This is a genomic window from Rhizobium brockwellii, from assembly GCF_000769405.2.
In the GTDB taxonomy this organism is placed as follows: Bacteria; Pseudomonadota; Alphaproteobacteria; order Rhizobiales; family Rhizobiaceae; genus Rhizobium; species Rhizobium brockwellii.
On sequence record NZ_CP053439.1, the window covers coordinates 4,515,001 to 4,572,671 of the forward strand.

The window sequence follows — 57,671 nt, forward strand, 5'->3', positions numbered from 1 at the left end:
CCAGTGGCAATTGTGATTAAAGTGGAACGCTCTGGAAAGTGCGGCCGTAGTGGGTGACAGCCCCGTACGCGTAGATATCATGATTGTCCTAGAGTAGGGCGGGACACGAGAAATCCTGTCTGAACATGGGGAGACCACTCTCCAAGCCTAAGTACTCGTGCATGACCGATAGCGAACAAGTACCGTGAGGGAAAGGTGAAAAGCACCCCGACAAGGGGAGTGAAATAGAACCTGAAACCGGATGCCTACAAACAGTCGGAGCCCGCAAGGGTGACGGCGTACCTTTTGTATAATGGGTCAACGACTTAGTGTAACAAGCAAGCTTAAGCCGGTAGGTGTAGGCGAAGCGAAAGCGAGTCTGAATAGGGCGATTTAGTTTGTTGCATTAGACCCGAAACCGAGTGATCTAGCCATGAGCAGGTTGAAGGTTGGGTAACACCAACTGGAGGACCGAACCCGCATCTGTTGCAATAGATTGGGATGACTTGTGGCTAGGGGTGAAAGGCCAATCAAACTCGGAAATAGCTGGTTCTCCGCGAAATCTATTTAGGTAGAGCGTCGAGCGAATACCCCCGGGGGTAGAGCACTGGATGGGCTATGGGGACTCACCGTCTTACTGATCCTAACCAAACTCCGAATACCGGGGAGTACTACTCGGCAGACACACGGCGGGTGCTAACGTCCGTCGTGAAAAGGGCAACAACCCTAACCTCCAGCTAAGGTCCCCAAGTCATGGCTAAGTGGGAAAGGATGTGAGGATCCCAAAACAACCAGGATGTTGGCTTAGAAGCAGCCATCATTTAAAGAAAGCGTAACAGCTCACTGGTCTAAATAAGGGTCTTTGCGCCGAAAATGTAACGGGGCTGAAGCCATGCACCGAAGCTGAGGATTTGCGAGCAATCGCAAGTGGTAGCGGAGCGTTCCGTAAGCTGATGAAGGGAGACCCGTGAGGGCTCCTGGAGGTATCGGAAGTGCGAATGTTGACATGAGTAACGATAAAGAGGGTGAGAGACCCTCTCGCCGAAAGACCAAGGGTTCCTGCTTAAAGTTAATCTGAGCAGGGTTAGCCGGCCCCTAAGGCGAGGCAGAAATGCGTAGTCGATGGGAACCACGTTAATATTCGTGGGCCTGGTGGTAGTGACGGATTGCACAAGTTGTTCATTCTTATTGGATTGGATGGGCAGCGGAGCGGTTCCAGGAAATAGCTCCACCGTATAGACCGTACCCGAAACCGACACAGGTGGTCAGGTAGAGTATACCAAGGCGCTTGAGAGAACTATGTTGAAGGAACTCGGCAAATTGCACGCGTAACTTCGGAAGAAGCGTGACCCCATGCTAGGCAACTATTATGGGGTGGCACAGACCAGGGGGTAGCGACTGTTTATCAAAAACACAGGGCTCTGCGAAGTCGCAAGACGACGTATAGGGTCTGACGCCTGCCCGGTGCTGGAAGGTTAAGAGGAGAGGTGCAAGCTTTGAATCGAAGCCCCAGTAAACGGCGGCCGTAACTATAACGGTCCTAAGGTAGCGAAATTCCTTGTCGGGTAAGTTCCGACCTGCACGAATGGCGTAACGACTTCCCCGCTGTCTCCAACATAGACTCAGTGAAATTGAATTCCCCGTGAAGATGCGGGGTTCCTGCGGTCAGACGGAAAGACCCCGTGCACCTTTACTATAGCTTTACACTGGCATTCGTGTCGGCATGTGTAGGATAGGTGGTAGGCTTTGAAGCGGGGACGCCAGTTTCCGTGGAGCCATCCTTGAAATACCACCCTTATCGTCATGGATGTCTAACCGCGGCCCGTCATCCGGGTCCGGGACAGTGTATGGTGGGTAGTTTGACTGGGGCGGTCGCCTCCGAAAGAGTAACGGAGGCGCGCGATGGTGGGCTCAGACCGGTCGGAAATCGGTCGTCGAGTGCAATGGCATAAGCCCGCCTGACTGCGAGACTGACAAGTCGAGCAGAGACGAAAGTCGGTCATAGTGATCCGGTGGTCCCGCGTGGAAGGGCCATCGCTCAACGGATAAAAGGTACGCCGGGGATAACAGGCTGATGACCCCCAAGAGTCCATATCGACGGGGTTGTTTGGCACCTCGATGTCGGCTCATCGCATCCTGGGGCTGGAGCAGGTCCCAAGGGTTTGGCTGTTCGCCAATTAAAGCGGTACGTGAGCTGGGTTCAGAACGTCGTGAGACAGTTCGGTCCCTATCTGCCGTGGGTGTAGGAATATTGACAGGATCTGTCCCTAGTACGAGAGGACCGGGATGGACATATCTCTGGTGGACCTGTTGTCCTGCCAAGGGCATAGCAGGGTAGCTACATATGGACGGGATAACCGCTGAAGGCATCTAAGCGGGAAACCCACCTGAAAACGAGTATTCCCTATCAGAGCCGTGGAAGACGACCACGTTGATAGGCCGGGTGTGGAAGTGCGGCAACGCATGAAGCTTACCGGTACTAATAGCTCGATTGGCTTGATCGTTCTCATTGACTATGCTCATCGAACTTCGTTCGATGTGCCAGACCTTTGTCCTGACGCGCCAATGGCGCTGCGGACGGCCCGCCAAACGATTGGCGACGGGCCTCTGGCCTGTATGGGTGCCACAAGCACCCGCAGCCGGAAGAGATCGAAAGACGTGTTCAAAAAAGAAAACAGGCTAACGCCTGCCAGCTTCTCAAAACATATAGTTGCGCTTTGCCGACCTGGTGGTTATGGCGGGGTGGCTGCACCCGTTCCCTTTCCGAACACGGCCGTGAAACGCCCCTGCGCCCATGGTACTTCGTCTTAAGACGCGGGAGAGTAGGTCGCTGCCAGGTCTGCAAAGCGCAACTAATCAATCTTCTCATCACAAAACAAACGGCCCAAAGCCGAAACAAAGGGCCGCTCACAAGCGGCCTTTCGTGTTAAAATGCATCAGCAGGAAAACACGAGACAAATTGCAAAAAGCAATTTGCTCGGGCAGTAAGAGTAAACCGCCAAAGCAGTTTACTCAGACGCGACAAATCCCTTCGGGATTTGCGCTAGGCGCGGGGTGGAGCAGCCCGGTAGCTCGTCAGGCTCATAACCTGAAGGCCGCAGGTTCAAATCCTGCCCCCGCAACCAAATCCCATAAAAACATCACTCAAAAGCCCGCCTCGCGCGGGCTTTTGCATTTTTGCTTACCGATAGGTCGAGGCAGGCATCCAGGTCGCGGTAATAGGATCTCGATCCTTCAGTTCAAATTCATTCGGGCCAGGAATTCTGCTGCCTGTATTGTCTCCAAGGCACTCGCTGTCTCCCTAAAGTAAGGCAAGGTTTCCCAGAGGGTGTGATCGCCGACGATATAGAAGCGGCGTTTGGCGCGCGTCAGGGCAACGTTCAAAAGGTTCGGCTTCGATGCGGCCCAGGCTGCAGCCCCGCTATGAGCGGCATCGGCGCCGAGCACCATGAAAACCACGTCTTCTTCCTTGCCCTGGAAGGTATGCACCGTGCCGATCCTTTCCTTCAGCCACCTCGACAGTCTTGGCGGAGCCGAGCGCGTGTTTCCGCTCCAATCAACCCATGTTGCATGGGCCAGAGCCTGCTTCAGACTGTTCTTGATCTCCTTGAACGGCGAAATGATATAGAGGTCCGGCAATCCGCCGTCCCGGCGATAAGTGGCGGTGAGGAGATCGACGATGAGACGGCGGAGCGTCACCGGCCGGCCGGCGCTCTTCCAGCCCGAAGACCATCTTGTTCTGACAGGCGATCTGGTTGGCAAGGCCGAACATCGGATCGATGCAGCGCCGATGTACCCTGAGGGGGCTGCCGATCCAGAGCCCATCGGCCTCCTCGCCCGAGACCGTCGTCCCATAGCGGTTGGCGGCGTCGGCCTGCATCTGCACCGAGGCCCTGTTCGGCGAATATTGTCCTGCCGCTGTATGCGGCGAGAGAGCCGAAGTGGCGGTGATCAGCGCGCTTGGCAGCGTGAAGACCGGTTCGATCTGCTGGGGATCACCGATCACCATGACGCGCCGCGCCCGCAACAGGGCGCCGATGGCCGCTTGCGGGACCGCCTGACCAGCTTCATCGACGAACACCCAGCCGATCGAACCGGCGTCGAGACCGCGGAACTGCCGGGCAAAGGAGGCGAAGGTTGTCGAGACGATGGGAACGGTCATGAAAAGGCCCTGCCAGATCAAGGCAATGTGCTCGCCGTCGGCGGGGCCGTTGTTGGAAAGCAGTTTGTTGATGGCGACGATGTTCCCTCCAAAACCTCCGCCCTTCTTGCCCACATCCGCCAGCCACGCTTCATGCAGCGTCAACGCTGCTTCCAACAATGCCGAACGCAGACCTGCCAGTTCGTCCTGATGCCACAGACCGCCAATCTGGAACTGATCGCTCTCGAGATCGGTGAGGCGCCGAGGTAGGGTGGGATGATTGAGAATTTCCCCTAGGCGGTCAAATTCCTCCCTTTTCCGGGACCAGATTTCTCGTTGCGACCGCAGTGCCTGTTCGGCACGTCGATGTCTCCGCAAAGACTGTTCCAGCGCAGGTTTGAGTGCTTTCGCAAGGTGATGTTCGCATTCCGCCAGCGCCTTGCGCAGTTCCAGCTGTCTTCGTGCATTGGAGACGACATTGTGCCGATGTTGCCGGGCAGGGGTGGTCGACAGCACTTTCTCCCACCACGCGGGAGCGCCTCGGTCGAGCAGAAGTTCCTCCTCCTTCAGAGGAGACAAGCCTTCCCTGAGGCGGAGCATGTCGGCGGCAACCATATCGCATCGGTCCTGTGCGTGTCGAAGTTCGGCCGCAGCTGCTCTCACCTTTTCAAGCGCCTCGCGGCAGAAACCATCCTGCGAGACCAGGGCGATTTCGTCATGGAGATCGGCATAGCGTGCATATTCGCCGATCTTGTCGCCAACCACCTTGTCGGCAGCCTGAAATGTCGCCGACGCTTCGGCGAAGTTTGGTCCCTTATAACCCTTTAGCCACTCCCAGATGGTCTGTGGTTTGTCGGCACCGGACCAGCTGGGCTTCGGCCTTTCGGCGATCTCCATGAAGGCGAAACGTTCCTTGAAAGCTCGGCGATTCCGGGAATTGCCGAGCGCACAGGCGATCAGCCCCCATGGGCGGTCGCCATCGGAGAGCCTGACCACGGCTCCGTTGTCCTTCTGACAAGCGATTTTGTGCGCGATGGTCTGCAGATATTGGAATGAAGATGTTCTCGCGACAGAGCTTCGCTTCGGAAGGTCGCGCGAAATATTCTCCACGGCGGCGTTGTTGGAGGAGGCGACGACCATTTCGAATCCAGCCAGGGCCGGGATCAGCGCCGATATCGTGGCCGTGCTCCGGTCCGCGAAAGTGATGCGGCGCGGCGCGCCATCGAAGGCTTCGCGCGCCGTCTTCAAGGAGGCCAGGATGCGGGCGCGCCGAACGATATTATCCGCGAACATGTCGCGAAGCAGCGTCGTCTTTCCCGTTCCTGGCGGGCCGTTGACCGAGAACAGTCCCGTTTCTGACAGGTCGTCGATCGCCGAATTGATCGCGAACTGTTGCATCAGGCTCATGGCGTGGTGAGGTTCGCTGAGCCAGCGCCCGCGGTTGAGTTTTCCAGGATGCAAGGCCCGGACGATCGCCCGGCGTCCATCCTCCGAGTAGAGGTCGATCCGTTTCTCATGCGCCAGCGGGTGAGATATTGCCTGAGCGGCGCGGGGATATCGCCATGCGTGACGCGTATCATCGCCCGCTCGATGTCCTCGATGAAGAAGCTGTTCAGGATACCGATGTCGTCTTCAACACGTGTACTCTCATCCTCCTCGTCGTCGGCATTAAGCGCATTGCTTTCCAGCGGTGGCGGCAAGGAGATGACCTCGGGTTTTTCCACCCGGTCCCGGTAGCGTATTTCAACAACGGCGATGGGTTTCTCCTGCTTCGAGGCAAAGCCGGCCCAATCGCAGAGTAATTCATGCAGCGTCAGGATTTCGGCAGCATCGATCGGCTGATCGGTCATGTCCTCGGAGGACGAAGATCTCAGATGCCGCTGCGCCCGAAAGTTTTGAAGCAATTCCGTGAGTTGCCGCTTGCTGTCGGCAAATGCCTCGTAGCCGAGTGAGGAGAGGCCGGACTTCCGCACCCGTCCCAAAGCCCATGGAAGCGTGGAAACCGAAAATGTATCAAACATCGGCTCTCCCAAGGGAGAGAGCTGCAAGCTGGCAAAGCAGGTATCACCATCGAGGTCGCTGCGTTCGGCGTCGTCATATTCGGCGGTATCGGTCGCAACGCTATCGAAGTGTCTGCGAATATCGGCAATTTCGGATTTGCTGAAAACGCCGAGGAACAGGGTGAAACCCGTGATCTGCTTTTCCTCGGGGATCGCTGGACGGCTGAGTGCGGCACCGTCATCGCGGAGCGTTTTCGCATGCAACCAGAAAACACTTCGGCCTTCGCCGGAGACGATACGACTGGAGAGATCGTAAGGAATGAAGAACTCGATTTTGTGCCAGAAATCGAGAATGGCCAGAAGCCGTTCCCTTTCGGCGCCGTCTGCATTCGTCTGCATGACTTCTCACTGAGGAGTTGCAAAAATAGGCTCGCGCTTCTTTTAGCAACGATCGCAGCGCAAAATCAAAGACTGTGCGTCCCGGAGCCGCCGGACCGCATTTCCCCGCCATGGCGAAACCACATCAATGCAGACGTGGCCGGCGTCGCTCGCTGAGCTGCCGTCCTCGGTTCCAGCGGGCGATGGTCTCCGGCACGACGTCCGTCTTGCCAGCGGCAGGCTCGGTGATCGAGCGCAGGCGTTCAAGGGCAACACCCGCCTTGGCGGCATAATCGAGTGCGGTCGGATCGTCCGAATGCACGTCCTGGATTGCGGCGAAGACCGCCTCCGCCTCGGCTAGTCGTTTGCTGGCAGCAAGGGCGATACCACGCTTGTAATGCGCCTGGATGAGATGCGGCCCGATCTCGCCGACCCGGCGGAAAGTCTCTGCGGCATGGTCATATTGATGCAGGGCAAGCTGCGTGTCGCCAAGCCGCATTTGGATCGGCGTCGGATCGGGCGCTTGCTCGACAAGAGCCTTGTAGGCAGTCAGTGCCTCCGTCAGTTTGCCTCGGTCGAACAGCAGATTGGCAAGCCCGAATTCCGCGCCGGTATGCCCTGGCGCCGATTGCAGAACCTGGTTGAAGGCGATCTCCGCCTTGCTCCGGGCTCCATTGCGATACATGTCGAGCGCCTGTTCATAGACGAAACGAATGCTGCGCGGGTTGAGCACGCCATGCAGGTTCTGGCCGTTGCGGGTGCGGAACAAGGTGCAGCTGATCCGCCTTTCCTCCACCCCGAACATATATTTATAGGGTTCGTTTCCGCGCAGGAAGTCATAGGTCTTGAAGCCCTGCTCGATCGCCCGCCGGATGCAGTAGCCATGCAGGATGAGGCCGGGAGACGGTGTCTTCCAGTTCTCATCGCGGCCGGTGATATAGAAGAGGATGGCCTTCTTCTGCCGATCGACGATATTCGCCAGCGCGCCGAGCGGCTGGTCGCCACACCAAAGGACCGGCACCTCGAGATTGCCGCTGTTGAAACTGTCCATCAGCATCTCGCGCGTGGTGATGATCAGCCGCTCGGTCCGCTCCGCGCCTTTACGGGCACTCCATTTGATCCGCCAGAGATTGAAGAGGATGTCCAGGTCCCGATCGATGGTCTCGGGAGTTGCCATCGTGATCCGGTAAATATCGTCGCCTTCGATCTTGCGCAGGAACCGCCGGAGCTTCTGGCGCGTCTGGCTGCTCATGCGCTGCTCGAGATAGTCGTCGAAGCTTGCCGGCAGGGGGACGATGGGACAGATCGTATTGTCGATATTCTCACTGTTCTTGGGCGAGCTGTCGCGAAACATCACCTCCGGTCCTTGCAGCGCCTCGATCATCTTCTCGCGCCGGCTGGCAGGACCGCTGAAATATTCGAGTTTCAGGTCGGTCCAGTTCTGATGTTTGATAAACGAAGCAAAACCGGCAATGGCATGATGCTCGTAGTCCGGCCTGACGATGAAGCCGGTATAATCGGCCGCAAAATTTCCGGCCATGATGATCTCGTCGTAGAAGAGCCCGGTCTTTTCGTTCAGATGCGTGATGAGGCGCAGCGGAAAGAAGGCGACATAGGGTGCTTCGGGATCGCGTTCGCGAAGGGCGAGGATGAACCAGCGGCGTCGGCGGAACAGATAGTTCTTCAGCCATATCCAGGAGAGGAAATGCTGCGCGTCTGGATCTTCCAGGAAGACCTGATCCCAGTTCTCGCGTACCGCCTCGAACCCCGCAATGGTATCGATGATATCTATGCGCATGTCCGCCCCCAATACCCCATACGTCACTCGGGAGGTTTCATTCTAATGGGAAACACCGATCTTCAAATAAACCGTCCGGATGATTTGAGGCGCCTAAATGGGATTAGTCCTGAGCCGACGCATAACCCAAAATCGCAATCGGTTTTGGTAAAATCATACACAGATTCAAAGTGATAGAGCGAAACGCGTCCTGAAGGATGCCGCTCTTCAACGAACCTCGCCCGAAAGTGCGCAGCGGTTTTGAGAACATGAGTACATAAGGATTAGATCAGAGTTCGCCGGAGATCCGCGGGCTCGCATGGATAAAGGCCCAGAGCGTCCGGCTGATGGCGACGATCTCGGCGATCGACTTTTCCAGAAGGTCGAGCTCGCGCGCGTCCATCTGTTCGATCTTGCCGTAGCGGATCTGCTTATCGTCCTCGACGAGCCGCATCAGCTGTGTGCTCGAGATCTCTCCCTTTTCGTCGAAGGAATAGATGCAGTGATTGTACTTGTTGCGTATCTTGGATTCTTTCTTAAGCCGCGACATGGCTGAAAGGATCGCCTTCCGGTCGGTAGGGGAGGTCGAAGCGAGCTTGGACAGCCGTTCGATGAGATCGATCCGTGCGCGCGTCGTGTTGAGCGTCAGGAACACGACGATCGCTGCATCCTTTTCCACCCGGAGAAGATGGGCGATGATGTAGATCAGCAGGCTTTCGGTGTTCGTCCAGACATAGTTCAGGCGGCCGACCCGCAGCAGGACATCGGACATCGCCGCCATGCTTGACCCTTTCTCCCCGGAGGGAATCCATCCCTCAAGGGATGACATGTGGACATTACATCAGAATAACGCGCAAGTCCGTCATATCTACAGGTCCGCCCGTGCCGGATCGCGAGCGATCAGCGCTCCTTGAAGGCTCTGGACATGCTGTCGGTGATCGGTTTGCTCAGATATTCGAAGAAGGTGCGTTCCGACGTCTGAATCAGCACTTCGGCCGGCATGCCGGGAACGGGATGGAAATTGTGCACCCGCGCAATCTCGGAATCGGGTATTCCGACGCGGACGATATAGACGTCCTTGACCGAAGCTCCCGAATTTTCCTCGATCGAATCGGCTGAGACGTAGAAGACCTTGCCCTGCAGAACAGGGGTCGTGCGCCGGTTGAGCGCCGTGAGGCGGATCGAGGCCGTTTCTCCCTCATGCAGCTGGTCGATCGAGGTGCGCAGCACTTGCGCTTCCAGGATCAGCGGCACATGCGACGGCAGGATTTCCATGATCGGCTTTCCTGTCGTGATGACACCGCCGGCTGTGTGAAAATAGGAGCGCACCACCGTGCCTGACACCGGCGAACGGATAGTGGTACGTTGGAGCACGCCGGCGGCCTCGCGCATCTGTTCGCGCACACTGTCCAGATCGGTTTCGGCGGTCTCGAGCGCATCGAGTGCCGCCTGCTTGTTGGAGTTGACGGCGATGACGGCCTCCTGTCGGAATTTGGCGATCTCGGCCTCGCTCTCGTTGAGCTCGCCGTTCAGTCGAGCAATGTCGCCCATCGCATCGGCGATCGCCCGCTCGATTGCCAGCAGATCCGTCCTGCGCATATAGCCGACCTTGACCAGCCGAGCCTTGGAGTCGCGTTCCTCGGTCAGCAGCGACAGCTGCCTTTCGAAGGAATCTCGCTGGCCCCTATAGCCGGCGAACCGGAATTCCAGCGACGCGATGTTCTTCCCGATCAGATTGAGCTGCTCTTCGAGCTTGATCTGCTTGCTGTGGAAGACGACGTTCTGGCTCTGGATGATCGCGTTGATATCGGGATCGCTGGCCTCCTTCGTCACGATATCGGGAAGCTGGAGTTCACGCAGGCCCTGCGCTTCGGCACGGAGCCTTGCGACAATGGCTTCCAGGCGCAGGCGGCGAAGCTGCAGCATCCGCTCGTTTGAGCGGGATGCTGTGGGATCGAGGGTCAGCAGGATATCGCCTTCCTTGACCGTATCGCCTTCGCTGACGCGCATCTCCTTGATGATGCCGCCTTCCAGATGCTGGACGATCTTGTTGTTGCCGGTCGCGACGAAACTTCCCTGCGCGATAACGGCGGAGGCGAGCGGCGCCGTCGCCGCCCAGAAGCCGAAGCCTCCGAACGAGGTGAAGAGAACCGTCAGGCCGACGATGCTGTGCATCCGGATCGAGCGCGGCACGTCGCTATACCATTCGAGCTGCACCGGACCTGATGTCTCCTGATTTTTCCGTCCCATGTCGTTCATCCCTCGATGCGCGGTGCTTGTTGACCGTTATTGCCGTTGTTCTTGGAAAGCGCCTGCAGCACCTCGATCCTTTCACCGAACATGGCGACAGTGCCCTCCTTGAGCACGAGGATCTTGTCGACGCATTGGAGAAGAGCCGGGCGCTGGGTGATGGTGACGGTGGTGATGCCCTGCTTCTTGGCGTGTATCAGCGCCTTGGCAAGAGCTGCCTCGCCTTGTGTATCGAGGTTCGAGTTCGGCTCGTCGAGGACCACGAACTTCGGATTGCCGAAGAAGGCGCGGGCCAGCGCGATGCGCTGCTTCTGACCGCCCGAAAGCGGAGCGCCATCGGCCGCCACGATGGTTTCGTAGCCCTGCGGGAAGCCTGCGATGAGTTCGTGCACGTCGGCGAGCACTGCGGCCTCATAGATCTGGTGATCGTCGACGTCGTCACGCATGCGGCAGATATTGGCCTTGATCGTACCAGGAAAGAGCTGCACGTCTTGCGGTAGATAGCCGATGCTTTCGCCGAACTGGCGCTGGTCCCAGTTGCGCAGATCCATCAGGTCGAGGCGAACATTCCCCGACGTCGGGACGATCGAGCCGACGAGCATCTTGCCGAGCGTCGTCTTGCCGGACCCGGAATTACCGATGATCGCAAGTGATTCCCCCTTCCTGAGCGAGAACGAGATGCCGTTGAGAATGACCTTCTTCTGCGGCGGCGGCACGAAGAGAATGCGTTCGACATCCAGCCGGCCTTCGGGGTTGGGAAGACGCAGGCGCGGGAAGTTCAATGGGGAGTTCAACAGCAGTCCTTTGATCCTGCCATAGGCGGCTGCCGATCGGTTGAACTGATGCCAGCCTTCGATGGCGCCTTCGATCGGCGCCAAGGCGCGTCCCGAGATGATCGAGGACGCAATCACCATGCCGCCCGTCAGCTCGCCGGAGAGCGACAGATGCGCACCCCAGCCGAGCAGGGTGATCTGGGTGATCATGCGGCAAGCCTTCGATATGCCGGAGAAGATGATGTTGCGGTCCTGCGCTTCGACTTGCGATTTCAGCGAGCCCGCCGTTTCCCGGCCCCACATCTTCACCGCCTCGGGGATCATCGCCATTGCGTTGATAATCTGCGAATTGCGCGACATGGAATCGAGATGGAAATTTGCCCGGCTGAGATAGCCGTTGGATTCGGCAAATTGCCGGGCGGTGAATTTCTGGTTCAGGTAGGCGATCACGAAAAGCACTGCGCAGCAGGTCATGATGATGATGCCGAGATGCGGATGCACGAAATAGACGACGACCACGAAGAACGGCATCAGCGGTGCATCGAGAAACGCGATCAGCGTGCCGGATGTCAGGAAGCCGCGCAAAAGCTGCAGGTCCTGCAGCGTCTGATAATCCTTGCCGCTGCCATGCAGCGACGCCCTCGCCGCAGCGCTGAGGATCGGCGCGCCGAGCTGAACTTCGAGTTCCACCGCGGTGCGCATCAGGATGAAGCGTCGCACTGTATCCATGAAGGCCTGCAGTAGCACCGCGCCGAGCACGGCGATCGAGAGCATGACGAGCGTGTCGATGGAGCGGCTTGTCAGCACCCGGTCGGATATCTGGAAAAGATAAAGCGGTATCGCCAGCAGAAGGACGTTGATGGCGATCGTGAACATCATGACGACCACCATGTTGCGTCGTACGGCAGCCATGCCGCGGGAGAGGCTGGCGGCGAAATTCACAGGCTCGCTACGCTTGTGAAAACCGCCGCCGCTTCTGCCGCCCCCGCCCCCGTCGCCCCCGGGATCGGAATCCTTGCCGTTTCCGCCGCCGCCGGTGCGCAGCCGCCTGTCGTTCTCGCTGATCGGACCGCTCTCGCCCTCGATGGTCTTGCCGAAGGGCATCATCGGGCTCGCTTTGAGCTCGGTCTTCTCTTTCGGCAGCTCGGGGGTCACCCGCGCTTCGATCCGCGGTTGAACCGGTGCTTCCACCAGTTCTGCTGTCGCCGGGTTCTGCGCCACCGCGGCAGGAGGTGCTGTTTTCACGTTCGAGGCTTCTGGCGTCACCGTTTTCTGCGTCAGGGGCGGCTGAGTTGTCCTTGCGCCTCCGATATCGGCAGCCTCGCGTACCGCAACTTCAACCGTCTCCTTGCCGCCATCGTGAGACGAAGCAACGGCGCCGCTGAGCCTGCGAAGATTCTCGACCGCCTGGTCGATCGCGGAGATGCACACATCGCTCATCTCGCCTTCCGAGGGGGCAGCGGAAGGAATATTGCCCGACCTGAGATCGAGGGCGCTGCCTGCCGCAAAGATTTGTTTTGAAATCTGGTTCATCGTGGTTCCTCCGCAATACTCAAGGTCACGCGACCATGGCTTGCATTACGTCGGCGGGGTGCGCCGACGACCATGAAAAATCATGCCCGGCATTGATGACGCCGTCCGCAGAATCGCTGCCCCCCGGATCGTCGTTGTCGAGAAAGGCAATGACTTCGTTGGCGAGCCTGTCGTCGGCCGGCTGCGGCTGTGTCGTGTCATGCTCCACCAGCCCGCCCTGAATGAGGATGGCGTCTGAATAAAGCTGGCCTGCCAGATAGGTCGTCTGGCCGAAACTGTCGTAGTCGACGATCTCGGCGATGTTGATGACCGCATTGTTGCCTGTGTCGATTGTAACCGTTGCATCGGGATTGTTGTCGAGGATGGTCGATGCCGCCTGGGTCACATCGTCGGAATCGCCGAGAATGCTGACCTGCTTTATGATCGTCATGTCGTAGAGATTGCCGGTGATGTAGAGCACGTTGAGACCGGCATATCCCTGGAAATTCACGTCGAAGGACAGCCCTTCGGGCATATTGGGATCGCGATCTTCGATCGCCTTCTGCGTCTCGACAATATAGTCCGGCATGGCCGCGAACGGGCTGTCCGTCCCGACATTGTGGATCGAGGCGAAATTCCAGAGCAGGTTGTTGCCCGTCTGAATGTCGGCGCCGGGATCAACGCCGTCTTCCGCCCGCACCCAGTCATTGTCGTAGAGCAGCGAGATCTGCGTGATGCTGTTGATGTCGAGCACATTGCCGCCGATGATCACCAGATCATACTGCATGCCCATCCCGAAAAAGGAGGAGACGTTGATGGAGGTGTTGCCGCCCGTCAGAACCGTGGCTTCGGATCCCGAGGTGGTGACCGTCATCGTATCGTTGTCGCTGACGAAGTGATATTGCTCGATCCACTGGACGAAAGAGACGTCGCCGTCGATGACGCTGACGCGCCAGCTGGTCGGGAAGGTCGGCTCGGCAACATCAGTATCGGCATGGCTCGATGCTTCGAAGGTGCTGTGTTCGAAGAGGGCGATATTCTTGGCGACAGTTCCCGCGTCTTCGGCGGAATGGCCGGATGAATGCAGCGTTGAAGCAATATCGTCGTTGTCGCTGTAGACAAAGGCCTGGGAGATCGCGTCGATCTGGTGATAGTTGCCCATCACCGCCGTGACCGAAGCGATGACGCCGGTATTGATCACCGAGGCGACGCTGACAAGGAGATTTGCACCGGCGGTCACATCAAGGCTGTCGCCGCTCGGGTCGGTCTGTTCGACGGACGAATTGCTGTCGTCGGGTTCCTCCAGGAGCTTGGCGAGTCCGCGGTCGGGCAGGAAGTCGTCGAGGACAGGGATATCGGTCGTCTCCTCGCCGTTGACATAGACCGTGTCGTTCTTGGGGGCGGTGGTGATGAAATCATGCGTCGCGTCGCCGGTGCCGGGCGAGGCCGGGCCACTGTCCTTGCTGTTCTGTATATAGCTTTCGAGATCCTCGGCGATCTTCAGCGCGCCATCATACGTATCGGTGCGGTGGAGGCTCGCAAAAGGCGTGAAGATCTCGGCCTTGGCGCTGAAATCCGCGAGCCGCTCGATGACGAAACTCGTGTCTCGAGGCGCATGGACACCGTCCGTCATATCGAGATAATCGTCGTCGTAAAGGACGTTGACCTGGAGGACATGACTGATTGCCGAACCAGGTCCGGCAAAGACGGTCAGTTCCGGCTCATCCGTCAGCACGATATCCGTAGGATCGCCGAAATGCGGTAACGGGATGTCTTTTCCGGCAATCGCTGCCAGCTTCTCGAGGCTCTCTTCGAAGACGCGGCCGAAATGGCGCGTCGGACCATATTCGATATCGTAGCTGCCGCTTTTGTAAATGACGCCCGGATCGTAGTCCTTGAGCTGGAGATCGGAAGAGAAGGCGGGGGTAAAGGCATCCTGATTCGGCAGGGCCGGTCCATCCGCGCCCGGTCCTGCGCCTTCGGCATAATTGGTGCGCAGCCTCATCTCGTCGGTCGTCATCTCGAAGAGACCGATGAAGTGCGCAATGATTTCCGAAATCTTCTCGATATGCATGGTTCGGCCCTCCCATTCGAAATGACGATCGGCCTTGGAGGCGCCCGCCGGGAGCCGTGCTGTGGTCGTCAAATCGTTTTCAAGCAGTCAAACTGCACCGGCTTGAGCCGGTGCAGTTCTCTTGGTCTTTGGAGGTCAGTGTCAGGTGCTGGTATCCTCGCCGACGTCGGAGACATGAGAATTGCCGCCGATGACGCTGGAGTCGACCGTATTGCTGAGCAGGTTCGCACCCTGAACGAGCTCGAGGTGGAAGCCGGAATTGGCAAGGATGGCCGAAGCATCGGCCGCGCTCGAGCCAGTGGCATCGTCGCCAGCCTTGAGATCCCAGCCCTTGCCGTCCATCTCCATGCCTTCTGCGCTGCTGGCGTCGCCGCCATCGGCCTTGAGGTGGTTATCGGCATGCTGGTTGTTCATCGTGGTGTTCCAGGCATTATCCTGGTCGGCCAGATGGTTCGCCTGGATTGCGCTGAAGCCGCTGTCGTTGCCTTCGCCGGTTAGCGAATTGTTGAGGATGCTGTCGACGTCGAGAGTGAACGAGAAGTCGTCCCCGAGATTGAAGGTGAGGTCGTGTCCGGCAACGCCGAGGTTGGAGTCCTTGACGTCCTCGATGACGGCGAAGTCTGTGTCCGTCTTGTTGAAGCTGTCGGAGGTGTTGTTGCTGTCGGAGACCGTCTTCGTATCCGTATCCGTCTCCGTAACGGTCTTGATATCGGTGTCGGTCACGGTCTTCGTATCGGTGTCTGTGATTGTCTTGGTGTCGGTGTCGGTGTCGTTGTCGCTGTACGACTTGCTATCATAGCTCCAGTCGTAGTCGTTATTGGAGTCGGTAATCGTCGTGGTCTTGGTGCTCGTATCGTCGTCGGACTTGTAGCTCCAGTCATATTCGTTGTCGCGGTTGTTGCCATTGTTGGCGGCGACATCGATCTCCGCTTTGACGTCCACGTCGACGCTATTGTCGGTATTGTCGCGATTGTCGCCATTGGCGACGCCGCCAACATAACCGGTCGAATCGTCTTCGATTTCAGTCGAATTGATCGCGCTATTGGCAAAGCCGTCGGCAAGCGCCCCGACCTTCGTGATTTCGGTTTCGTCAGACATTGCATTCTCCAGAAAAAACCGGAGCAGCTTTTCGAAATCCCTCTCATCTCAAATGGGATTTTACTCGCGCTCGCTCCGATGCGGTTAACATCGGCAGATGTATTCGATACTAGCCATCTGCAGCATCGTCGCGATTTGTTGATCAAATCGTTGGTATTGGGAACGTACGTACTTAGTACAAGGTCGCACATATCCGGCTCCGCATCCTCAGAAGGATAAGGAGTATTCAGGCATGCTTTTCGTTGAGTTGCCCTGCTTGGAGGCCAAGTATCAAATACGCATGACAATACCTGGATTTTCCATGTCGCCACTTGGACGACGATCACAGATTGCTGGAAAAAATATGGATCCGATAGATACCAATTTGGGCTAAGGCGGATCTGCCATGCCCGGCTAGCCCTGGATAGCCCCTGTCGTTAGAGCGTTAAGGATCTCTTCTGCAGCAGCGTCGGCGAGCAACGAGAATCCGGGGCTCCCCGGCATTCGCTGCCGGGTTGAGGGGCACGTCTCGATCTTTCCCCGTCCAATATCCGGTTACCGTGCATGACGAAAATATGACAATCTGTACTGAAATATTACATTAAGCCGATCATCTATAGTCAGAGCAAATATAGCCTTTAAGTATCTATCGAAGTAAAATACAACCAACGCTTTGTATCGTATCGTTTTTCGTCCGCTAAAACTAATCACTTTGGGCCATTTCCTTCCTTCTCAATCCGTATTAACATAATTAAGAAATGTCTAAAAAATAAAGCGATGCTATTGGGGGGCGACATTTCATACTATCTAATACCCGCCATCGCTCCACGTTTGAGTAAAGTGTAACGCTAGGGGAGGCGTATATGTTCATGACAGGGTCTGGGATGGAGAATGCGGACCAAGGAAGGAAGTTGAGTTCGTCTGGAGATACTATACTAGTCGTAGCCAAGGCGGATCTGTTTTCAGAATGCATGGTAGAAGCACTGGCAAAGAAATTTCCGAACTGTGAAGTAGCAAGCATAACGAGCACAAAGCCGATGCTGGAAAAAGATACCAGCGATATGAAGCTCGTTTTATTCTATCATATACCTGGCCCTGAGCTTCAAGAAGCGCTGCAGGCTGCCCGCGAAAACCACCCTGAAACCTCGATCGGACTTGTCGTCGAAGCGATCGACATGCTCGAGCCCTATGTCAGCCGGCTGGTGGAGGCAAGGATCATCGATGGCGTCCTGCCGCTTAACCTCCGGCTCGACGTCTTCATGGCCGCTGTCGATCTACTGTTGAAGGGCGGCGAACATTTTCCGTCAGCACTTCTCAACCGTCTCAACAACAAGAACGTCCAGCTGGAGCCTTCGCTCTATCAGACAAAATCGGTCGATGCGGCCCGTAACAATGCGCTCAAGCTGAGACGCGACAGCATCTCCGCTTTGACCACGCGGGAGGTTCAGATTCTGGATCTCATCTGCAAGGGGACGCAGAACAAGATCATCGCCGATAAGCTGCATCTTTCGGAAAACACCGTGAAGGTTCACGTCCGCAACATCTATAAGAAGATGAACGTCCGAAACCGCACGGAAGCGGCATCCCGCTTCTTCAATGAACACCCTGCCGGCGAAGACGATATGTCCGGCCGGTGGCGCAATTGATGTAACGATCCGTTTTGCTTCAGATAGAGGGTCGCGCAAAGCAGCGCGACTTCTGTCCGAAGCCGCTTGGAGAGCAGATATATGGCGCTGAGCCGTAATAGGTGACAGCGCGGGCCGTTACCCCGGCCGGGCGCTCGGCGTGATTTTCCGGATAGGCATAGGCCTTGGAGGCGCGCGGCGCCTCAACCACGACGATATTCTTCTTCGCGACGACCGCGATATCGTCATCAACGACCGCGCAAGCCGTTGGTCCGATCGCAACAAGCGTCGCACCCCAGACGAACATCGCCAAGCGGAAACGCCGGCCTTTCAGCTGCGCTGTATCTTGTTTTTCTAACATGGCCAAACCCCTCGCATATGGCGCTTCCCGATGCAAGACCGGCCGTGCAGGTGAGCGCGGCCGACCTCCCGCCTTCCCTCGTATATTAGCTGCATTGAGTGAAGCTTAAGCGGCGATTGAGAGGCGTTGTTGCGGTCAGAAAATGACTGGAGTGATTAATCATTCGTTATCTTGAAGAATACTTGTGTAATTATTTTGGATACTTGGAGTTTTTAAAGTTGACCTTCACGCTGATCGTCTTATCATTTGAGTAGTAATTCGGTTATGCAAAGAATAACTACAAAAGTTATTCAGATATTGATAGGGGGTTCACGAACATCCAGGCGGATAAGGAAGACTTTAGGCGCATAAATAAATCAAAAGACTAAATACATGGGAAGGAGTTTGTAATGCGTAGTTTCGTTCCCAACGAAGGCTATTCTGAAGCGTCAGGCGTACCGGTACCGCAAGCGTTGCGCACCGTTCTTGTGAATGGCGGGGGAGGCTTCCTCGGTTCACATCTCTGCGAAAGGCTTCTACAGCGCGGCCACCGTGTCATATGCCTCGATAATTTTTCCACCGGCCGCCGTGCGAATGTCGACCATCTTGCGTCGAACACACGCTTCCACATCGTCGAGCACGATGTTAGGCAGCCCTTCGATATCGACGCGTCGCTCATCTTCAATTTCGCCTCTCCCGCCTCTCCGCCGGATTATCAGCGGGATCCTGTGGGAACGCTGCTCACCAATGTGCTCGGCGCCGTCAACACCCTTGATTGCGCGCGAAAGACCGGTGCGATCGTTGTCCAGTCGTCGACGTCGGAGGTTTATGGCGACCCCATCCACAGCCCGCAGCACGAATCCTATTGCGGCAATGTCAACCAGATCGGACCGCGCGGCTGCTACGATGAGGGCAAGCGCAGCGCCGAAACCCTGTTTTTCGACTATCACAGGACTTATGGCGTCGACATCAAAGTCGGCCGCATCTTCAACACCTATGGACCGCGCATGCGCCTGGATGACGGGCGGGTGGTTTCCAATTTCATCGTGCAGGCCCTACGCAACGCGGATCTGACGATCTACGGCGATGGTCAGCAGACCCGTTCTTTCTGCTATGTCGACGATCTTATCGAAGGTTTCCTGCGTTTTTCGGCTGCCGGCAACGCCTGCAACGGCCCGATCAACCTCGGCAATCCAGCCGAAATGACCGTTCGACGCCTGGCGGAAATCATCCGGGATCTGACGAACTCGCGTTCCCGGATCGTCCACCTGCCGGCGGTCACGGACGACCCCCGTCAGCGGCGGCCGGATATTTCCCGGGCCATGGCCGAGCTGGACTGGCAGCCCCGCATCGGCCTCGAAACCGGCTTGGCTCGCACCGTCGACTATTTCGACGGTTTGCTCGCCGGCACAGAGAAGGCGGAGGTCGTATGAGATGCCCCGCTACATTCTCGTCACCGGCGGCGCCGGTTTCATAGGCAGTCATATCTGCAAAGCGCTGTCGCGCGCCGGCATGATCCCGGTTACCTACGATAATCTCTCGACCGGACATACCGACAGCGTTCGCTGGGGGCCGCTCATCCGTGCGGAACTTGCCGACGTAGCCACGCTGCGCCGGACTCTTGCGGAGTTTTCGCCCGATTGCGTCATCCATTGCGGTGCCAATGCCTATGTCGGCGAATCCGTCGACATGCCCAGGAAATATTACCGGAACAACGTCGTGGGCAGTCTGACGTTGCTTGAGGCCTGCCTCGACCAGGATATCGACCGGATCGTCTTTTCGAGCAGTTGCGCCACCTATGGCGTTCCCGCCTCGCTGCCGATACGGGAGGAAAGCTTGCAGCACCCGGTCAATCCCTATGGACGCACCAAGCTGATCTTCGAAATGGCGCTCGAGGATTTTGCCGCTGCCTACGGCATCCGCTTCGCCACACTGCGTTATTTCAATGCGGCTGGAGCCGATCCAGACGGCGAACTCGCCGAGCGCCATCAACCCGAGACCCATCTCATTCCGCGCGCCCTCCTCGCCGCTGCCGGCAGGCTGGAGCGGCTCGATATCTTCGGCACCGATTATGCGACCGAGGACGGAACCTGTGTTCGCGACTATATTCATGTCAGCGATCTCGCGCAGGCGCATCTCGCCGCCGTCAATCATCTGTTGGCGGACGGCGGCTCGCTCAGCATCAATCTCGGCTCCGGCCGGGGCACCTCGGTGCGCGAGATTCTCGAGGCGATCCATCGCGCCAGCGGCCGCGAAGTCCCTGTGCGTTATCGCTCCCGCCGCGTCGGCGATCCGCCGATCCTCTTTGCCAATACCGCAAGGGCGAAAGCGGAACTCGGCTTCGCACCGGCTTTCTCGGATATCGATACGATCATCCGCACCGCCGGTCCCACCTTCGGGCTGGAGATGGGGGCATGAGCAACGTCTCGCAAATCGGCCATGGCGTCAGGACGGCCAAAGCAGCCACTGCTGATGCATTCGATCCTGTTTTCACCGGCTGGAACCGTGTCGCCTATGGCTTCGGTATCTTCTGCTGGCTGACAGCACTCGGCTATTTCTGGATCTGGTGGTGCCAGTCCGCCCATATCATTTCCTGGGCCGCCTTTGTGCTTATCACCCTCGTGCTTGCCTGGATCACGCTCGTGCCGGCCTATTTTATCCTGATCTTCCTCGACGCGAGAACGGTCAGCGCTCGGGCAGGATTGCCGGAAGGGCGGGTGGCAATGGTCGTCACCAAGGCGCCGTCCGAGCCCTTTGCCGTCGTCCGCGCCACGCTGCAGGCGATGCTCGACCAGACCGGCGTCGATTTCGACGTCTGGCTGGCCGACGAGGATCCTTCGGAGGAAACCAGGCGCTGGTGTGCGGCGCACGGCGTGCTGATCTCCACCCGAAAGGGCGTTGCGGAGTATCATCGCACCGCCTGGCCGCGTCGGACGCGTTGCAAGGAAGGCAACCTCGCCTATTTCTACGACCATTTCGGCTATGCGCGCTATGATTTCGTCGCCCAGTTCGATGCCGACCATGTGCCGACGCCAACCTACCTCCGTGAAGTCCTGCGCCCCTTTGCCGATCCCGGCATCGGTTATGTCTCCGCTCCCAGCATCTGCGATGCCAATGCGGGCGCAAGCTGGGCGGCGCGCGGCAGGCTCCATGCCGAGGCAAGCCTGCACGGTTCGCTGCAGACCGGTTACAATAATGGCTGGGCGCCCCTATGCATCGGTTCCCATTATGCGGTTCGCACTGCCGCGCTTCGTCAGATCGGCGGCCTCGGCCCCGAACTTGCCGAAGACCATTCGACGACGTTGATGATGAATGCCGGTGGCTGGCGTGGCGTGCATGCCGTCGATGCGATCGCTCATGGAGACGGACCGGCGAACTTCACCGATCTCGTCGTCCAGGAATTCCAGTGGTCGCGCAGCCTGGTCACCATTCTGTTGCAACATTCCCGCCGCCACATCATGCACCTGCCCTGGCGGCTGAGGTTCCAGTTCGTGTTCTCGCAGCTCTGGTACCCGCTCTTTTCCGCCTTCATGGCCATGATGTTCCTGCTGCCGCTCGCCGCGCTGCTGACGGGCCGTGTCTTCGTCAATGTTACCTATCCGGATTTCCTGCTGCATTTCGTGCCGATGTCGATCGTGCTGACGCTGTTTGCCTTCTTCTGGCGGGCAACGGCAACCTTCAGGCCGCACGATGCGAAACTGTTCGGCTGGGAAGGGCTTGCTTTTATCTTCCTGCGCTGGCCGTGGTCGCTTGCCGGCAGCCTCGCCGCGCTTCGCGACTATATCTGTGGCTCTTTCGTCGATTTCCGCATCACGCCGAAGGGAAGGCAGCAGCAGCGATCTTTGCCGATGCACGTCATCGCGCCCTATATCGGGCTCGCCGGGCTGTGCGCAGCCGCCATGGTGCTGGCCAGTGAGGCCGCTGCCGCCCAGGGCTTTTATATTTTCGCGGAGATGAATCTTTTGATCTATCTGTCGCTGACGGTGCTGATCGTCATTCGCCACGCGATCGAGAACGATCTGCCGCGGTTGCCGCAATCACGCGGGCTTTGGCTTGCGACGGCCACGGGGCTTGCGATCTGCATCACCGGCGGCATGCAGGCGGGCGGGCATGGTCTGCATAGCCTCGAGGCCCTTTCCCACGGCCAGACATTCATCAGTTTCAGCCAATCGCAGTTTGCCGTGGCCGGAGCCGGTGTCGGCGGCGGCAAGACCAGGATCGTGAAGTTCCGCCTCAGATGGAATGGGTTCGGAAGCGCGGGACGGGACGAACAAGGTGTCTGAGCCGGCGGAACCGGCAAGTGTCGAGTAGGAGGATGTAATGAGTATCGGATCGAGACTATACGGAGCGGCCCTCGCTCTCAGCCTGTGCCTGCCGGTGGCAGCGCACGGCGCCGAGGTCGCCAAACAGCAAGCGCCGACGCCGCTCAGCGCCTATGAGCTCTATCGCATCTATGGCGACAAGACCTGGACCTGGAACACTGGCGGTGGCCGTTTCTCCGATGACGGCCGCCGGTTCGTCGCCTGGAGCAACGACAAGGGAAAGCCGTCCTTCGCCGAAGGCAGATGGGTGGTCGACGATCTCGGCCAGCTCTGCATGCGTGCCACCTGGACGAATGCCGAGGGTGCGGCCCGCGCCAGCACCTGTTTCGGTCACCGCAAGATCGGCAACACAATCTATCAGCGGCGCCAGCCGGACGGCAAGTGGTACGTCTTCCGCCATGAATCGGTGCTCCCGGACGACGAATTCCGCAAGCTCGTTCCCATGGATACGGTGAGCGCGAAGGCAAGCGAAGTGAAGCAGATCCTGCTGAGCCAGCAAGTAGCCCGAAAAGGAGGGTGAAGCCATGAAGAAGCTAATGAAAAACAACCTCTCGACCACCGCGATTGCGCTGCTGCTATTGTGTGTCGCGGATCTGCCGGGCCGAAGCGAAATGCAATATGCGGGCATTGCGCCAAACCCTGCGGCGGCCGTGCAGACGATCATCGACAAGCGCCCCGTCCTTCATGCCGACGGCATCAAGTTCGGGGCCTACGATCCGCACGGCGATTTCGGCGCGCAGCCGAATGTCGCGACCGAAGCCCTGTTCCTGCCGTGGGAGGACGTCGACCTCGAAACTTTGCGCGTCGCCGATGCCTATGCGCTGGCTAGGGGCCGCAACCTGCTGATCACTGTGGAGCCATGGTCCTGGGACGTCGATTGGCGGCTCACCTCCGCAGAGCTTCGCGCCAAGGTTCTGCGCGGTGACTATGATGTCAATATGCGTTCGATCGCGCATATGATATCCGAGCTGAAAAGCCCGGTGATCGTCCGCTGGGGACAGGAGATGGAGGACAAGTCAGGGCGGTTCTCATGGTCCGGCTGGAGTCCGCAGGACTATATCACCGCCTACAAGCGGATGATGGACATTGTCCGCCAGGAGGCGCCCGGCACCGAGATCATGTGGTCGCCAAAGGGAGAGCCTGGCCTTGAGGCCTATTATCCCGGCGACGACTATGTCGATCTCGTCGGGCTCTCGGTCTTCGGTCTCCAGCGCTACGACGAGATTGCCTACAAGGAGCACTGGACGTTCTCGGAAGCATTGAAGCAGGGGTATGATCTCGTCGCCGGTTACGGAAAGCCCATCTGGGTGGCGGAGCTCGGCTATGAAGGCGGTGACGCCTATATCAGGCCGTGGATCGAAACGGCCACGTTGAAGCAGAGCGCCTTCCCGAATCTGCAGGAGGTCGTCTATTTCAACGACCGGGATGTGCATGCATGGCCGTTCGATCTCGGCCGGCCGGACTGGCGCGTGGTCGAAAACCTGGGTAGCAACTGATAGATCAGGATGATTTTAGACCCGATCGGACTAAAATCTGAATCCTGATCTAAATCAAGGAAGTAGAGCATGATGTCGTCCGAAAACCGCTCACACTTTTCGGCATCATGCTCTAGTCCGTAAAACAGAGGCCTGAAAAACGGGGAGGCCCGCCGGGGTGTTGCGGGCCTCTCCTCATGTCGGGCGACCGATCATCCCTTGATCGTTGCCTTACCCTCTTCGATGAGCCGGGTCGCCGCATCGGCGGGCGAAATCCGTTCGAAGGCGAGTTCGTCACAAATCGGGCGCAGCACGCGCTGGTCGAATTGGGTTGCTCCCATCGGCACCGGCGGCGGATACTCACCGACCTGATCCTTGAGCAGGTTCACGTATTTGACCGTTTCCTGCTCCGTCGGGTTGAGCTGCGGCAGGATGGCTTCACGCACTGTCGGCGACATTGGCACGCCGCGTTCCACGCCGAGAATCTTGCCGGCTTCAGGATCGTTGACAAAGAAGCTGATGAATTTCACAGCAGCTTCGCCGTGCTTGGTCGTAGCGCCCACACTCCAGATCAGTGCCGGACGGTAATAATGGCCGGATGGACCGCCCTTCTTTTCACGCGGCAGCATGGTGATGCCAAGCTTGTTCTTGATGATCAGCTGATAGCCGACCATCTGGTTTGAATAGGCCATGCCGATCACCGATTTGCCGAGACCGAGGCAATTGGTGTCGATCGTGTTCTGATCGAGCGTCTGCACGTCGGCAGCAACGGTGCCGCCCGCCTTGCGCAGTTTCTCCCAGTAGTCGAACCATTCTCTGGCGTCGTCGGCCGTGAAGCCGAGCCCCACGCTTTCCTTCGCAAAGAGGCTCTTGCCGCGCTGGCGCAGCCAGGCATCGAACACATAGTTATAGCGCGCCGCATAGGGGCCGCCGCCCTTGCCGGAAGACTTGGCGAGTTCTACCGCGAGCTTGGCGTACTCATCCCAGGTGAGGTCGGGGGTCGGCAACGGGATCCCCGCCTTTTCGAATTCGACTGTGTCGAAAAACATCGAGAAGGAGTTGAGGCCGAGGCCGACACCATAGAGCTTGCCGTCGATGGTGGTCAGTTTCAGGATGTCGGCGCCGAAGGACGTGACGTCCAGGGTCGAGGGAACGAATTCATCGAGCGGCAGGCAGGCGCCGCGCTTCGAATAGTCTGAAATTGTTCCCGGCTCGAGTTGGAAGATGTCGGCGATCGAGCGGCCGGCCATCTGCGTTGCGAGCTTCGTCCAGTAGCCGTCGCCGGAAAGCGATTCACCGACGAGAGTGACACCAGGCGACTTTGATTGATAGAGCTTGGCAACCTCGAGCGTGCGCTTGGCGCGGTCGTTGGATCCCCACCACATGGCGCGGAGTTGTGCGTCTTCGGCAAAGGCCGGAATGGCGCTGCCGGCGCCGAAGGCGAGGCCGGCGGCCGCACCGGCTGAACCCATCAGGAATGAACGGCGATTGACCCGCATGATATCCTCCTTGTTCCAATATGCCCACTGCCATCCTCCAATGGCGTTATCGGGGCAATTCAGCAAATAGACTACGCAAAAAAACTTTTATTGCAAGAACCAATCATTTTCTTGCAAATTTGCATTATTTGCATAATGCTTGCCCTATGAACGACCAAAAAATCAGACGGCCGCGTCAGGCCGATATAGCCACATTGGCCGGCGTCTCGGTCTCCACTGTATCCCGCGTGCTCGCCAACGAACCTGGTATCAGCGAAACGGTGCGCCGCCAGATATTGAAGGTGGCGGCGGAGAACGGTTATCCCGTCAAGCCGGCTTCCGAAACCGTTGCAGGGGGACTGGCACTGATTGCCAGCGACGGCGTCACCGGCACTCTCAGCGTCTTTTATGAAGCGATCGTCGACGGCCTGCGTGCCGGCGCTGCCGAGGCGGGCATGCCTTTCGAAGTCCGGCTGGTCCGCGAGGACCGAACCACGCCGGATGCCGTGCGCGACTATATGCAGACTGCGAGCGCTGAAGGTCTGTTTCTCGTCGGTATCGATCCGAACGAGATGTTGCGCGACTGGCTGCAAACCAGCATGACCCCCACGGTTCTTGTCAACGGCACCGATCCGAGGATGCAGTTCGACGGCGTTTCGCCGGCTAATTTCTTTGGCGCCTATGAGGCGACCAACCGGCTGATAAAGGCCGGCCATCGCCGCATCCTGCATCTGAGCGGCTCTCACCGCCATACGATCCGGGAGCGCGTGCGCGGTTTCGAGGCGGCGATCGCCGCCGTCGCCGGCGCCGAGGGCCGTCTCGTGTCCCTTGCCCTTCAAGGCAGCGCCAGCCGAGAGGCGCATGAGCGCACGGCAGAAGCACTTGCCGAGAACGCTGGTTTTACCGCGGCCTTCTGCATGAATGATTTCATCGCCGTCGGCGTGCTCGAAGCCGTCACCGAGGCCGGCCTGCGTGTGCCGGAGGATTTCGCGATTGTCGGCTTCGACGATCTGCCTTGCGCGCTGATGACCAATCCGCAGCTTTCCACCATGCGTGTCGACCGCGCCGCCCTTGGGCGCGAAGCCGTTTCGCTGATGCTGTCCCGTTTCCGCAACAGGACGGCCTCTGCGCGCCACATCTGCCAGGCGGTCGTTCCCATTCCGGGAGGGACCGTTCCGAACGCCTAGAACAGGATGATTTAGGCCAAGCCTAAAATCTGAATCCTGTTCTAAATTAAATAGTTAGAGCGTGATGTCGTCCGAAAACCGCTCACACTTTTCGGCATCATGCTCTAGAACCCGTGAGTGATGCCGATGACCTATGATCCCGCCAGCGCCAACCCGCTCGCAGGTAATCCGCTGGAAACCCGCGCCGATATGAGCCGCGCCCTGCTTGCGCTCTTCGATCCGCTGCTTGCCTGTTTCTCGAATGGTAATGCCCGCGTCACGCTTAATGGCGGAGGCGCCCATTTCGATCGGGCGGCGGCCGATCTCGAAGGGTTCGCTCGTCCGCTCTGGGGATTGGCGCCGCTGGGCGCCGGCAACGGCGACTTCGCCCATTGGCATCGTTTCGCCGAAGGTCTCGCAAACGGCACCGATCCCGCCCATCCCGAATATTGGGGAACGGTGAATGGCCGCGATCAGCGGATGGTCGAGCTTGCCGCTCTCGGTTTTGCCCTGGCTCTGGTGCCCGAAAAGATCTGGGAGCCGCTCGATGCGCGCGCCCGCAGCAATGTCGTTGCCTATCTCAAGCATGCCAGGCAGTTCGACTATGCCGACAACAATTGGAAATTCTTCCGGATCTTTGTCGATATCGCGCTCGATCGTCTCGGCGCCGATTTCGATCGCAGCCTGACGCGGCAATATCTGCAGGAACTCGAAGGCTTTTATATCGGCGACGGCTGGTATCGCGACGGAAACGTGCGCCGTATCGACCACTACATTCCCTTCGCCATGCATTTCTATGGCCTGATCTATTCGAAGCTCGTCGACGACGACTATGCAAAGCGCTACCGCGAGCGCGCGGTCCTCTTCGCCCAGGATTTCCGGCACTGGTTTGCCGCTGACGGGGCGACGATCCCCTTCGGCCGCAGCCTGACCTATCGCTTTGCCTGCGCCGGCTTCTGGTCGGCGCTCGCCTTCGCCGATCTCGAGGCTCTGCCTTGGGGCGAGGTCAAGCATCTCTGCCTGCAGCATCTGCGCTGGTGGAAGGACAAGCCGATTGCCGATCGCGACGGCGTACTGTCGATCGGCTTCGGCTATCCGAACCTGCTGATGTCGGAGAGCTACAATTCCGCGGGCTCCCCTTATTGGGCCTTCAAGGCCTTCCTGCCGCTGGCGATTGCTGAGGATCACCCATTCTGGACGGCGAAGGAAAAAGTGCCGGAGCCGGCTCCTGATGTCGTCCCCCAGCGCCATCCCGGCATGGTGATCATGCGGGCGGGCGGCGATGTCGTGGCACTGTCTTCAGGCCAGGAAAACCTGCAGATGCGGTGCGGCACGGAAAAATACGCGAAGTTCGCTTATTCAGCCCGCTACGGCTTCAGTGTCGAGGCCGATGAGCGTGCCTTTGCGCTTGCCGCCTTCGATTCAGCGCTTGCCTTCAGCGATGACGGCCTGCACTACCGCGTCCGCGAAACGAATGAGGAAGCCAGGCTCGCAGGCGAGGTGCTTTACGCGAAATGGTCGCCTTTTGCCGATGTCGACGTTGAAACCTGGCTCGTGCCCGCTGCACCCTGGCATATCCGCCTCCATAGGATCGGGACAAGCCGGCCGCTACGAATTGCCGAAGGCGGATTTGCCATCGGCCGCCGGGATTTCGAGCTGGATACGTTGTCCGCTTCGGGTGGGGTTGCCTATGCGATCGGCGAAGGCGATTTCACCGGCATTCTCGATCTCGGCTCTTCGGTCAAACGTTCGGGGCTTGTCCAAAAGGCAATGCCCAACACCAATGTGATCGTCGCGAAAACCCTCGTGCCGCAGCTGCGCGGGCAGATACCGGCCGGTGAAACCATCCTGGTGGCGGCAGTGCTGGCACTTGACGATCCCGCTGCCGTCTCGTCTGCATGGACGAGACCGCCGAAAGCGCCTGATATTGCAACGCTGGAGGCCCTGGTGAGAGAAAAGGGCGTGACAGTCAGCGCCATCGAAGCGCCCGGACAAATGCCATGAGCCAGCCGGCCATTATCCTTGCCATGCAACCGTCGCGCACGCAGCATGTCCTGCCGGATGAGGTTCTGCGCCGGCTGAGTAGTATTGGTCGCCTGCTGGATTCCAAGCCGCTGCAACGCTTCGACGACGAGCGGGCGAGCCGTCTGCTGGCTCAAGCCGAAATCCTGATCACCGGCTGGGGCGGGCCCTATGTCGGGCCTGAAATTCTCGCCGCAGCGCCGCATCTGAAGTTCATCGTCCATGCCGCGGGCACGGTCAAAGGCGTCATCGACGACGCCATCTTCGAAGCGGGTATCCCGGTCAGTCATTCGGCCGAGGCCAATGCCGTGCCGGTGGCCGAATTCACGCTGGCGGCGATCATCTTCGCCGGCAAGCGCGTTTTCCGTTTCCGCGATCTCTACGTCGCCGACCGAAACCGCAACCGCACCCATCCGATGCAGCGCGAAGCGATCGGAAATTACCGCCGCACCGTCGGCATCGTCGGCGCTTCGCGTATCGGCCGGCGCGTCATCGAGCTCCTGAAACCCTTTGACTATAGACTGCTGCTCGCCGACCCGACGCTTGATGCCACCGAGGCGGCCGGCCTCGGAACGGAAAAGGCCGATCTCGACGAATTGATGCGGCAGGCGGATATCGTCTCCCTGCATGCGCCGTCGCTGCCGTCGACACAGCATATGATCGATGCGCGAAGGCTGTCGCTGATGAAGGATGGCGCGACGCTCATCAACACGGCACGCGGCATTCTCATCGATGAGGCGGCCTTGCTTTCAGCGCTCAAGACCGGTCGTATCGACGCGGTCCTCGACGTCACCGATCCGGAAATCCCGGAGGCAGGGTCTGCTTTCTACGATCTGCCGAACGTGTTTCTGACGCCGCATATTGCCGGCGCCATCGGGCTGGAACGGGCACGCCTCGGGGAGATGGCGGTGGATGAGATAGAGCGCTTCGTGACCGGCCAGCCGCTGCTTTACCAGATCCACCGGGCAAATCTCGAAAATATCGCCTGAGGTGCGTCGAGCGGCTTAGAGCAATTCCAGCAAAAGTGCGCAGCGGTTTTGCGTCCGGAATTGCGTAAAAACAAAGCGATAGAGCGTTTCCGTGATTCTGAGAAAAAGCGGAAATGCTCTATCGAAGAGCATCAGCGCGACGTCCTCAGCGAATTTGGCGAACCGTCATTGGCAAGTTCAGGCATCAGATCGGCAATGTTGACCACCTTGCCGGTGCGCGAACTCGTCAACGCGGCTATGCCGCAGAGCACCGACATGGCGCCCGCCCGCGTGCCGGCGCGCTGCGCAAGCTTGTCTTCCATATCGGTCTTGAAGATCATGTTGCGCATCCGGTCGTCGCCGCCGTAATGGCCGCCTGTGAAATGCGGAACGACGATGCGCTCCACCGCCTCCTTGCCATCAGGGAAATTGCGGATGAGGAGAATCGTGTCCTCCTTCGGCTCTTCCCAGGGCTGGGCCTCATATTGGCGAAGCTCAATGCGCCCTTTGGTGCCGTTGAAGGCGAGGTGATGGCCCTCGATCGGCTGGAAGGTGTTCAGCGAATAGGAGACATGGACGTTGTTGCGGTAACGGAGCGACACCACCATCGTATCAGGAATGTCGATGTCCTCGCGGAAGACGCAGCCGTCTCGGAAGTAGCCGTCGATCTTCGAGGGATCCTCGTAAAGCGAATCGAGGAAAGGATCGGCCTCAAGATCGAGGTAGTAGTCGCATTCATGCGCGTGCGGACAGAGCTTGCAGCGCGGGCCGCGGAACGGGCCCTTGCGGCCGTAATTCTGCAGGTCGGCGAAGGAGGTGACGGCATCGGGATCGCTGTCGAGATACCAGTTCAGCAGATCGAAATGATGCGTTGCCTTGTGGACGAACAGACTACCGGAATTTTCCGTATAGGCATGCCAGCGGCGGAAATAATCCGCGCCGTGCTTGGTGTTCAGATACCAATGAAAATCGACCGAGGTGACCCGGCCGATCTCGCCGGCATTCAGCAATTCCTTGATCTTCGCCGCCGTCGGCGCATAGCGATAATTGAAGGATACGTCGACCCGGCGACCAGTGCGCTTTTCGGCATCCAGAATCCGGCGAATCTTTTCGACTGAGGTCGTCATCGGCTTTTCGGTAATGACATCGATGCCGGACTCCAGCGCCCGCACGACGATATCGTCATGCGTATGGTCGGGCGTACAGACGATGACGAGATCCGGCTTCTGCTCAGCAAGCATCGAATCGATGTTTTCGTAGAGCGGCGCATTGCTGCCGATCATGTTGCGGGCGCGCTCGCCGCGCAGCGAATTCTTTTCGACGATGGCGGTCAGGTCGACATGCTCGCGCCAGCCGGCAAGCAGATCCTTGCCCCACATGGTGGTGCCGCGGTTTCCCGTACCGATCAGGGCAAAACGGCGTTTCTCCATCGAATGATCCTCCTGCATGCGTGATGAAACTTTTAATGAAAATCAGCCTGGCAGCAGCTTCTGAAGCGCTCGACGCAGGTGGCGATCACTTCTTCGGCCGGGCGTTTCCACCAGTTTTCGGCCGAAAAGATCTCCACCTCCTGAGCGCCGAAAAAACCGGCGGCCTGCACCATCCGTCTTATGCCTTTGAGGTCGATCACACCATCGCCCATCATGCCGCGGTCGAGCAGCATGTCCTTTGTCGGCACCAGCCAGTCGCAGATGTGATGGGCAAAGATGCGTTTCATGCGCCCGGCGCGGGCGATCTGGCTGGCAAGATCGGGATCCCACCAGACATGATAGACATCGACCGCAACGCCGACATCCTCCCCGAGTTGTTCGCACATATCGAGCGCCTGACCGAGCGTGTTCACGCAGGCACGGTCCGCGGCATACATTGGATGCAGCGGTTCGATGGCGAGCTTCACGCCGGCAGCCTGCGCATGCGGCAGCACGGCGGCGATGCCGTCGAACACCATTTGGCGGGCGGCAACGATGTCCTTCGAACTATCAGGCAGGCCACCGACGACGAGCACGAGGCAATCGGCGGAAAATGCTGCCGCCTCATCGATGGCCCGCCTGTTGTCGTCGAGGTTTTTCTGCCAGTCGGCATCGTTCGCCGCCGGAAAGAAGCCACCGCGGCAAAGGCCGGTCAGCTTGATGCCGTTCGACTTGACGATACGCACCGCCTCGTCGAGACCAACCTTGGCCACCTGGTCGCGCCACGGCGCAATCGAAGTGATGCCGTGTTTCAGGCAGATATCGACGGCTTCGGCAAAACCGCATTGCTCGCGGATCGTCGCCAGATTGATCGAAAGTCCTTCGACCTGCATGTCATTCTCCTCCCATCACTACGGCGCCGCGCGTCTCTTCAGACGCCCAAAGGACGATGTAGCACTTTGAATTGCTGCATAATTTTGTCCTCAAATCGGTTCCGACTTAAGGACAAAATTATGCAGCAGCCCGTGCTTCAGTTGACGCCGTGGACGGCAAGCACCTGTTTCATGCGCGCCGTTGCGAGTTCCGGATCGGCGAGAACCCGGGCCTTGTCGGCCAGGCGGTAGAGTTCGGCCAGATGTGTCAGCGAGCGGGTGCTCTGCTGGCCGCCGACCATGACGAAATGATCCTGCAGGCCGTTGAGATAGGCGAGGAAGACGACGCCGGTCTTGTAGAAGCGGGTCGGCGCCTTGAATATGTGGCGCGACAGCGGCACGGTCGGCTCCAGCAGATCGAAGAATTCATGGTTGCTCTTGCGGCCGAGCGCTTCCAGCGCTGCCGAGGCAGCCGGAGCGATCGCATCGAAAATGCCGAGCAGTGCGTCGGAATGGCCCTCTTCGTCGCCGGCGATCAGTTCGGCATAGTTGAAATCGTCGCCGGTATACATGCGCACGCCTTTCGGCAGCCGCCGGCGCATCGCCACTTCCTTCTCCTTGGAGAGCAGCGAGATCTTGATGCCGTCGACCTTGTCGGCATGGGCCTCGATCACCTCGAGGCAGGTGGACATGGCTTGGATATGATCACGGTTGCCCCAGTAACCCTCAAGCGCCGGATCGAACATTTCGCCGAGCCAATGGATGATGACGGGTTCCTTGACCTGGCGAAGGATGCGGTCATAGACGCGGATGTAGTCGTCCGGGCCTTTGGCGGCAGCGGCAAGCGCCCGGCTTGCCATTAGGATGATCCGGCCGCCGGCCGCCTCCACGGTTTCGATCTGCTCTTCATAGGCTCTGAGGATGGTGTCGACAGTGACGTCGGGTCCCGGGGTCAGATGGTCGGTGCCGGCGCCGCAGGCGATCAGCGCGTCCTTGCGGCCGGCCGCCTCACTGAGCGCCCGGCGGATGAGGTCGCGCGCTTCCGGCCAGCCGAGGCCCATGCCGCGCTGCGCCGTATCCATCGCTTCGGCAACGCCGAGGCCGAGATCCCAGAGCCGGTGGCGGAAGGCGAGGGTGCGCTCCCAATCGATCGCCGGCGTCAGCCACGGATCGTTGTCGGCGAGCGGATCGGCGACGACATGGGCGGCGGCAAAGGCGATGCGCGGAAAGGCCTTGGCGTCGCGCTTGGCTAGCGCGATCGGCGTGCCGGTCAGCGTGTAGGGAACGATCTTGCCGTCGAGAGGGAGATTGATCGTCGTCACGGCTCAGAACTCCAGTGCGGGAACGTCGAGCCAGCGACGCTCGGCCCAGGATTTCAGCCCGAGTTCGGCAAGCTGCACACCCTTGGCGCCGGCTTCCAGGCCATAGGGCCACGGCGCGTCTTCGACGACATGGCGGATGAACATTTCCCACTGCGCCTTGAAACCGTTTTCGAAGGCCTGCGTGTCCGGAACCTCATCCCAGGTCTTGTAGAAGTCGATCGTCTGGGGCTGGTCCGGGTTCCAGACCGGCTTCGGCGTGTTGACGCGGTGCTGGCTCCAGCATTTCGTCAGGCCGGCGACGGCCGAACCATGCGTGCCGTCGACCTGGAAGGTGACGAGGTCGTCGCGGCGGACGCGGACGGCCCAGGAGGAATTGACCTGCGCGATCGCGCCGCCTTCGAGCTCGAAGGTCGCATAGGCCGCATCGTCGGTGTCGCAGTCATAGGGCTTGCCCTGCTCGTCGATGCGGCGCGGAATATGCGTAGCGCCGAGGCAGGATACGGCTTTGACTTCGCCGAACAGATTGTCGAGCACGTAGCGCCAGTGGCAGAGCATGTCGAGGATGATGCCGCCGCCGTCGCCCTTGCGATAGTTCCAGGACGGGCGCTGGGCCGGCACGCCCCAATCGCCTTCAAAAACCCAGTAGCCGAATTCGCCGCGCACCGAGAGGATCTTGCCGAAGAAGCCGGAATCCCTGAGCAGCGCCAGCTTGCGCAGGCCGGGCAGGAAGAGTTTGTCCTGCACGACGCCATGCTTGAGGCCGGAGCCGCGCGCCTTGCGGGCAAGGTCGAGTGCCACCTGTAGATCGTCGGAAATCGGCTTTTCGCAATAGACATGTTTGCCGGCATCGAGCGCCTTGGACAGCAGCTCGGCTCGCATCAGCGTCGTGCCGGCGTCGAAGAAGATCGTGTCGTCAGGATTGGCGAGAGCCGCATCGAGATCGGTCGACCAGCGCTTGATGCCGTGCTTCTTCGCCAGCTCTTCCATCTTGGCGCCGTTGCGGCCGACGATGATCGGGTCGATCTCGAGTTTCTCACCCGATTTCAGCGCAATGCCGCCCTGGTCGCGGAAGGCGAGAATCGAACGCACCAGGTGTTGATTGTAACCCATGCGGCCGGTGACGCCGTGCAAGATGATCCCCAAGCGTGCCATTTTTTCCTCCCAGCAGATTTTTGCGGCGGGAGCGGGCATCCTCGTCCGGTCCTCCCGAGCCGGTAACTAAACAGTTACTTGATGGCAGAAGAGCAGCTCGGCTGTCAATAGTCAAATCCGAATTTCGAGATTCAGCGCTTGATCGAGGCGAGCGTGACGTGGACGATATGCCTTTCCCAGGCATTGAGATGGGTCGGCTCGATCAGGTCGCGGCCGAAGATCGTCGACAGCGTGTACTGGTTGGACAGATAGAAATAGCCGAGCGACGCGATCGTCAGGTAGACATGCAGGGGATCGGCGGTCTCGATGAAGACCCCCTGCTTCTTTCCCTGCTCGAGCACGTCCGAAAGCTCGCCGATCAGATGCGAATGCAGTTCCTTGAGCCGGACGGACTGGCGCAGCCAGCGGGCCCGATGCAGATTTTCCGTGCCGAGCAGGCTGAGGAATTCCGGATGTTGGAGGAAGTAACGCCAGGTGAAGAGCGCCAGTTCGCCGATGCCTTCCTCGGGGCTGCGGTCGCCGATATGGAGCGCGCGTTCGGCGGTGCGGATGCCGACATAGGCCTCTTCGAGCACTCTGAGGTAGAGCTGCTCCTTGTCGCCGAAATAATGATAGAGCATTCGCTTGTTGGTGCCGGCGCGCTCGGCGATGGCGTCGACACGAGCCCCGCCCATGCCGTTCTCGGCAAATTCCCGGGTCGCCGCGTCAAGGATCGCGGCGCGCGTCCGCTCCGGATCGCGTTGGGCCGTCCGTTCCGTAGCTGGGCGCCGAGACCTTTTCTTTTCCCCGTTCTCGCCGCTGTCGTTCATTTCTCCACCTCCGCCTTCACATGTTGCGCTCATAAGCCTTCGGTGCGAAATTGTAAAAACCGAATTTGAAAGGCCCGCGAGCGACACCCGCTTGACACGCTCGCCGCTTTGCCCGTAGCTTGTAACCAATTAGTTATTTATGCAAGGGTAACTAGGTCCGGAAGCGTGTGGAGGCGCTTCCCTTTGGAGGAGGAAAAGAAATGACATTCCTTGTAAGCAGACGTAATTTCGTTGCGGGAGGAGCGACGCTTCTTTCGCTCTCGGCGATGGGAACCAGCGCTTTGGCACAGGAAACGCGCTTGCGTCTCCTTTGGTGGGGCTCGCAGCCGCGCGCGGATCGCACCAACAAGGTGTCGCAGCTCTATCAGTCGAAGAAGCCGGGCACCTCGGTCACCGGCGAATTCCTCGGCTGGGGCGACTACTGGCCGCGCCTTGCGACCCAGGTCGCCGGCCGTAACGCGCCCGACGTCATCCAGATGGATTATCGCTATATCGTCCAGTATGCGCGGCGCGGCGCGCTCGCCCCGCTCGAATCCTATATGCCGGCCAAACTCAACCTCGACGATTTCGACAAGGCGCAGATCGAAGGCGGCAGCGTCGACGGCCATCTCTACGGCGTCAGCCTCGGGGCGAATTCGGCCGCCACGGTCCTGAACACCACCGCCTTCAAGGAGGCCGGCGTCGATCTGCCGACCCAGGCGACCACCTGGGAAGAGTTCGCCCGCATGGGTGCGGAGATCACCAAGGCAGGCAAACGCAAGGGCATGTTCGGCTTGGCCGACGGCAGCGGCGGTGAACCGCTGTTCGAAAACTGGCTGCGTCAGCGCGGCAAGGCGCTTTATACTGCCGACGGCAAGATCGCCTTCGACGTGGACGATGCCTCCGAATGGTACGACATGTGGGCCAAGTTCCGTGCGGCCGGCGCTTGCGTTCCTGCCGATGTCCAGGCTCTCGACAAGAACGATATCGACACCAACACGGTTTCGCTCGGCAAGTCGGCCGCCGGTTTTGCCCATTCCAACCAGTTCGTCGCCTATCAGGCAATGAACAAGGACAAGCTGGCGCTGTCCAACTACATGCGCATCAAGCCGGAATCGAAGGGCGGCCACTATCGCAAGCCTTCGATGTTCTTCTCGGTCTCCGCCCAGTCGAAAGCCGTGGACCTGGCCGTGGACTACGTCAATTTCTTCGTCAAGAACCCCGAGGCAGCGCTGCTTCTGGATGTCGAACGCGGCATTCCGGAATCGAGCGCCATGCGCGAGGTCGTCGCGGCGAAGCTTGACGAGAACGGCAAGGTTGCGCTGGCCTATGTCAGCGGCCTCGGCGATCTCGCCGGCAAATTGCCGCCGCCGCCGCCGGCCGGCGCCGGTGAAGGTGAGCTGATGTTACGCAACATCGCCGAACAGGTCGGCTTCGGACAGCTGTCTCCCTCCGACGGCGGCAAACAGCTTGTCGCTGAAATCACGCAGATTCTCGCACGAGGCTGATCCCGTATGAGCAATGCGATGCGCACGCCCGCAGGGGCCATCAATGTGGAAAGATATCAGGGGGCCGTGGCTGAAGGACGCTTCAGGCGTCTCTGGAATGCCAACGCTCCCGGCTATCTCTTCCTTCTTCCATGGCTCATCGGCTTTTTCGGGCTGACGCTCGGGCCGGCCCTGATTTCGCTCTACCTTTCCTTCACCGACTTCGACATGCTTCAGTCGCCGCGGTGGGTGGGAATGGCGAATTACGTGCGCATCGCCACGGCGGATCCGAAATTCTCGGCCGCCATGCATGTCACCCTGACCTATGTCGTCTTTTCGGTGCCGTTCAAGCTGACCTTCGCCTTGCTGGTCGCCATGGCGCTGAACCGCGGCCTGCGCGGGCTGTCGGTCTATCGTGCCATCTTCTATCTGCCGTCACTGCTCGGCGGTAGCGTGGCGATCGCCGTGCTCTGGCGTCAGCTTTTCGCTAGCGATGGCCTCGTCAATGCCGCGCTTTCATATTTCGGTATCGAAGGTCCGAGCTGGATCTCGCATCCCAACTATTCGATCTATACGCTGGTTGCGCTCTCCGTCTGGCAGTTCGGCTCGCCGATGATTATTTTCCTGGCCGGTCTGCGCCAGATCCCGCAGGATATGTATGAGGCCGCGAGCCTCGACGGCGCCTCCAAGTTCCGGCAATTCTACAAGATCACGCTGCCGCTTCTGACGCCGGTGATCTTTTTCAATGCCGTCGTCCAGACGATTGATGCCTTCAAGGCCTTCACGCCGGCCTTCATCATATCAGGCGGCACCGGCGGTCCGATCAACTCGACGCTGTTCTATACGCTCTACCTCTATCAGGAAGCCTTCGGCAATTTCCGCATGGGCTATGCCTCGGCGCTCGCCTGGATCCTGGTGGTGATCATTGCGATCTTCACCGCCTTCTCCTTCCTGACCTCGCGTTATTGGGTGCACTACGATGACTGAGATGACCGCTTCCGTTACTGCGGCCAGGCCGCCATCCGACATCACCAAACGCAGCCTGCCGGCGTCGCTGATCATCCACGCCCTGCTGATCGCTGCTTCACTTTTAATGCTTTATCCGCTGTTGTGGATGGTTTCGGCATCGGTCAGGCCGGAAAACGAGATCTTCTCGTCGACCTCGCTCATCCCGTCGTCGATCGATTTCTCCTCCTATGCACGCGGTTGGGTCGGCCTCGATGTCAGCTTCGGCCGGTTTTTCTGGAATTCGCTGGTCATCTCGCTGCTGGTGGTGACAGGCAATGTCATCGCTTGTTCGCTGACAGCCTTCGCCTTTGCGCGGCTGCGTTTTGTCGGCCGGAACTTCTGGTTCGCGATCATGCTCGGCACGTTGATGATCCCCTATCACGTGACGCTGATCCCGCAATATGTGCTCTTTCTCGATCTCGGCTGGGTCAACACCATCCTGCCGCTTGTCGTGCCGAAGTTCCTGGCAAGCGATGCCTTCTTCATCTTCCTGATGGTGCAGTTCTTCCGAGGCATCCCGCGCGAATTGGACGAAGCGGCGATGATGGATGGCTGCAGCGCTTGGCGCATCTACTGGAAGATTATGCTGCCGCTGTCGCTGCCGGTGATGGCAACGGCTGCGATCTTCTCCTTCATCTGGACCTGGGACGATTTCTTCGGTCCGCTGATCTACCTGAACGATATGAACACTTATACGATCCAGCTCGGCCTGCGCACCTTCGTGGATTCCACCAGTGCATCGGATTGGGGCGGTTTGTTCGCCATGTCGACCCTGACGCTCGTGCCGGTGTTCTTCTTCTTCCTGTTTTTCCAGCGCCTGCTGATCGAGGGCATCGCCACGACGGGTATGAAGCGTTGATGGCGATAACGGGAAAGAGCGACATGAGCATCAGGACGGTGGCGATCATTGGTTGCGGTATCGGCCGCTCCCACATCGTCGAAGGTTACCTGCCGCATTCCGATAAGTTCAAGGTCGTGGCGATCTGCGACCTGAACGAGCAGCGCATGGCGGCGGTCGGCGACGAGTTCGGCATCGAACGGCGCACCACCTCTTTTGCGGAACTGCTGGCCGACGACACGATCGACATCATCGATATCTGCACCCCTCCCGGCATCCATCTGGAACAGGTGGTCGCGGCCCTGGCTGCCGGTAAACATGTCGTCTGCGAAAAGCCGCTGACAGGCTCGCTTGCCGCCGTCGATACCATCATGGAAGCGGAAAAGACCGCCAAAGGCGTGCTGATGCCGATCTTCCAGTATCGTTACGGTGACGGCATTCAGAAGGCCAAGCGGATCATCGACGCCGGTATTGCCGGCAAGCCCTATACCGCTTCGGTCGAAACCTTCTGGCTGCGCAAGCCGGAATATTACGCTGTGCCTTGGCGCGGTAAATGGGCGACGGAGCTTGGCGGCGTGCTCGTCACCCATGCCCTGCATCTGCACGACATGCTCATGCATCTGATGGGTCCGGCGGCAAGGGTCTTCGGCCGCGTCGCCACCCGAGTCAACGATATCGAGGTCGAGGATTGTGCCTCCGCCAGCCTGCTGATGGAAAACGGCGCCTTTGTCTCGCTGTCTTGCACGCTTGGTTCGCAGGAGCAGATTAGCCGGCTCAGGCTGCACTTCGAGAACGTCACTTTCGAAAGCAGCCACGAACCCTATACCCCCGGCAAGGACCCCTGGAAGATCATCGCCGCGAATGACGACGTGCGGGAAAAGATCGAACGGGTGGTTGGCGACTGGCAGCCGGTCGCGCCGCGTTTCACCACGCAGATGGGCCAGTTCCATGCCTTTTTGAGTGGCCATGCGCCGCTGCCGGTAACGAGCTGGGACGCGCGCCGGGCGCTGGAACTCGTCACCGCCATCTACCAGTCTTCCGACAGCGGCGCTGACGTGCCGCTGCCGGTCGGTCCCGACAGTCCGAAATACGCCGATTGGCGCGCAAGAACGAAGTAACCGATAAAATAAGAAGAGAGGGTTTTGAGAAGATGGCAACCAGTGTCGTTCTTCAGAAGGTCGAGAAGCGCTACGGCTCGCTGGATGTGATCCATGGCATCGATCTGACGATCGATCCCGGCGAATTCGTCGTTTTTGTCGGTCCCTCAGGCTGCGGAAAATCGACCCTTCTGCGCATGATCGCCGGTCTCGAGGAGATTACCGGCGGCGGGCTGCTGCTCGACAACGAACGCATGAACGAGGTGGCGCCCGCCAAGCGCGGCATCGCCATGGTCTTCCAGTCCTATGCGCTCTATCCCCATATGTCGGTCTACAAGAACCTCGCCTTCGGCCTGGAGACGGCGGGTTACAAGAAGGCCGATATCCAGCCGAAGGTGAAGCGCGCCGCCGAGATCCTGCAGATCGAGAAGCTGCTGGAGCGCAAGCCGAAGGCGCTCTCCGGCGGCCAGCGACAGCGTGTCGCCATCGGCCGCGCCATCGTGCGCGAGCCGCGTATCTTCCTGTTCGACGAGCCGCTGTCGAACCTCGATGCCGAACTGCGCGTGCAGATGCGCGTCGAGATCTCCCGCTTGCATCGCAGCCTGGGCAATACGATGATCTATGTCACCCATGACCAGGTCGAAGCCATGACGATGGCCGACAAGATCGTGGTGTTGAATTCCGGCCGCATCGAGCAGGTCGGCGCGCCGCTCGATCTCTATAACAACCCGGCCAACCGCTTCGTTGCCGGTTTCATCGGCAGCCCGAAGATGAATTTTTTGAAGGCCCGCATCGAGCAGGTCGGCGAGACCGAAACCAGCATCCATGTCTGCGGCAATTCCGTTCGCCTGCCGCGCCGGCTGAAAGGCGGAGCCGGAGAGGAGGTCACCTTCGGCATCCGTCCCGAGCATCTTTCGCTGGCCGAAGGCGCAATCGCGCTCTCGACCGTCAACGTCGATCTCGTCGAAAATCTCGGCGGCGCCACCATGCTCTACACTACGACGCCGGATAACCAGCTCCTGACCGTCGCGCTTGACGGCCAGCAGAAGGTGGAGCGCGGCGCCAATGTGAAGGCTTCCTTCGATCCGGCCCGCTGCCACGTCTTCGACGCGGCCGGCAAGACGATCTAAGCGCACCGCCGCTTGACATCAGATCCTCGTCTGCCCCATCATTTCGGAAGGGGCAGAAGGGGATCAAGCATGACGCCTGAAGATAGGATTCATGCGCTTGGCATCTGGCAGGGCCCGATCGAAATCTCGCCGATAGCAGGCGGCATCACCAACAGGAATTATCTGGTCAGCGATGCCGTCGCGCGGTGCGTGGTCAGGCTCGGCACCGATATTCCGATCCATCACATCAACAGGCACAACGAGCTTGCCGCAAGCCGTGCCGCCCATGCAGCCGGCATTGCGCCCGCGGTCATCCACCATTCGCCGGGCGTCCTGGTGCTCGAATATATCGAGGCGAGAGCGCTTGCGCCGGAGGATATCAGGACACCTGATACGCTCGCCCGGGTCGTTCCGCTCGTCCGCGCCTGCCATCGCGACATCGCCCGGCATTTCCGCGGCCAGGCGATGATCTTCTGGGTCTTCCACGTCATCCGCGATTATGCCGCCAATCTGAAGGCGTCGGAGAGTGCCTATCTCCCTCTGCTGCCGGGGCTCATCGGCAGGGCTGAGACGCTGGAAGAAGCGGCAGGGCCTTTCGAGATCGCCTTCGGCCACAACGATCTGTTGGCCGCCAACTTTCTCGATGACGGCAAACGGCTCTGGCTGATCGACTGGGACTATGCCGGTTTCAACACGCCGCTTTTCGATCTTGGCGGATTGGCCTCCAACAACGAATTCTCGGAAGCGGCCGAGCGCACGATGCTGGAGACCTATTTCGACCAGCCGCTGACCGATAATCTCAGCCGGCGCTATGCCGCGATGAAATGCGCCTCGCTGCTGCGCGAGGCGCTCTGGAGCATGATTTCGGAAATTCATTCCACCATCGATTTTGATTACGCCGGCTACACGGCCGAAAATCTCGAGCGCTTCGAGCGCGCCTATCAAGCCTTTGAACAGGACCAATAAATGACGAAGGAATTACCGAAGACGGCGAAAGCCGTGGTCATCGGCGGCGGCATCATCGGCTGCTCGACAGCCTATCATCTCGGCAAGCTCGGCTGGACCGATACCGTGCTGCTGGAGCGTAAGAAGCTTACCTCGGGCACCACCTTCCACGCCGCCGGCCTCGTCGGCCAGTTGCGCACCAGCGCCAACATCACCCAGCTTCTTGGCTATTCCGTCGATCTCTACAAGCGGCTGGAAGAGGAAACGGGTCTCGGCACCGGCTGGAAGATGAATGGCGGCCTGCGCCTTGCCTGCAACGAGGAACGCTGGACCGAGGTCAGGCGCCAGGCGACCACCGCCCAGTCCTTCGGCCTCGAAATGCAATTGCTGACCCCGCAGGAAGCCTTCGATCTCTGGCCGTTGATGACAACAGACGATCTCGTCGGCGCTGCCTTCCTCCCGACCGACGGCCAGGCCAACCCCTCCGACATCACCCAGGCGCTGGCAAAGGGCGCCCGCATGTCAGGCGTTTCGATCTTCGAGGATACCGAAGTCCTCGACCTCGAAATCGACAAGGGAAAGATCCGCGCCGTCATCACGGCGCAAGGGCGTATCGAATGCGAGCGCGTCGTCGTCTGCGCCGGCCAATGGACGCGCGCCTTCGCCGCCCGCTTCGGCGTCAACGTACCGCTGGTCTCCGTCGAGCACCAATACATCATCACCGAATCCTTCGGCGTGCCCTCCAACCTGCCGACGCTGCGCGATCCCGATCGCCTGACCTACTATAAGGAGGAGGTCGGCGGCATCGTCATGGGCGGCTATGAGCCGAACCCCATTCCCTGGGCGAAAAGCGGCATTCCCGAAGGTTTCCACTACACGCTGCTGGACAGCAATTTCGACCATTTCGAACAGATCATGGAACAGGCGCTCGGCCGCATTCCGGCGCTGGAAAACGTCGGCGTCAAGCAGCTGCTGAACGGCCCGGAAAGCTTCACGCCGGATGGTAACTTCATTCTCGGCGAGGCACCCGAGCTGACGAATTTCTTCGTTGGCGCCGGTTTTAACGCCTTCGGCATTGCTTCGGCCGGCGGCGCCGGCATGGCGCTTGCCGAATGGGTGACGAAGGGCGAACCGCCTTATGATCTCTGGCCCGTCGATATCCGCCGTTTCGGCCGGCCGCATTTCGATACTGACTGGGTGCGCACGCGCACGCTCGAAGCCTATGGCAAACATTACACCATGGCCTGGCCGTTCGAGGAACATTCGAGCGGCCGCCCTTGCCGCAAATCACCGCTCTATGACCGGCTGAAGGCGCAGGGCGCCTGTTTCGGCGAAAAGCTCGGCTGGGAACGGCCGAACTGGTTTGCCGATCTCTTCGCCAACGAGGAGCCGAAGGATATCTACAGCTACACCAGGCAAAACTGGTTCGACGCCGTCGGCCGCGAACATAAGGCCGTGCGTGAAGCGGCCGTCATCTTCGACCAGACGTCGTTTGCCAAATTCGTGCTGAAGGGCAGGGATGCCGAGGCAGCCTTGTCCTGGATCGCCGCCAACGATGTCGCAAGACCTGTAGGGTCGCTCATTTACACGCAGATGCTGAACGACAAGGGCGGCATCGAATGCGACGTGACGGTCGCCCGCATCGCCGAGAACGAATATTACATCGTCACCGGTACCGGCTTCGCCACCCATGACTTCGACTGGATCGCACGCAATATCCCGGCGGCGATGCATGCCGAGCTGGTCGACGTCACATCTGCCTATTCCGTGCTGTCGCTGATGGGACCGAATTCCCGCGCCGTGTTGGAAAAGGTGACGGGCAGCGACGTCTCGAATGCAGCCTTCCCCTTCGGCAAGGTCAGGACCATCGGCATTGCAGGTTGCCCGGTGCGGGCGCTGCGCATCACCTATGTCGGGGAGCTCGGCTATGAACTGCATATTCCCATTGAATATGCGACCACGGTCTATGACGTGCTGATGGCCGCGGGTGGTCAGCTCGGCCTCGTCAATGCCGGCTACCGCGCCATTGAGAGCTGCCGCCTGGAAAAGGGTTATCGCGCCTGGGGGTCGGATATCGGTCCCGATCATACGCCTGTTGAAGCCGGTCTCGGCTGGGCGGTGAAGATGCGGAAGAATATTCCGTTCCGCGGCCGCGAGGCGATCGAACGGCAGCTTGCGGGCGGGGTGAAGAAGCGCCTCGCCTGCTTCATTCCGGAGGATGCGGACGCGGTGCTGCTCGGCCGCGAAACGATCTATCGCGACGGCAAGCGCGTCGGCTGGCTGTCGAGCGGCGGCTTCGGCTACACAATGGGCAAGCCGATCGGCTACGGCTACGTCCGCAATCCCGACGGCGTGACGGAGGATTTCGTTCTCTCCGGCAGCTATGAGCTTGATGTCGCGCGGGAACGCATCCCCTGCAAGGTCTCGCTGTCGCCGCTCTACGATTCGGATATGGCGCGGGTAAAGGCGTAGCCGGGTCTAGAATAGCGGCAGACGGTCGTCCTGGATCAGGATCTCCAGCTTGTCGGAGACGTCCTGCGTCCACGCCCGATTTCCTGTCAAAGCCGCTGGGAAAAGTCCTGGAAGGGTGAAAAGAGCCGCCGAAATCGCAAGGCCGGTGCGCGGGACATCGGCGATGAGAGCGGCGATTTCACCAGCACGGGGATCGCGCAGTTCATAGCGCTCGCCGTTGCCGTGCTCGCCGATCGCATAGCGCATCCATGCCGCAACGGCGATCGCATAGGTCTCTGCCTTGTCGCCATGCGCCAGTGCCTCGGTTGCCGGTTCCAGCAGCCGCTGCGGCAGTTTTTGCGTGCCGTCCATGGCGATCTGATAGGTGCGATGCGCGATCGCCTTGTTTGCAAAGCGCGCTATCAATTCGCTGGCATAGTCATCGAGGTCGATGCCGGGAACCGCATCGAGCGTTCTTGCGGCCGCATGCATGTGCCGGTAGGCAAGGGCTGCCAGGCCGGCATCGTCCATGACGTCACGGATGAATTCATAGCCGCCGATATAACCGAGATAGGCGAGCAGCGAATGCGCGCCGTTCAGCATCCGGAGCTTCATCTTCTCATAGGCCGAAACATCCGTGACCATCAGCGCGCCGGCCTTCTCCCAGGCCGGCCGGCCATTGGCGAAATGATCCTCGATTACCCATTGCGTGAAGGGTTCGGTCTCGATCGCCGCCAGATCCTGCCGTCCGGTCAGCCGTTCGGCATCCTGGTAGGTCGCCTCGGTGCTCGCCGGCGTGATGCGGTCGACCATGGTCGAGGGGAAGGGCACATTTGCCTCGATCCATTGACGAAGCGAGGGGTCGACGCGTTCGGCAAAATCGAGAACCAGTCGTTTCAAAACTGCGCCGTTGCTCGGAAGATTGTCGCAGCTGAGCGGTGTGAAGGGGGCGATGCCCTTCGCCCGTCGCCGGGAAAGTCCCTCGACCAGATAACCGATGACGCCGCGCGGCGCATGGCGGTTGGCGAGGTCGGCCGCCACGTCGGCATGGTTGAGGTCGAGCCCTCCGGTCGCGGTATCCATGCCATAGGCCTTTTCCGTCACCGTCAGGCTGACGATGCGGATCGCCGGATCTTCAAGCCGGTCGAGCAGTCCTGCCGGATCGCGTGTCGCCACATGTGCCCGCAGAATGGGACCGATCACCTGCGCCACCGTGCCCGACGTATCGCGGATCAGCATCGTATAGAGGCCGTTCTGCTCGTTAAGGTGATCGGCGACATCAGCAGTGCGCAGACTTGCCACCTCTATGCCCCAGTCTCCGCCCTCTACGGCAAGTGCGGCATCGGTAAACGGCGCGAAATGCGCGCGGAAAAAGGCGCCTGGCCCAAGATGCAGGATGCCGCTTTTCAGCTGGTTGCGGTCATAGGCGGGAAGCTTCGCCGTCGGGGCGAGGCCGGAAAGGGTCTTCAGTCGTTCGGTCACAGCTTGTAGGCCTTCTTTGCACTGCCATAGGAGAGCTCGCCCGCGACGATCTCGGCTTCCCGCCTGGAAATCCGGTGCTCGGCGGCAAGCTGGGCAAGGAAGCGGCAGACTTCGCGGCGCCAGACGTCATGCCGCGCGGGGATCGAAAGCAGCGCGCGCGTATCGTCGTTGAAACCCGCCATATTGGCAAAACCTGCCGTCTCGACGACTTGATCGAGGTAGCGGCGGATGCCGTTCGGGCTGTCGTAGAACCACCAGGGCGGGCCGATCATCAGGCAGGGCCAGTGGCCAGCCATCGGCGCCAGCTCGCGTGCATAGGTCGTCTCGTCGAGCGTGAAGAGCAGCACACGCAAACCCGGTGCGTGGCCGTATCTGGAAAGCAGCGCATTCAGGCCGCCGACCCAGTCGGTGCTTGTCGGGATATCGGCGCCCATATTGGGGCCGCGGGTCGAGAAAAGTCCGCGGTCGGTGTTGCGTCTGGAGCCGGCATGGATCTGCATCACCATGCCGTCCTCGGCCGAAAGCCCGGCCATCTCGGTCATCATCTGGCCACGGAAGAGTTCGGCCTCCTCGGCCGAAAGCGGCCCCTTCAGCGCCTTGTCGAGCAACGCCTGCTTTTCCGCAAGTGGCAGGTCGGCGGTAAAGGCTGTGGGCACGCCGTGATCGGTCGCGGTGGCGCCGAACTGGCGGAAATAGGCGCGTCGGCGCCGATGCGCCTCGATAAGGCCGTCCCAACGCGTCACCTCAGTGCCGGTGATCTCTCCGAACTTGACGAGATTGTCGCGGAAGCCGACGGCGTCGGGATCGGTGACACTGTCCGGCCTGTAGGTGGTGCGCACCTTGCCGATCCATCCGTCGGCCGCCATCTTCTGGTGATGCGCCAGAGGATCGAGCGCCCCATCCGTCGTCGCGATCGTTTCGATGCCGAATCGCTGATGCAGCGCCCGCGGGCGGAATTCGGGAAGGGCAAGCTGGGCATTGATATGGTCGTAGAGCGCATCGGCATTGTCAGCCGTCAGCGGCTCGGTGCAGCCGAGCACGGCCGACATAGCGTGGTCGACCCAGAGGCTAGAAGGCGTTCCGCGGAACAGATGATAATGCGCGGCAAAGGTCCGCCAGATCGCCCGTCCCTCAGCCACCGGCTTGCCGTCGAGCCGCGGCACGCCGAGCTCGTCCAACGTGACGCCGACGCTGTGCAGCATGCGGAAGAGATAGTGATCGGGAATGACCAGCAGCGAGGCCGCATCTTCAAAGGGCTTGTCGTCGGCGAACCAGGACGGTTCGGTATGCCCGTGCGGGCTGACGATCGGAAGATTGCGCACCGTCTCGTAGAGGTCTCGCGCGATGGTCCGTGTTGCCGGATCAGCCGGAAAAAGCCGGTCCGGATGAAGAAAGCCGTTTCCTGCATCCATCAGTATTCCTCCCAGATGGATAACGGCCTACCCCACAACATCAGGCACGGCAAGGTCTTTTAGTAACCAAACGGTACAGTTTTGCGCATGGCCGCGCCGGGCATGGAAAGCATTGACGCGGCGGCCTATTTCCGCTTTGCAGAACCATCTGTTCTGCCGGTTTCGGCAAAGGAAGATGTAGAGCCTTTCCGGGTTAGATTGTAGCATTCTGTTGGCTCAAACGGAGTCGGATGGTCGACCGGCCGGCGCGCGTCGTAGCCCGGCTCTACGACCAAGCCGGCCGGTCGAGCAGGCGGCCCGTTTCAGCCAACCCGAAGGGCCGGGCATCTTTCCGCCAGGGCAAAGGCGATCGGCTCGGACGTACCAAGGGGTATGCCCTTCGCCAATCGCCTCTGCCCTGACGAAAACCTGCTCCGGCAGAATGCTGCAATCTAACCCGGAAAGGCTCTAATGTCCGACGAGACGAACCGCATCACCCAGCTGGAAGAAATGCTGGCCCACCAGGCAAAGACCATCGAAGAGCTTTCCGATCAGCTCACCGAGCAATGGAAGACGGTCGAGCAGATGCGCACCAAGCTCGACCGGCTCACCGAACGCTTCCTGTCGCTGGAAGAGCAGTCATTGGAAGCGCCTGGCATCACCCGCCCGCCGCATTATTGACGGCACGCGGCGCAATGCCGCGTGCCCGTCTCGCTAGGATGATCAATTAGACGCCGCCGATGCAGAGATATTTCATTTCCAGATAGTCGTCGGCGCCGTGCCGCGAGCCTTCGCGGCCAAGGCCGGATTGCTTGATACCGCCGAAGGGCGCCGTCTCGGATGACATGAGGCCGGTATTGATGCCGATCATGCCGTATTCCAGCGCTTCCGCCACCCGCCAGACCTTCTTCAGATCGCCGGCGTAGAAATAGGCTGCGAGGCCGAACTCCGTGTCGTTGGCTTGGTTGATGACGTCCTCGACCGTCTCGAAGCGAAAGAGCGGCGCCACCGGCCCGAAGGTCTCCTCGCGCGCCACCTTCATGCCGCGCGCAACGCCTGTCAGCACCGTCGGCGTGAAGAAGGTGCCGGCGCCGTCGATGCGCTTGCCGCCGGTCAGCACCTTGGCGCCCTTGGCAAGCGCGTCGCTGACATGGTCCTCCACCTTGGCAAGGCCTTGCTCGTCGATAAGCGGCCCGATGACGACACCCGGCTTGAAGCCGTCGCCGACCGACATCTCGGCGACCTTGGCGGCAAGCTTGGCGGCGAAGGCGTCATAGACGTTCGACTGGACGTAGAGGCGGTTGGCACAGACGCAGGTCTGGCCGGCATTGCGGTATTTGGAGGCGATAGCACCCTCGACGGCAGCGTCGAGATCGGCATCGTCGAAGACGATGAAGGGGGCGTTGCCGCCGAGCTCAAGGCTCACCTTCTTGATCTGGTCGGCGCACTGCCGCATCAGGATGCGGCCGACCTCCGTCGAGCCGGTGAAGCTGATCTTGCGCACCTTTTCGTTGCCGCAGAGCTCGCGGCCGATTGCCGGGCCGTCGACCCCGACGATGACGTTGAAGACGCCGGCCGGAATGCCGGCCTGCTCGGCGAGTACGGCAAGTGCGATCGCCGTCAGCGGCGTCTGTTCGGCGGGCTTCGAGACCACCGTGCAGCCGACGGCAAGCGCCGGAGCGATCTTGCGGGTGATCATCGCCGCCGGGAAATTCCACGGCGTGATCGTGCCGACGACGCCGACCGGCTGCCTGATGACGATCATCCGTTTATCATCGGAAGGCGCGGGGATCGTCTCGCCGTAGATGCGCTTGGCTTCTTCCGCATACCATTCGATATAGGCCGCGGCGTAAAGGATCTCGCCGCGCGCTTCCGGGAACGGCTTGCCCATTTCGGCGGTCAGGATCGCCGCGAGTTCGTCGGCGTTGGCGACCATTAGGTCGAACCATTTGCGCAGGATCGCGCTGCGCTCCTTGGCCGGGCGGGCCGCCCAACCCGGCTGGGCTGCATGAGCCGCATCGATCGCCGTCCGCGTCTCGGCCGCGCCCATATCGGGCAGCGAGGCGAGCAGCTCGCCGGTCGCCGGGTTCAGCACGTCGAAAGTCCGAGTGGCATCTCCTGATGTCCAGACCCCGTCGATATAGCCGGCATCGCGCAGCAGGGGCGAGGAGAAGGGAACGTGCTTGGTCAGTGCGGTGGTGAAAGCCATGTCATATCCTCCTTGGGAGTGCGGCCGCCGGTTGCCGGCGGCCATTGAAATCCGGTTCCGGTGCGCTTAACTGCCCGCGCTCGCCTGCAGCATCGAGGCTTCGAGAATATCGAGGGCTTCGCCGAGGACCTCGTCCTGGATGGTAATCGGCGCGAGGAAGCGGATGACGTTTCCGTGGACGCCGCAGGTGAGCAGGATCAGGCCCTTGTCGAGCGCGATCAGCCGCACCCGGTTGGCGAATTCCGCGCTCGGCAGTCCGGTCGTCCGGTCGTTGAATTCGACGGCATTCATGAAGCCCGGCCCGCGGATATCGACGATCTCGGGCACCGTCTCGCGCAACGATTCGAGCCGCTGCTTCAGCCGTCCGCCAAGCTGGTTGGCCCGGTTGCAGAGATCCTCATCGACAATGACGTCGAGCACGGCATGGGCGGCTGCGATACCGAGCGGATTGCCGCCATAGGTGCCGCCGAGCCCGCCCGGTCCCGGCGCATCCATGATTTCGGCGCGGCCGGTGACGGCGGCGAGCGGAAAGCCGCCGGCCAGGCTCTTTGCCATCGTCGTCAGGTCGGGCGCCACCTCGTGATGATCCATCGCGAACATCCTGCCGGTGCGGGCAAAACCGGTCTGCACCTCGTCGGCAATCAGCAGGATGCCGTGTTGGTCGCAGAGCTCGCGCAGCGCCTTCATGAAGGCGACGGGTGCGGAGTAGAAGCCACCTTCCCCCTGTACCGGCTCGATGATGATGGCGGCGACGCGTTGCGGATCAACATCGGCGGCGAAGAGCTTTTTCAGTGCCGCCAGCGACTGATCGGCGGTGACGCCGTGCAGCTCGACCGGGAAGGGAATATGGAACACGTCGCCAGGCATGGCGCCGAAGCCGACCTTGTAGGGCACGACCTTGCCGGTCAGCGCCATGCCCATGAAGGTGCGGCCATGGAAGCCGCCGCCAAAGGCGATGACGGCCGAGCGGCCGGTGGCGGCACGCGCGATCTTGACGGCGTTCTCAACCGCTTCGGCGCCCGTCGTGACGAAGATCGTCTTCTTCTCGAAATCACCAGGCAGCAGCGCGTTCAGCCGTTCGGCAAGGTGTACGTAGCTCTCATAGGGAACCACTTGATGGCAGGTATGGGTGAAGCGGTCGAGCTGGTCCTTGACCGCTGCGATGACCCGAGGATGGCGGTGGCCGGTATTGAGAACGGCGATGCCGGCGGCGAAATCGATGTAACGGCGGCCCTCCTTGTCCCAGATCTCGGCATTCTCTGCGCGATCCGCATAAATCTGGGTCGTCATGCCGACGCCGCGTGAAATAGCGGCGTTCTTCCGGTCCGTAAGGCTTATCGCGTTCATCGATGGCTCCTCCGCTGAAAAGGGTTGAAAACTATCTTGTATATTTTCTGCAAGATGCATACAAAACACCTACATTTTTCCTGCAAGAAAACAAGCGGCATTTTTTGCTTCAAACATCACGTTTTTTGATGAAAGCTTTAGGGCGATTGGAATCAGGGATATTGGCGTATGAACGATAACGGGCGTGTGCGCTACAAGGTGGCGGAAGCCGCGCGGCTGGCGGGCGTGTCGGCCTCGACGCTGCGCCTCTGGGAAAGCCAGGGCTTGGTGGTTCCCGGCCGTTCGGAAACCGGCCATCGGCAATACAGCGCCGACGATGTGGCGCGGCTAAAGCGCATTTCCTGGTATCGTGTCGAGCGGGGCCTTAATCCCGCAGCAATTCGCGAGGCGCTGGAGAGCGAGGAGCCTTCCGCCGATGGCGCCGAGGCAAGCCAGGACTCCGGCCTCGGCCGCAAGCTGCGCAGCCTGCGCCATGCGAGCGGCAAGACGCTCGATCAGGTGGCCGGCGACATCGGCGTCACCTCGTCGACGCTCTCGACGCTGGAGCGCACCTCACAGGGCGTCAGTTTCAAGACGCTGCATGATCTTGCCGAATATTACGGCACCACCGTCTCCCGCCTTTCCGGCGAAGAAAGTGGGGACGTGCCGGTGCTGGTGCGCGCCGGCGAATGGCGCAAGTGGCCGGAAACAACGCCGGGTGTCACGGTGCAGCTCCTTGCCGAAGGCCGCAGGATGATGGACTGCCATCGTTTCGTGCTGGCGCCGGGCGCTGCCAGCGAAGGCGCCTATCGCCACGAGGGCGAGGAATTCATGCATGTTCTGTCCGGCCGGCTCGAACTGGTGCTCGACGGCGATCAGTTCTTCGATCTCGGGCCTGGCGATTCACTCTATTTCGAAAGCCGCCGCGACCATTCCTGGCGCAACCGCCATGATGGCGAAACCGTGCTTCTCTGGATCAATACGCCGCCGACATTCTGAACGGCTAACACGATGCGGAGACTAAAAGAGGGAGAGCGTCCTTTGTGCGTCCAAGAGGAAGCACGGCGCTCCAGCGGCAGGAAAGCGGTTTCGCATTCTGCGGCTTTGCGCTATAGCGCTGCTGCATAATTCCTGAAATCGGAATCGATTTAAGGATAAAATTATGCAGCCATTCAAAGTGCTACAGTGTCCTTTGCGGCTCTCGAAAAGGCGCGCGGCGCTGTAGGGGATGCATTCGAACGAAAGATAGTCTCATGGCGGCGACCATACGTTATCACGAAGCCGATATTTCCGCGGCCGATGCCGCTCGCTACACCGGCGCGATTGCAATCGACACCGAAACGCTCGGCCTGGTGCCGCGCCGCGATCGGCTCTGCGTCGTCCAGCTTTCGCCGGGTGACGGCACCGCCGATATCATCCGGATCGCCGCCGGTCAGAAAGAGGCGCCCAATCTCATCGCCCTGCTCGAAGACCCCACCCATCAGAAGATCTTTCATTACGGCCGCTTCGATATTGCCGTGCTCTTCCATACCTTCGGTGTCACGACGACCCGGGTTTTCTGCACCAAGATCGCCTCGCGCCTGATCCGCACTTATACGGATCGCCACGGCCTCAAGGATAATCTCAAGGAGATGCTCGACGTCGACGTCTCCAAGGCCCAGCAATCTTCCGATTGGGCGGCCGAGACGCTGTCTCCGGCCCAGCTCGAATATGCCGCCTCCGACGTGCTTTATCTGCATGCGTTGCGCGATAAGCTGACGGAACGGCTGATCCGCGACGGCCGCTACGATCATGCGACGGCCTGCTTCGAATTCCTGCCGACCCGCGCCAAGCTCGACCTGCTCGGCTGGGAAGATGCCGATATCTTCGCTCATAGCTGAGCGAATTGCCTTCATTCTGCGCTTGTTAATAGCCGCGCGGCAGGCTTGCCCGCGGCCGTTAGCGATTCATTAACGCCTGTTTATTAATATTCCTGTTAATTTTTATGCATTCGATGACGCCGGAACTGCGTCATGCGGACAGGAGGATCTGCTGGGATGCAAGGGGACCGGATGAGCGCGGTCCTTTTCTAGAGCCTGCTTTCATCGTCACTTTACGAAAGGAGCATGCCATGTTGACTCCCGTTCGTGCAGCGTCCAATGCAAGCTTTTCGTCCCAGGGTCAGACAGCGGCGATCGTCGCCAGTGGTCTCGGCCAATCGGTGGTTGCCCCCGCGCCTGTCAACGCCGTCGAAGCCGCCGACCTCAATTCCGCCATTGCCGGCAAGCTCAATATTCTGCTTCTTGCGGCGCGCGAACGCATGGTCGAAGCCCTTTTCGATGTCATCGACGCGGCAGGCCACTCGCTCTCGCTGGATCGTGGCGAGGACGAGAGCAATCTTGCCTTCGCCTCCCGGCTGGCCGATGCCATCCGGCGGCTGCCAACGGCCAGGATCGATGAGGTCGAGCGCCAGCTCACCGAGCAGGGGCATAGCGTGCCGCTCCGGACGATCGCCGAGGCTCTGAAGAACCCGGCAGGCCCTGAAGCCGCTCGCATCGTCGCCTATCTGGAAATCGTCCGCTACAAGGATCGCGACCTCGCCGCCCGCGCCGTCGTCCGCTCCTATGGCCAGAACGATGCATCGCCGATGCGCGCCGAAGCTCGCCCCGAGATCCGGCTGCCCGAGATAAAACTGCATGAGGACAGCCTGCCTGCCGCCATGCGTCAGCCGGCAGATACGGCGTCCGCGTCAGCCGATTCGCTGATCGAGGCCGCAGCTCTGGCGACCACCGAGGAAGCGGTCATCGCCGAAGCCGTGGAAGCTGCCGATCCGGAAGCGCTGAAGGCTGAGAATCGGGCTCAATCCGTCCCGGCTATGGCAAGGGAGATCGCCCCGGAAATATCTGCGTCGCAGGAGATCGAAGCCGGGCAACCGTTGCCGACGGAAGCCGCAGCGGCCGACGATACGCAGGAAACGCCGGAGCCACCTGCCATCCAAACCAGCGCGATGTCGGAAAAGGTTGATCCTGTCATTCCCAGGAACTGGGCAGGAATTGTCGCCTCCATGACCGAAGAAGTCTCCGAGATGATCGCCACCATCATCCGCGAGCAGGACATCGAAACCGTGCTGGAGGATGTTCCCGTGGAGGCGGCAGTGGAGATCGACACCATCCTCGACGACGCCGTCATCAGCGATGCGACCGAGACCTTGACCAGGCAGCCGGTCGAATTCACGGCACCCGATCCCCGCCAATCAGCAGCACTCCGCCCACCGCAGATGGATGAGGCCGCGGCGGTGGCAGCCCGTCAGCCGAAAGAAATCTCCGCGCAACCGCAGATGATGCCGATACCCGGGACGGCCGAGGCTTCCTATCTGCCGCTGGCGGCAAGGATGCCGGAGGGATTTCCCTATAACCAGCTGCCCTACCAATTCGCCAAGGATACGCCGTCGAACGAAAAGGCGGGCGAAACGCACCACCAGCATCAGCACCAGCGCGACGATGGGTCCGAGGATCAGCAACAGGCACAGTCCGGTGGCGAGGATGCCGAGGCCGACGCTGAAGAAACGGCCGCCGCACCCGAGCGCAGGACGCCGAGGATGATTGATGCCGAACCGTCGGCCTATCAGCCAGGTCGCCCGGACGATGACCCGGTCTACGCGCTCTATCAGCGCATGGTCGGTTGGGAATAACATTTTCATCGCCTGAAAATGAAGAACCCGCCGGATCGCTCCGGCGGGTTCTTCAATTCAAAGGTGGATGCGAGGCTTATTCGCCGCCGCGGTTCTTCAGGGCTGCGCCCAGGATGTCGCCGAGCGAAGCGCCGCTGTCGGACGAACCGAACTGGGCAACGGCTTCCTTCTCTTCCGCAATCTCCAGAGCCTTGATGGACAGCATGATCTTGCGGTCCTTCTTGGAGAAGTTGGTGACGCGGGCGTCGAAGACCTGGCCGACCGAGAAGCGCTCAGGGCGCTGCTCGTCGCGGTCGCGAGCGAGATCGGCGCGACGGATGAAGGAAGTGATGTCTTCGTGGTTGACGAGCTTCACTTCGACACCGCCGTCGTTGACCGCGATGACTTCGCAGGAAACGACTGCATTCTTGCGCAGGTCGCCGGAAGCAGCGGCGTCGCCGACTGCATCCTTGCCGAGCTGCTTGATGCCGAGCGAGATGCGTTCCTTCTCGACATCGACGTCGAGAACGACGGCCTTGACGACGTCACCCTTGTTGAACTCTTCGATGACCTGTTCGCCCGGACGGTTCCAGTCGAGGTCGGAGAGGTGCACCATGCCGTCGACATCGCCGTCGAGACCGATGAACAGGCCGAATTCGGTCTTGTTCTTGACTTCGCCTTCGACTTCAGTGCCGGCCGGATGGCTGCGGGCGAATGCTGCCCACGGGTTTTCCAGCGTCTGCTTGAGGCCGAGCGAAATACGGCGCTTCGACGGGTCGACTTCGAGAACGACGACTTCGACTTCCTGGCTCGTGGACAGGATCTTGCCGGGGTGAACGTTCTTCTTGGTCCAGGACATTTCCGAGATGTGGATCAGGCCTTCGATGCCCGGCTCCAGCTCGACGAATGCACCGTAGTCGGTGATGTTCGTGACGGTACCGGAAATCTTCTTGCCTTCCGGATACTTGGCCTGGATCCCATCCCACGGATCGCTCTCGAGCTGCTTCATGCCGAGCGAGATACGGTGGGTTTCCTGGTTGATGCGGATGATCTGAACCTTGACCTGCTGGCCGATGTTCAGGATTTCCGACGGATGGTTCACACGGCGCCATGCCATGTCGGTGACGTGCAGCAGGCCGTCGATGCCGCCGAGGTCAACGAACGCACCGTAATCGGTGATGTTCTTGACGACGCCGTCAACAACCTGGCCTTCTTCGAGGTTCTGAACGATTTCAGAACGCTGCTCGGCACGGGATTCTTCCAGAACCGTACGGCGCGAAACCACGATGTTGCCGCGGCGCTTGTCCATCTTGAGGATTTCGAAGGGCTGCGGATTGTGCATCAGCGGGGTTACGTCGCGGATCGGGCGAATATCGACCTGAGAACGCGGCAGGAAGGCGATCGCACCGTCGAGGTCGACCGTGAAGCCGCCCTTGACCTGGTTGAAGATCACGCCTTCGACGCGCTCGCCAGCTTCGAACTTGGCTTCGAGCTTGACCCAGCTTTCTTCGCGGCGAGCCTTCTCGCGCGACAGAACGGCTTCGCCAAGCGCGTTTTCGATGCGCTCGACATAAACTTCGACTTCGTCGCCGACCTTCAACAGGCCGTCCTTGGCGCGCGCGCCGAATTCCTTGAGCGCGATGCGGCCTTCAACCTTCAGGCCGACGTCGACAACGGCGACGTCCTTCTCGATGCCCGTGACGATGCCCTTGGTGACATAGCCTTCGGCCAAGTCGTTCTTGGCAAAGGACTCTTCGAGAAGAGCCGCGAAATCCTCGCGGGAGGGGGTAGCTACTGACATAAAATCTCCTGCGTGTCCTGAAACGGAAGCGGACACGTATGCGCCGGTTGGTTTGCGTTGAACGGGCCTGAACCCAGTCCGCCCTCTTTTATGAAGGCAATCCGGCGCTTGGACGGAATTTCAGGCTTGCTGTATTAGAAGCGATCCATGCTCAGAGCACGCAAAATCGCTTGAATTTAGGCATTTCGGCTCAAGACCGCATCGATGATCGATTGAGCAGCTTGAAACGCGGCCTCTATACTCATTTCCGACGTATCAAGCAAGTGCGCATCATCAGCTGGTTTCAAAGGGCTGTCAGCCCGTCCCATGTCGCGTTCGTCGCGCCGCTTGACGTCCTCGAAGATCGCATCGAAATCCGCCGCAGTACCCTTGCCGAGGATCTCTTCATAACGGCGTCTTGCGCGGACTTCCGGCGACGCCGTTACATAGAATTTCACCGCCGCTTCCGGACAGACGACCGTGCCGATATCGCGCCCGTCGAGCACGGTTCCCGGCGCTTTCGTCGAAAACCGCCGTTGCGCTTCGACCAGAGCCCGGCGCACCGCCGGCATGACGGCAATCTTCGAGGCGGCTTCGCCGATCTCATGTTTGGAAAGTATATCGCGATCCAATCCAGCGAGTTCAACCTCTCTTGCGATCTTTCCCGCCACCGCCTCGTCGTTGAGTGGCAGGCCGGCATCGAGCAGCGCCTTGGCCGTGGCGCGATAGGTCAACCCGGTATCCAGATGATGGAAGCCGTAGCGCTCTGCGATGAGGCGCGAGAGCGTGCCCTTGCCGGCTGCTGCCGGGCCATCGATGGCGATGGTGAAGGTCTCGTTCGTCATGTGATCAATCCTGCGACAGCGCGCCGAAACGGCAAATGAGTTTGGCTTCGGGGAATGGTGGCTGGCACATCATTCCGGCACCGCCTCGATCTTTGCGCCAAGGCCGGTCATCAGCTGCATGAATTCGGGAAAACTGGTCGCGATCATCGCCGCGTCGTCGATCGTGACAGGATGCTCCGAGGCAAGCCCCATGACAAGGAAGCTCATGGCGATGCGATGGTCGAGATGTGTGCTGACCCTGCCGCCGGCAGCATTGCCGAGGCCCTTGCCGTCTGGCCTGCCGCGCACGACGAGAAAATCCTCGCCCTCGTCGCAATCCACACCATTGAGTTTCAGCCCGTCGGCGACGGCGGAAAGGCGATCGGACTCCTTGACACGCAGTTCCTCCAGCCCCTTCATGACCGTCGTGCCCTCGGCGAAACAGGCGGCGACGGCGAGAATAGGATATTCATCGATCATCGACGGCGCGCGATCTTCGGGGACGGTCACGCCCCTCAGTTCGGAATGGCGCACGCGCAGATCCGCCACGTCCTCGCCGCCGGCAAGACGCGCATTCAGCACCTCGATATTGGCCCCCATCTCCTGCAGCGTCAGGATCAGCCCGGTGCGGGTCGGGTTCATCAGCACGTTGACGATAGTGATGTCGGAGCCGGGGACAAGCAGCGCCGCAACCAGCGGGAAGGCGGTGGAGGAAGGATCGCCCGGAACATCGATCATCTGGCCCGTCAGCCTGCCGCGCCCTTCGAGCCGGATTGTGCGCACACCCTCGCTATCCGTCTCGACGGAAAGGGAAGCACCAAAACCCTGCAGCATCTTTTCGGTATGGTCGCGCGTCATCACCGGCTCGATGACCGTGGTGACTCCAGGCGTATTGAGGCCGGCAAGCAGCACGGCCGATTTCACCTGGGCGGAGGCCATCGGCACGCGATAGCGGATCGGGCTCGGCGTTCCCGGACCTTTGAGCGTCACCGGCAGCCTGTCGCCCTCGGAGGCGCTGATCTGCACGCCCATTTCTCGCAGTGGAGCGAGCACGCGGCCCATCGGCCGTTTCGAAAGCGAGGCGTCGCCGATGAAGGTGGAGCGAAAGTCATAGGTGCCGACGAGGCCCATAGTCAGCCGCACGCCGGTGCCGGCATTGCCGAAATCGAGCGGCG

At 60.0% G+C, this 57,671-nt stretch carries 40 protein-coding genes, 1 tRNA gene, 2 rRNA genes and 1 pseudogene (2 of these 44 only partly in view); 23 read left to right on the forward strand and 21 right to left on the reverse strand.

Annotated elements, in window-relative coordinates; all coding sequences use genetic code 11:
- The 3 genes from RLCC275e_RS22045 to RLCC275e_RS22055 form a co-directional block, all read left to right on the forward strand.
- Positions 1-2,483, forward strand: a 23S ribosomal RNA gene (locus tag RLCC275e_RS22045); it begins 460 nt to the left of the window's first position.
- 220 nt (positions 2,484-2,703) lie between these two features.
- A 5S ribosomal RNA gene (gene rrf, locus RLCC275e_RS22050) occupies positions 2,704-2,818 on the forward strand.
- 209 nt (positions 2,819-3,027) lie between these two features.
- Positions 3,028-3,104, forward strand: a tRNA-Met gene (locus tag RLCC275e_RS22055).
- 109 nt (positions 3,105-3,213) lie between these two features.
- Here RLCC275e_RS22055 and RLCC275e_RS22060 read toward each other — a convergent pair.
- The 7 genes and pseudogenes from RLCC275e_RS22060 to RLCC275e_RS22090 form a co-directional block, all read right to left on the reverse strand.
- Positions 3,214-6,519 (reverse strand): annotated as a pseudogene (locus RLCC275e_RS22060) (DEAD/DEAH box helicase).
- Between the two features lie 124 nt (positions 6,520-6,643).
- Positions 6,644-8,296 (reverse strand): GNAT family N-acetyltransferase, encoded by a 1,653-nt coding sequence (locus RLCC275e_RS22065; protein WP_033181037.1) that lies wholly within the window; start codon positions 8,294-8,296, stop codon positions 6,644-6,646.
- 268 nt (positions 8,297-8,564) lie between these two features.
- Positions 8,565-9,056: a hypothetical protein gene (locus RLCC275e_RS22070; RefSeq protein ID WP_003555717.1), complete on the reverse strand. Its 492-nt coding sequence runs from the start codon at positions 9,054-9,056 to the stop codon at positions 8,565-8,567.
- Positions 9,057-9,175: 119 nt separating this feature from the next.
- The gene (locus RLCC275e_RS22075; RefSeq protein ID WP_033181038.1) at positions 9,176-10,525 is read right to left on the reverse strand and encodes an HlyD family type I secretion periplasmic adaptor subunit; all 1,350 of its coding nucleotides are present in this window, start codon (positions 10,523-10,525) and stop codon (positions 9,176-9,178) included.
- Positions 10,526-10,530: 5 nt separating this feature from the next.
- Positions 10,531-12,831 (reverse strand): type I secretion system permease/ATPase, encoded by a 2,301-nt coding sequence (locus RLCC275e_RS22080; RefSeq protein WP_033181039.1) that lies wholly within the window; start codon positions 12,829-12,831, stop codon positions 10,531-10,533.
- Positions 12,832-12,856: 25 nt separating this feature from the next.
- On the reverse strand, positions 12,857-14,884 hold the full coding sequence (locus tag RLCC275e_RS22085) for a hypothetical protein (RefSeq protein ID WP_033181745.1): 2,028 nt from the start codon (positions 14,882-14,884) through the stop codon (positions 12,857-12,859).
- A gap of 141 nt (positions 14,885-15,025) precedes the next feature.
- Positions 15,026-15,982: a hypothetical protein gene (locus RLCC275e_RS22090; RefSeq protein WP_033181040.1), complete on the reverse strand. Its 957-nt coding sequence runs from the start codon at positions 15,980-15,982 to the stop codon at positions 15,026-15,028.
- 842 nt (positions 15,983-16,824) lie between these two features.
- Between RLCC275e_RS22090 and RLCC275e_RS22095 the strand changes: the two genes are divergently transcribed.
- Positions 16,825-17,607, forward strand: a complete 783-nt coding sequence (locus tag RLCC275e_RS22095; RefSeq protein WP_033181041.1) for a helix-turn-helix transcriptional regulator — start codon at positions 16,825-16,827, stop codon at positions 17,605-17,607.
- A gap of 19 nt (positions 17,608-17,626) precedes the next feature.
- Here RLCC275e_RS22095 and RLCC275e_RS22100 read toward each other — a convergent pair whose 3' ends face one another.
- Positions 17,627-17,947, reverse strand: a complete 321-nt coding sequence (locus RLCC275e_RS22100; protein WP_033181042.1) for a hypothetical protein — start codon at positions 17,945-17,947, stop codon at positions 17,627-17,629.
- A gap of 389 nt (positions 17,948-18,336) precedes the next feature.
- Here RLCC275e_RS22100 and RLCC275e_RS22105 point away from each other — a divergent pair, with 389 nt between their 5' ends.
- Genes RLCC275e_RS22105 through RLCC275e_RS22125 form a run of 5 tightly spaced genes read left to right on the forward strand, consistent with a single transcriptional unit; the run spans position 18,337 to position 23,744 of the window.
- Entirely contained in the window at positions 18,337-19,359 is a 1,023-nt protein-coding gene (locus RLCC275e_RS22105) for a UDP-glucuronic acid decarboxylase family protein (RefSeq protein ID WP_033181043.1), read from the forward strand.
- A 1-nt stretch (position 19,360) separates the two neighbouring features.
- Positions 19,361-20,344 (forward strand): UDP-glucose 4-epimerase GalE, encoded by a 984-nt coding sequence (gene galE, locus RLCC275e_RS22110; RefSeq protein ID WP_033181044.1) that lies wholly within the window; start codon positions 19,361-19,363, stop codon positions 20,342-20,344.
- A complete protein-coding gene (locus RLCC275e_RS22115; protein WP_033181045.1) occupies positions 20,341-22,209 on the forward strand; it encodes a glycosyltransferase family 2 protein in 1,869 nt (622 codons plus the stop codon). The genes galE and RLCC275e_RS22115 overlap by 4 nt, the downstream gene beginning before the upstream one ends.
- A gap of 37 nt (positions 22,210-22,246) precedes the next feature.
- Positions 22,247-22,768 carry a DUF995 domain-containing protein gene (locus tag RLCC275e_RS22120; protein WP_033181046.1) on the forward strand — a complete coding sequence of 174 codons (522 nt, stop codon included), beginning with the start codon at positions 22,247-22,249 and terminating at the stop codon, positions 22,766-22,768.
- Positions 22,769-22,772: 4 nt separating this feature from the next.
- Positions 22,773-23,744, forward strand: a complete 972-nt coding sequence (locus RLCC275e_RS22125) for a glycoside hydrolase family 26 protein (protein WP_033181047.1) — start codon at positions 22,773-22,775, stop codon at positions 23,742-23,744.
- Positions 23,745-23,935: 191 nt separating this feature from the next.
- Here the strand turns inward: RLCC275e_RS22125 and RLCC275e_RS22130 are convergent, their stop codons facing one another.
- On the reverse strand, positions 23,936-25,222 hold the full coding sequence (locus RLCC275e_RS22130) for an ABC transporter substrate-binding protein (protein ID WP_033181048.1): 1,287 nt from the start codon (positions 25,220-25,222) through the stop codon (positions 23,936-23,938).
- Between the two features lie 146 nt (positions 25,223-25,368).
- On the opposite strand from RLCC275e_RS22130, the gene RLCC275e_RS22135 reads away from it, so the two are divergent.
- The 3 genes from RLCC275e_RS22135 to RLCC275e_RS22145 all read left to right on the forward strand — a co-directional run bounded on the left by RLCC275e_RS22135 (position 25,369) and on the right by RLCC275e_RS22145 (position 29,378).
- Positions 25,369-26,388 (forward strand): LacI family DNA-binding transcriptional regulator, encoded by a 1,020-nt coding sequence (locus RLCC275e_RS22135; protein ID WP_033181049.1) that lies wholly within the window; start codon positions 25,369-25,371, stop codon positions 26,386-26,388.
- 126 nt (positions 26,389-26,514) lie between these two features.
- On the forward strand, positions 26,515-28,371 hold the full coding sequence (locus tag RLCC275e_RS22140; protein WP_033181050.1) for a DUF2264 domain-containing protein: 1,857 nt from the start codon (positions 26,515-26,517) through the stop codon (positions 28,369-28,371).
- A complete protein-coding gene (locus RLCC275e_RS22145; RefSeq protein WP_033181051.1) occupies positions 28,368-29,378 on the forward strand; it encodes a hydroxyacid dehydrogenase in 1,011 nt (336 codons plus the stop codon). The genes RLCC275e_RS22140 and RLCC275e_RS22145 overlap by 4 nt, the downstream gene beginning before the upstream one ends.
- A 131-nt stretch (positions 29,379-29,509) precedes the next feature.
- Here the strand turns inward: RLCC275e_RS22145 and RLCC275e_RS22150 are convergent, their stop codons facing one another.
- The 5 genes from RLCC275e_RS22150 to RLCC275e_RS22170 form a co-directional block, all read right to left on the reverse strand.
- Positions 29,510-30,787 (reverse strand): Gfo/Idh/MocA family protein, encoded by a 1,278-nt coding sequence (locus RLCC275e_RS22150; RefSeq protein ID WP_033181052.1) that lies wholly within the window; start codon positions 30,785-30,787, stop codon positions 29,510-29,512.
- Positions 30,788-30,819: 32 nt separating this feature from the next.
- On the reverse strand, positions 30,820-31,659 hold the full coding sequence (locus RLCC275e_RS22155) for a sugar phosphate isomerase/epimerase family protein (RefSeq protein WP_033181053.1): 840 nt from the start codon (positions 31,657-31,659) through the stop codon (positions 30,820-30,822).
- Between the two features lie 137 nt (positions 31,660-31,796).
- Complete coding sequence (locus RLCC275e_RS22160; RefSeq protein ID WP_033181054.1) at positions 31,797-32,960, reverse strand: dihydrodipicolinate synthase family protein; 1,164 nt, start codon at positions 32,958-32,960, stop codon at positions 31,797-31,799.
- A 3-nt stretch (positions 32,961-32,963) separates the two neighbouring features.
- A complete protein-coding gene (locus RLCC275e_RS22165; protein ID WP_033181055.1) occupies positions 32,964-34,112 on the reverse strand; it encodes a Gfo/Idh/MocA family protein in 1,149 nt (382 codons plus the stop codon).
- A 131-nt stretch (positions 34,113-34,243) separates the two neighbouring features.
- Positions 34,244-34,921, reverse strand: a complete 678-nt coding sequence (locus RLCC275e_RS22170) for a TetR/AcrR family transcriptional regulator (RefSeq protein ID WP_033181056.1) — start codon at positions 34,919-34,921, stop codon at positions 34,244-34,246.
- 200 nt (positions 34,922-35,121) lie between these two features.
- Between RLCC275e_RS22170 and RLCC275e_RS22175 the strand changes: the two genes are divergently transcribed.
- From RLCC275e_RS22175 to RLCC275e_RS22205, 7 genes are all read left to right on the forward strand, one after another.
- A complete protein-coding gene (locus tag RLCC275e_RS22175) occupies positions 35,122-36,408 on the forward strand; it encodes an ABC transporter substrate-binding protein (RefSeq protein ID WP_033181057.1) in 1,287 nt (428 codons plus the stop codon).
- A gap of 6 nt (positions 36,409-36,414) precedes the next feature.
- Complete coding sequence (locus RLCC275e_RS22180) at positions 36,415-37,374, forward strand: carbohydrate ABC transporter permease (RefSeq protein WP_003555743.1); 960 nt, start codon at positions 36,415-36,417, stop codon at positions 37,372-37,374.
- A complete protein-coding gene (locus tag RLCC275e_RS22185; RefSeq protein WP_026157525.1) occupies positions 37,367-38,254 on the forward strand; it encodes a carbohydrate ABC transporter permease in 888 nt (295 codons plus the stop codon). The genes RLCC275e_RS22180 and RLCC275e_RS22185 overlap by 8 nt, the downstream gene beginning before the upstream one ends.
- Positions 38,254-39,351: a Gfo/Idh/MocA family protein gene (locus RLCC275e_RS22190; protein ID WP_171816917.1), complete on the forward strand. Its 1,098-nt coding sequence runs from the start codon at positions 38,254-38,256 to the stop codon at positions 39,349-39,351. Before RLCC275e_RS22185 ends, RLCC275e_RS22190 begins: the two co-directional genes overlap by 1 nt.
- 32 nt (positions 39,352-39,383) lie before the next feature.
- A complete protein-coding gene (locus tag RLCC275e_RS22195; protein WP_012759619.1) occupies positions 39,384-40,460 on the forward strand; it encodes an ABC transporter ATP-binding protein in 1,077 nt (358 codons plus the stop codon).
- Positions 40,461-40,529: 69 nt separating this feature from the next.
- The gene (locus RLCC275e_RS22200) at positions 40,530-41,405 is read left to right on the forward strand and encodes a phosphotransferase (RefSeq protein ID WP_033181059.1); all 876 of its coding nucleotides are present in this window, start codon (positions 40,530-40,532) and stop codon (positions 41,403-41,405) included.
- A complete protein-coding gene (locus RLCC275e_RS22205) occupies positions 41,406-43,856 on the forward strand; it encodes a GcvT family protein (protein ID WP_130707904.1) in 2,451 nt (816 codons plus the stop codon). It abuts the gene before it with no gap.
- A 6-nt stretch (positions 43,857-43,862) separates the two neighbouring features.
- On the opposite strand, the gene RLCC275e_RS22210 is transcribed toward RLCC275e_RS22205, so the two are convergent.
- Positions 43,863-45,317 (reverse strand): mannitol dehydrogenase family protein, encoded by a 1,455-nt coding sequence (locus tag RLCC275e_RS22210; protein WP_033181061.1) that lies wholly within the window; start codon positions 45,315-45,317, stop codon positions 43,863-43,865.
- Complete coding sequence (gene uxaC, locus RLCC275e_RS22215) at positions 45,314-46,729, reverse strand: glucuronate isomerase (RefSeq protein ID WP_033181062.1); 1,416 nt, start codon at positions 46,727-46,729, stop codon at positions 45,314-45,316. The genes RLCC275e_RS22210 and uxaC overlap by 4 nt, the downstream gene beginning before the upstream one ends.
- A 450-nt stretch (positions 46,730-47,179) precedes the next feature.
- On the opposite strand from uxaC, the gene RLCC275e_RS22220 reads away from it, so the two are divergent.
- Positions 47,180-47,389: a SlyX family protein gene (locus RLCC275e_RS22220; RefSeq protein ID WP_033181063.1), complete on the forward strand. Its 210-nt coding sequence runs from the start codon at positions 47,180-47,182 to the stop codon at positions 47,387-47,389.
- Positions 47,390-47,435: 46 nt separating this feature from the next.
- Here the strand turns inward: RLCC275e_RS22220 and RLCC275e_RS22225 are convergent, their stop codons facing one another.
- Together RLCC275e_RS22225 and RLCC275e_RS22230 are read right to left on the reverse strand one after the other, a co-directional pair.
- A complete protein-coding gene (locus RLCC275e_RS22225) occupies positions 47,436-48,917 on the reverse strand; it encodes an NAD-dependent succinate-semialdehyde dehydrogenase (protein WP_033181064.1) in 1,482 nt (493 codons plus the stop codon).
- A 66-nt stretch (positions 48,918-48,983) separates the two neighbouring features.
- Positions 48,984-50,264 carry a 4-aminobutyrate--2-oxoglutarate transaminase gene (locus RLCC275e_RS22230; RefSeq protein WP_033181065.1) on the reverse strand — a complete coding sequence of 427 codons (1,281 nt, stop codon included), beginning with the start codon at positions 50,262-50,264 and terminating at the stop codon, positions 48,984-48,986.
- 168 nt (positions 50,265-50,432) lie between these two features.
- On the opposite strand from RLCC275e_RS22230, the gene RLCC275e_RS22235 reads away from it, so the two are divergent.
- From RLCC275e_RS22235 to RLCC275e_RS22245, 3 genes are all read left to right on the forward strand, one after another.
- Entirely contained in the window at positions 50,433-51,242 is an 810-nt protein-coding gene (locus RLCC275e_RS22235; RefSeq protein WP_033181066.1) for a MerR family transcriptional regulator, read from the forward strand.
- A gap of 254 nt (positions 51,243-51,496) precedes the next feature.
- Complete coding sequence (locus RLCC275e_RS22240) at positions 51,497-52,123, forward strand: ribonuclease D (protein ID WP_033181067.1); 627 nt, start codon at positions 51,497-51,499, stop codon at positions 52,121-52,123.
- 230 nt (positions 52,124-52,353) lie between these two features.
- Positions 52,354-53,913, forward strand: coding sequence for a hypothetical protein (locus tag RLCC275e_RS22245; protein WP_033181068.1), 1,560 nt, complete (start codon positions 52,354-52,356; stop codon positions 53,911-53,913).
- Between the two features lie 76 nt (positions 53,914-53,989).
- Here the strand turns inward: RLCC275e_RS22245 and rpsA are convergent, their stop codons facing one another.
- The 3 genes from rpsA to aroA all read right to left on the reverse strand — a co-directional run.
- Positions 53,990-55,693, reverse strand: a complete 1,704-nt coding sequence (rpsA, locus tag RLCC275e_RS22250; RefSeq protein ID WP_003544285.1) for a 30S ribosomal protein S1 — start codon at positions 55,691-55,693, stop codon at positions 53,990-53,992.
- A 176-nt stretch (positions 55,694-55,869) separates the two neighbouring features.
- Positions 55,870-56,517, reverse strand: coding sequence for a (d)CMP kinase (gene cmk, locus RLCC275e_RS22255; RefSeq protein ID WP_033181069.1), 648 nt, complete (start codon positions 56,515-56,517; stop codon positions 55,870-55,872).
- A gap of 69 nt (positions 56,518-56,586) precedes the next feature.
- Positions 56,587-57,671, reverse strand: partial view of a 3-phosphoshikimate 1-carboxyvinyltransferase gene (gene aroA, locus RLCC275e_RS22260; RefSeq protein WP_033181070.1) — the 3' portion only. Its footprint extends 274 nt past the window's final position; only the last 1,085 of its 1,359 coding nucleotides appear in the window; the start codon falls outside the window, past its right edge — the gene reads right to left on this strand; its stop codon occupies positions 56,587-56,589.

Bases quoted from the DNA above. Each gene is read 5' to 3' on its own strand.
- RLCC275e_RS22065 (WP_033181037.1), bottom strand. From the start codon at position 8,296: ATGCGCATAGATATCATCGATACCATTGCGGGGTTCGAGGCGGTACGC.
- RLCC275e_RS22070 (WP_003555717.1), bottom strand. From the start codon at position 9,056: ATGGCGGCGATGTCCGATGTCCTGCTGCGGGTCGGCCGCCTGAACTAT.
- RLCC275e_RS22075 (WP_033181038.1), bottom strand. From the start codon at position 10,525: ATGGGACGGAAAAATCAGGAGACATCAGGTCCGGTGCAGCTCGAATGG.
- RLCC275e_RS22080 (WP_033181039.1), bottom strand. From the start codon at position 12,831: ATGAACCAGATTTCAAAACAAATCTTTGCGGCAGGCAGCGCCCTCGAT.
- RLCC275e_RS22085 (WP_033181745.1), bottom strand. From the start codon at position 14,884: ATGCATATCGAGAAGATTTCGGAAATCATTGCGCACTTCATCGGTCTC.
- RLCC275e_RS22090 (WP_033181040.1), bottom strand. From the start codon at position 15,982: ATGTCTGACGAAACCGAAATCACGAAGGTCGGGGCGCTTGCCGACGGC.
- RLCC275e_RS22095 (WP_033181041.1), top strand. From the start codon at position 16,825: ATGTTCATGACAGGGTCTGGGATGGAGAATGCGGACCAAGGAAGGAAG.
- RLCC275e_RS22100 (WP_033181042.1), bottom strand. From the start codon at position 17,947: ATGTTAGAAAAACAAGATACAGCGCAGCTGAAAGGCCGGCGTTTCCGC.
- RLCC275e_RS22105 (WP_033181043.1), top strand. From the start codon at position 18,337: ATGCGTAGTTTCGTTCCCAACGAAGGCTATTCTGAAGCGTCAGGCGTA.
- galE (WP_033181044.1), top strand. From the start codon at position 19,361: ATGCCCCGCTACATTCTCGTCACCGGCGGCGCCGGTTTCATAGGCAGT.
- RLCC275e_RS22115 (WP_033181045.1), top strand. From the start codon at position 20,341: ATGAGCAACGTCTCGCAAATCGGCCATGGCGTCAGGACGGCCAAAGCA.
- RLCC275e_RS22120 (WP_033181046.1), top strand. From the start codon at position 22,247: ATGAGTATCGGATCGAGACTATACGGAGCGGCCCTCGCTCTCAGCCTG.
- RLCC275e_RS22125 (WP_033181047.1), top strand. From the start codon at position 22,773: ATGAAGAAGCTAATGAAAAACAACCTCTCGACCACCGCGATTGCGCTG.
- RLCC275e_RS22130 (WP_033181048.1), bottom strand. From the start codon at position 25,222: ATGCGGGTCAATCGCCGTTCATTCCTGATGGGTTCAGCCGGTGCGGCC.
- RLCC275e_RS22135 (WP_033181049.1), top strand. From the start codon at position 25,369: ATGAACGACCAAAAAATCAGACGGCCGCGTCAGGCCGATATAGCCACA.
- RLCC275e_RS22140 (WP_033181050.1), top strand. From the start codon at position 26,515: ATGACCTATGATCCCGCCAGCGCCAACCCGCTCGCAGGTAATCCGCTG.
- RLCC275e_RS22145 (WP_033181051.1), top strand. From the start codon at position 28,368: ATGAGCCAGCCGGCCATTATCCTTGCCATGCAACCGTCGCGCACGCAG.
- RLCC275e_RS22150 (WP_033181052.1), bottom strand. From the start codon at position 30,787: ATGGAGAAACGCCGTTTTGCCCTGATCGGTACGGGAAACCGCGGCACC.
- RLCC275e_RS22155 (WP_033181053.1), bottom strand. From the start codon at position 31,659: ATGCAGGTCGAAGGACTTTCGATCAATCTGGCGACGATCCGCGAGCAA.
- RLCC275e_RS22165 (WP_033181055.1), bottom strand. From the start codon at position 34,112: ATGGCACGCTTGGGGATCATCTTGCACGGCGTCACCGGCCGCATGGGT.
- RLCC275e_RS22170 (WP_033181056.1), bottom strand. From the start codon at position 34,921: ATGAACGACAGCGGCGAGAACGGGGAAAAGAAAAGGTCTCGGCGCCCA.
- RLCC275e_RS22175 (WP_033181057.1), top strand. From the start codon at position 35,122: ATGACATTCCTTGTAAGCAGACGTAATTTCGTTGCGGGAGGAGCGACG.
- RLCC275e_RS22180 (WP_003555743.1), top strand. From the start codon at position 36,415: ATGAGCAATGCGATGCGCACGCCCGCAGGGGCCATCAATGTGGAAAGA.
- RLCC275e_RS22185 (WP_026157525.1), top strand. From the start codon at position 37,367: ATGACTGAGATGACCGCTTCCGTTACTGCGGCCAGGCCGCCATCCGAC.
- RLCC275e_RS22190 (WP_171816917.1), top strand. From the start codon at position 38,254: ATGGCGATAACGGGAAAGAGCGACATGAGCATCAGGACGGTGGCGATC.
- RLCC275e_RS22195 (WP_012759619.1), top strand. From the start codon at position 39,384: ATGGCAACCAGTGTCGTTCTTCAGAAGGTCGAGAAGCGCTACGGCTCG.
- RLCC275e_RS22200 (WP_033181059.1), top strand. From the start codon at position 40,530: ATGACGCCTGAAGATAGGATTCATGCGCTTGGCATCTGGCAGGGCCCG.
- RLCC275e_RS22205 (WP_130707904.1), top strand. From the start codon at position 41,406: ATGACGAAGGAATTACCGAAGACGGCGAAAGCCGTGGTCATCGGCGGC.
- uxaC (WP_033181062.1), bottom strand. From the start codon at position 46,729: ATGGATGCAGGAAACGGCTTTCTTCATCCGGACCGGCTTTTTCCGGCT.
- RLCC275e_RS22220 (WP_033181063.1), top strand. From the start codon at position 47,180: ATGTCCGACGAGACGAACCGCATCACCCAGCTGGAAGAAATGCTGGCC.
- RLCC275e_RS22225 (WP_033181064.1), bottom strand. From the start codon at position 48,917: ATGGCTTTCACCACCGCACTGACCAAGCACGTTCCCTTCTCCTCGCCC.
- RLCC275e_RS22230 (WP_033181065.1), bottom strand. From the start codon at position 50,264: ATGAACGCGATAAGCCTTACGGACCGGAAGAACGCCGCTATTTCACGC.
- RLCC275e_RS22235 (WP_033181066.1), top strand. From the start codon at position 50,433: ATGAACGATAACGGGCGTGTGCGCTACAAGGTGGCGGAAGCCGCGCGG.
- RLCC275e_RS22240 (WP_033181067.1), top strand. From the start codon at position 51,497: ATGGCGGCGACCATACGTTATCACGAAGCCGATATTTCCGCGGCCGAT.
- RLCC275e_RS22245 (WP_033181068.1), top strand. From the start codon at position 52,354: ATGTTGACTCCCGTTCGTGCAGCGTCCAATGCAAGCTTTTCGTCCCAG.
- rpsA (WP_003544285.1), bottom strand. From the start codon at position 55,693: ATGTCAGTAGCTACCCCCTCCCGCGAGGATTTCGCGGCTCTTCTCGAA.
- cmk (WP_033181069.1), bottom strand. From the start codon at position 56,517: ATGACGAACGAGACCTTCACCATCGCCATCGATGGCCCGGCAGCAGCC.